This window comes from Candidatus Spechtbacterales bacterium, assembly GCA_040879145.1.
Taxonomy (GTDB): domain Bacteria; phylum Patescibacteriota; class Minisyncoccia; order Spechtbacterales; family 2-12-FULL-38-22; genus JAWVZY01.
In genome coordinates, this window is sequence record JBBDKX010000035.1 from 1 (window position 1) to 57671 (window position 57671).

A 57671-nucleotide genomic window follows, 5' to 3' on the forward strand; every position below is an offset into this window, starting at 1 on the left:
TCTTTAGTGTTGTGTACTGTTTAGACATCCTTTACTATTTTTCCATAAATAAACGCGTACCTCAACCTAAAAAAGAGATAACGCACAAAAAAAAGACACCTTGTAGGGTGTCTGAACTAAAGTAAAGAAAAAATGTCGCGTAAGTTGTTAGGAAAAAGAGGAGGGAAGCTCCAGCTTCATCAAACTAATAGCAACGTTACGCTTGTACTCGCGTACAAGTTCGGGGTTTGAAATATGCTCAGCGTATTTTTCTCTAAAGTACCCAAATGCCGCGGTACGGCTCATAAATACCCCATTTGCGGGATTCACTTTATCGGAAACATACTCAGGATACGTGGTTGATGATTTATATCCGGACCCGTGGTCCACATATACAATCCTCCACTCACCCTCCTCATCTTTGAATACCTGGAGAATCTCCAATGGTCCGACTATATCATGCGGACGCCCGTGATAAGACCTCATACTCCAAAACCTATCGCCAACCTTGAAGGTTCGCATGAACTCTTCAATCCTGTGAATTGCTTGCGCGATTGCCATTTTCTTCCTTTCTAAAGCTCTAATGTACTTTGCAGATAGTACCACAACTTATTATTTTTGTAAATATACACTATGCTCTGTATTTTACAAGTTTGTTTTCAAAATCTTTAGCCAAAAATCTAAGTTTTCGCCTTGCCCAATATTTGCCGGCATAATCTATACCTATTCTTCCTGTAGCAATAATATCTTTGTCATCCAGCATCTCTCCGGTGTCCTCTATCCACACTGTATCGCTTTGTGTAAGGTCAACGCCGTAAAGCGATTTATCAAATTTAAAATATCTGCATAATTTCCCGGGTCCGTTTGCTTTAGCTACATCTCCGTTCTCGGGCAAAACTCCGCGTAAAAGTACGCACTCAGGCACACCCTCTATATACGTAGATATATTAAACTGCCAGTACATTCCGTAAACCATGTATATATAAACATGACCTCCCCTGGTCCACACAGCTCTGTTTCGCGGGGTTCTTTTGCCGCCATAGGCGTGCGAAGCCTTGTCATGTGGGCCTGTATACGCTTCAGTCTCAATTATCTTTCCGCTCAACGCACTTCCATCAGGCGTGTTGTGTATTATGCGCTTACCCAAAAGTTCGCGTGCCACATCAGCGGACGGTTTTGTATAAAAGTCTATACCTAATCTTTTTTGCATATAAATTATATTAACATAAAACCGCCTCCAGGGGCGGTTTTAATGAACTATTAACTCACAAGTACCTTGCTATCTTCCGCAAGGATAATTTCTGCGGCACAAAACGGGCAGAATTTTACCTCAATCTCATCTCTTGTTGTTGCAAGAGTAACAGCGAGCTTGCCGTTAAACTGAGTGAAGTTCAAACCGGGTTGTACCTGGCCTGAAACTTCATCAAAGGTCATTGCCTTCTTATTGCCGGAATGGCAAAAAGTTGTGAAGAAATCACGGCAACAAAAATCGTTTTTAGTAAGCCGATACCCCTTGGCGTATCCGCTTTCATTGACTCCTGTCGTGTAACGAATTACACACTGGTCGTTTCTTTGACCCATTCTGCTCCTCCTTGTTTTGGAACTATGAATATAATATCACTTTTTTTGAAAATAGTCAACAAATACCTACTTATTCGCTACTTAAAATCGTTGCCAGACAACACTCACTTAAAGTACCTCTTCCCTTTTAACTTCTCCGGCATAAAATCCTCTTCTGTGTACTTTTCATAGTCTTTTCCATAATCCATCTCTTTCATAAGTTTTGTGGGAGCATTTCTTATTTTAAGCGGTACAGGCAGATTGCCGTGCTCTTTTACATCTTTTTGTGCCGCCCGCAAAGCATCGTAAGCGCTCCTGTCCTTTTGTGCATTAGAAAGATAAGCGACTCCGTGTGCTAAATTTATTGCGCACTCAGGCATGCCTATCTGCTCCACAGCGCGAAACACACCATTTGCGACAACAAGTGCTGTCGGCTGCGCTATGCCTATATCTTCACTGGAAAATATCACCATGCGCCTCGCTATAAACTTCGGGTCCTCTCCCGCGTCCAGCATCCGCGCCAGGTAATACATGGCCGCATCCGCCTGACTTGCCCGCATGCTTTTTATAAAAGCGCTTATTGTATTGTAGTGCTCCTCCCCTTTTTTATCGTAACGCAGATATTTATCCTGCAAGGTATTCTTTAAATTCTCTACCGTTATTTTGCCGTAAAGTTCATTTGTATTTTCTAACATGCCCAATGCCTGTCGCGCGTCGCCGTTTGCAAGACGAACTAAAAAATCCTGTTCGTCTTTACCCATTTTAAATCCGCTTCTTGCAAAAATATGTTTCATCTCTTTTTCGTCCAATTCATTCAGCGTAAATACCCGGCACCTGGAAAGAAGCGGAGATATTACCTCAAAACTCGGATTCTCCGTTGTAGCTCCTATTAATATAAGCTCTCCGCTCTCCACATGGGGTAAAAGGAAATCCTGTTGGGCTTTGTTAAAGCGGTGTATCTCATCTAAAAACAGTATCTTTGGCCGGTCCTTAGTACTTGTATCAAGTATTTTTTTAATATCCGCTTTTCCCGCCGATACCGCCGACAGCTCAAAAAGTTCCGCCTTTAAGCTTTCGGCATAAATTCGCGCTAAAGTTGTCTTACCCACTCCGGGAGGTCCCCACAATATAAAAGAAAATAAATGCCCGCTCTCTATAGCAACACGAATAGGCCTGCCTTCCGCGACAAGATGTTCCTGTCCAACGAATTCATCCAGATTCTTTGGTCTTATTTTAGATGCCAATGGTTCTGTCATAGCGCTCATTCTATCACAAAACGTGTGAAATATCAGTAAATAAAAACACCTCTTTCATGTCCAAGTTGACAAAACATAGGTTTTCAGTATATAATAGCCCTAAATCAAGTGAATCTCATATCCTGCCTGCACGGTTAAAATTACCGCAAGCGCGCAGGCAGGCGTTTATCTCTTGTTACATCAAGAGAAACTATAATCCAATACGCCCGGAGATATTCTCGCCAAAGGCGGGCAAACTTGTAAACTCACAAAAAATAATAATAGTGAGACGAATTTAATATGACACAAAGACACAACAATAGATCCTCAAACCGTTCGCGTTCCCACAACAATAACCGGGGCTCATCTTCACGCCAAAACTATGGCGGAGGAAGAAGGCGCCATTCCGCTCCTCAAAATCGCGGAGGTCAAAGACAAAGCCTAAATATAAACACATTTATAAACAAGGCTGAAGCGATACAAAATACTGAAGAAAAAATAGTGCCAAAGCACAAATTCAGTGATTTTGCGATACACGAAAATCTAAAGCGTGCTATTGCCGCAAGAGATTTTACATCACCCACACCTATCCAGGATGAGGCAATACCTCATATCCTAAAAGGGCGTGACATTGTAGGGATAGCCAACACAGGAACAGGAAAAACTGCAGCTTTTCTGATACCCCTTATAGACAAAATACTAAACAACCCTGACAAAAGGGTTCTTATTGTTACACCAACCCGCGAACTTGCAAACCAAATACATAACGATGTAAGAAAACTTACGCCTCAAATGGGGATTTATTCTGTTTGTTGCGTTGGAGGAGCATCTATTGGTCCCCAGCTTCGTGACTTAAAGAGACGTCATAACTTTGTTATCGGAACCCCCGGACGCTTAAAGGACTTGATAGAGCGCGGAAACTTAAACCTTGCAAAGACAAGTACAATAGTGCTTGACGAAGCAGACCGAATGTTGGACATGGGTTTTATTCACGACATGCGCTATCTTGTTGCAAGAATGCCCGAGCAACGCCATACGCTTTTCTTCTCAGCTACGCTTTCCAAAGACATTGAAAAACTTGTTAGCGATTTTCTGCGCGACCCTGTAACAGTGTCTGTAAAAACACAGGATACTTCAAAAAATGTTGACCAGGATGTTATACGCGTAAACGGAAAAAACGCGAAGGTTGACGAACTGCACAACCTGCTCTTGCAGCCCGAATTTAATAAAGTACTGGTATTTGGCAGAACGAAGCACGGAGTTGAAAAACTATCTGTAGATCTTAGAAAACGAGGGTTTAAAACGGCCTCTATTCATGGAAATAAATCATACAACCAGCGTCAGAGTGCGCTCGGCTCATTCAAAGAAGACAGAGTACGCATACTTATAGCAACAGATGTTGCCTCCCGCGGACTTGATATTCCTGATGTAAGCCATGTTATAAACTTTGACATACCCAACACTTACGATGATTACGTGCACCGTATCGGCAGAACAGGCCGATGGGGCAAAACAGGAAAAGCTCTCACCTTCGTATAATGGAGATTAGAAATATAGCAATCATAGCCCATGTGGACCATGGTAAAACCACGCTTACAGACGCGATTATGCGCCAGACCGGCTCTACAAAGGAAGGTGTAAGTATGGACTCCAACGATCTTGAGCAGGAACGCGGTCTTACGATTTACGCAAAAAACGCCTCCGTTGCATACAAGGGCACTAAAATAAACATAGTGGACACTCCAGGCCACGCGGATTTCGGTTCTGAAGTAGAACGGGTACTTCGCTCCATAGACTCCGTTATTCTTGTTGTGGACGCGCAGGAAGGTCCTATGCCACAAACCCGTTTTGTGCTTAAAAAATCGCTGGAACTCGGACACAAACCTATAGTTGTGCTAAACAAGATAGATAAGCCCGCGGCTAATCCGGCGCGCGCGCATGATGAAGTACTTGAACTGTTTTTTGACCTGGGCGCCGAAGAAGACCAGCTCAACTTTACAACAGTTTACGCAATAGGAGTAGACGGCGTTGCTATACGCGAGCTAAAAGACGAACGTAAAAATATAGAACCCCTACTGGATGTAATACTTGAAGAAGTTCCTCCCGCATCCGACAACAGTGAAGGGGCTTTAAAGGTGCAACCGTTTAACCTGGCGTACGATAACTTTCTCGGCAGACTTGCCATCGGCAGAATATACAGCGGTGTTTTAAAAGACGGCGCTAATGTTTTTATCAAAAAAGCTTCCGGCAAGATTGAATCAGGAAAAATAACAAAGGTTTTTACTTTTGAAGGAACTAACAGAAAAGAGGCGGCGCAGGCGCAAGCGGGAGACATTGTAATGCTCGCAGGACTGCCTGAAATTTATATAGGAGATACAATATGCGATTCTAAAGAAACAGAAGCGCTCCCTGCGATAGAGGTGGACGAGCCGACCATAGCTTTAAATTTTTTAGTAAACAACTCCCCTTTTGCGGGGCGTGAAGGTAAATATGTAACAGGAAGGCAGATAAAAGACCGCCTGCTTAAAGAATTGGAGGTTAACGTTGGATTGCGCGTAGATTTTGAAGACGACCAAATGAAAGTGTACGGAAGAGGTGAACTACACATAGCCATACTTCTTGAAAACATGCGAAGAGAGGGATACGAACTCCAGGTGTCACAACCCCAGGTAATAATAAAAGAAATAGACGGGGTAAAAAGCGAACCTTTTGAAGAGGTAATAGTAGATGTTCCGATGGAATCACAGGGAACAGTTATAGAAAAACTCTCACAAAGAGCTGTAATTATGATAGGAATAAAACAGGATGGTAACACTGTACGCCTTACTTTTGAAGGTCCCACCCGCGGGCTTTTGGGATACCGGGGACAATTTATAGTAGATACTAAAGGAGAGGGAATTTTTGCCAGTCGTTTTATAGGGTTCAAGCCACACGCGGGCAAGATACAAAAACGCAAGACGGGTTCCATGGCATCTATGGCAACAGGAAAAGCTCTTGGGTTTTCACTGTACAACCTGCAGGCAAGAGGCACTCTGTATATAGGGGCAAATACCGAAGTGTACGAAGGAATGGTAATAGGAAACACATCCAAAGGGGTAGACTTAGCGGTAAATCCCACAAAAGGGAAGCAGCTTACAAATATGCGCGCGAGCGGCTCAGACGATAACATATCCCTAACCCCACCCACTCCTGTCACAATAGAAGGCGGGCTGGAAATAATGCAGGACGATGAATATCTTGAAATAACTCCAAAAAGCGTACGCCTGAGAAAACAACTCTTAACCGAAGTAGAACGGGCAAAGATAAAACGGCAGGAAAAATACGAATAATCACACTCAATACCAAAAAAATAAACGGGTCACTGCAGTGACCCGTTTATTTTTTTATAGTTAAATGTCGGCTTTACTTCTTTTCTGTTTCACCCTCTTCAGGCACTACTATCCAGGCAATAAGATATAAAATTACTCCGGGAAAAACACCCGTAAATACAACAGCCACTGCCATTATAAGCCGGAGTATGGTTGAATCTGTCTTAAGATACTCCCCTAATCCGCCGGCAATCCCTCTTCAATCCTTTTAGCTGTATTTTCTCTTTTGTTGACTATAATACCCCCGCCCGCTATATATTCATTACCGGACGATGTTTCTATTATTACAGGCATTGCCATGGAAGGTTCCTGAAAATATTTATTTTTACTCCACTCTATAACATCACCCGGCGTGCGAAATGTAATCGCGGTTTCTCCGTCTTGAAATCGCAATATTTCCTGATGCTGAAAAGATTCTTTTTCTTCAGAATTATTAAAATTAGGTTTTTCAAAATTCATACATTAAAAATTAATTGTACCTCTTTATAGTAGCAGATTAAAAACGAAATATAAATGAATTTTACTTCCCGTGGAGAGTGTTTAGATCTGATGAGGTCTGGCTTTGTAGGGTTTAGAGAACTTAGGTATTTCATTAGACACCACACGCTTATATGAAATATAATAGATATGCTATAATTTAGTTAAATAGTATGTCTAAAGAAAAAATACCAAAAATTGAAGATGTTGCGAATAAAGAAAATTGGGAAGATGCCAATGTAACATACGAATTTAAAGATGGTAAGTATATAGTGGGAAGGATAGAAATAACTGGATTAGAATACTTATCCAAATTTGAAATGACTTCCGAGGAGGAAGATAAGTTTTTTAATGCTATATATAAATTATTTGCTTTAAATAATTTTAATCTGGAAGAAAAAGAGGTTGAACAAGATATAGGAAGAGAACAACCTATACGAAAATTGGTAAGAAAAATTACAATTAATTTTTCGCCTGAAGCTCCAAAAAAGTGGTACCAAGAACACAAAAAGGAATTAGTGATTACTGGTAAATGGAATCAAAGTGGTCAAAATATTAAGCCTGACCCCTCAATTTTAGATAAGCAGAAAGAGTTGAAAGATATGTATCCAGATACATACCCTGGGGAATATAAAGACCCTTCAGAAGGGTTTATGGAAGAATATACAGGAAGTGTTACTATTTATCCAAATAATATTTCAGATAAATCTGAATTATATATAACTACTTTTCATGAGCTGGCTCATGTAACTCAAAAATGGCAGGGTAGAAGTTTCATGTTAAATACGCCTATTGGCGCAAAATACGGAGAAGAACCTCACGAGGTTGAGGCTGAAAATGTAGGCAAAAAATTTGCAGAAATGTTATTAGAATCAAAAAATAACAAAAAACATAAAACTAAATTTAAAAAAAGATAAAAACAGTAAATAAAATAATAGCCCTTAAAGGGGCTATTATTTTTTAGGTTAAAAATTAGGTGTCTCGGTCTGTAAAACTTGCTAAATATAAATATTTATGATATATAAAGACAAACCTCCAGAGCTTGTTGTAGTCATTATACCTCGCAATTTAGGGAATTGCGAGGGCTCATTATACCGTGCTTAAAAGGAGTGCGGTATCGACAAGCAAAGGAGATAAGCCATGTCCGAAAAATACGTAGAGAACCCAAGCAACTTGAATAAATTCGATCTGGTGCAAAGCGGAAGAATAGAATTGGGAGTAATAGTCAGCGATCCCTTTTCTGTGAGCTGGCATGAACATGGTCCAATAGGTGATCCTAGTTCTTATGCTCTCGTAAACGATAACATGGTCGTTGTTTGGCTTCCTCTGGAATCACGCACAGAGCTTTGCAGAATTGATAATCTGAATCTACTTAGCGTAGATATTGAAGATCTAAAACAGCGTTTTTCTGACCTTGTGTCAGATGCGTTGTTGGATGCTCATAGGCTTCGCGCAGCTGCCGATGCGATAGGTGAAAAGAAAGCATAGTTAGTTCTTTCTACAGCCCTCTATTAGAGGGCTGTTTTTTGTTATTGTTCCACAAAAATACTATTCTAATGTAATCTTCTCCGGAGATAAATCTTCAAACTGTTCTTTTGAGTAAACACCGATACCTCTTAGCTGATTTTCCTCTCGTGTACTTGTTGTAAAAAGAGTAATGTGAGGCAGTGGAACTTCCAGATCAAGTCCTAGGATCAAATTTAACTGCGTATAAAATGTGGCGATATCCGACAAATCTATTAACTGGATATAGGATTCTCTTATTTCTGGCTGCCCTTCATCACTCTTGCTATCTTCCTCTTCGTAGTTTTTAGTGATGTGATAATATTCGGGTTTGAAAGAAAAAGACTAATTTAAATCTTGTGCGAGTTGTTCGATTTTGTTTAACAGTTGTTTCTTTTTGTCTTCGGGGAATAAATTTAATTTTTCTAAAATAGCTTCACCGGTTCTGCTTCCAATTAAAGTGAGATGGAATTCACTCTTCTCAGAAAGCCCTTCAATTTCTGCCTGGTTCAAGACGGTAAAGGCTTCTCGGGATGTTTTTAGGGTTAAAAATTAGGTGTCTTGGTCGGATAGAATTATTCCAATTTATTTCGAACCACCTTCTCTTTCGCCTCGGATTCTATCTCTTGCCAATCCTCTTCACTAAAATGCCTTTCGTCACCCTCACGACGATAGTAATGCAGCCAATTTGTATTTTCTGAATATTTTTTATACATAACATTCAGCAAATTAGAGCTCACAGGATTAAGACCGAGTTGGCGCTCAATTTCCTCTACCTTTTCTACACTATTTGATTCTATTTCTGCTGTGTATCCATAGCCGGTTACATTTTGTATATCTATTTGAGTATCTGCATCTATCTTATACAATTTTCTTCTGCTAGTCCAAATGGAGGTTTCTTTGGGCCCTAACTTGTATAATGCTTTGGAACATTCATACACATAGTCCCCATCAACAACAACATTGATCTCTACACGTTCTACATCATGCAACGGATTCTCACTCGCTTTAAATGTAAGCTCAATACTCTGAATAATATTATTTTCATCCAATCTCCCTCTAAGTCGAAGCTGTATGCGTATATCATCGGGAAGATGTGTTAACTGCTTTATTAAACTATCTACTCCCGCCATATAGTCAAAATTGAGTTTTTCCGCAAATTCCAAGGCCTGCTCTTTATTCATGGACTCATAAAAACGAGAGTCCTCATGATATTCTCCTATCATCTTGGTATTAGGAAAAAGAGATACTATTTTATCTTCTAACTTTTCTAGATCTTCTTCGGAAGCTAGTAAATATTTACGCTCTATTTCTAAGCTGGGTTCGCGTTCTTTTGGATTAACTTCTGCTTCTTTTTTAGGAAATGATTCATCCATATATTTTTATTACTTTTAATACCCTCCCGGTCACTTGCCCGTCCGTCCTTTGACGGGAACTAGCACATGAGTGTTGCCTCGCAGGGATTCCGGGCTTCGCCCTAGAACCCTCGCTCTCTTCGTTCGCTCTTTGAAACCCCTCGGTTTCAACGCTATGCGCCTAAAGGCGCAAAACGGCATCCGCCACAGGGAACCGCGGTTCCCCGACCCCCTCCGCAGGTTCGAATCCCTGCTGTCAAAAAACCAGTATAATTTTAGCGGGATTAAACCCGCTAAAATTAACTATGTTGCCTCGCAGGGATTCGAACCCCAGTTTTCGGTTCCAGAGACCGACGTTCTACCACTGAACTACGAGGCAATATGTACAAATTTTTTAAAAACTTCTCTTCAACTACGGGGCAATGAACATTTTGTATCTTACCTTAATCAATATTCTTTATCAAGAAAAAGCCCCACAAAAAATGCGAGGCTCGTGCCGGAGGCGGGATTTGAACCCGCACGCTCATAGAGCAACGGAGTTTAAGTCCGTCATGTCTGCCTATTCCACCACTCCGGCAAGGAACAAAGTTTTCTGCTTCGCATAAACATTTATGCGAAGTTTCGTGCGCGCGGCTGGGATTGAACCAGCGACCTCCTGCGTGTAAGGCAGGCGCTCTTCCGCTAAGCTACGCGCGCAGTTTGCGAAGTGAAATAATCACTTCTTTTTCTTATCTCTTTTTTCCTTGATGAGGAATCCCCGCCTCGCGCCTTCCGCGCGGGAAAGAGGAAATGGTTTGCCGTCATTTGCGGCAACAATTTCTTCCGCCTCATGGCGGGGCATTCCGCGTTGAACCATTGCCTCAACCCACTCTTCGCGGGTTAAGACCTGTACTTCGTTATCACTCATCTTCACTCCTTTCTTTCTTGTACTTAGGGCAGACACGTGCCGCGCCTTCTACCCCTCCCGCAACACGGTCTTTCGTATTCTCCCGACAATAATCACACTGTATGACATGCCGGAACATTCTTTCATTTTCTTGGCGCGCCTCACGCACCTGTTCCGCGAGTGTCTTTTGCATTGTTACCTCCATACTCATACAAGGAACCGTCTCGTGCCCCCGGCAGGATTTGAACCTGCGACTTTCGGATTAGAAGTCCGATGCTCTATCCGGACTGAGCTACAAGGGCGTAGTATCCCCTCGCCTCTATTTTAGAGGCGAGGGGTTCGTCCTCCTTCTCGTAAAGATACGGAAGGACACGTGGGTCGTCAGGGAATCGAACCCTGAACCTTCGGGTTAAAAGCCCGCTGCTCTGCCAATTGAGCTAACGACCCGTGTGTAGCCCGCTGTCATTTATGACAGCGGGCTTGCGTGCGCCCGGCTGGCTTTGAACCAGCGACCCCCACTTTATAAGAGTGGTGCTCTCACCAGACTGAGCTACGGGCGCCTATGAATCCTTTTCAGGACATAAAGCCACCACAGCGAGTTCAAGCGGTAGTTGCGGCAAGGGTGCCGTTTTCACACTATTGCTTGCTGTAATGAACTCGCGTATTATATCATAAATTTGTTTTTCCGTCAATTTTTGAGCCCCTAAAGAGGCGGTTTCCGCTTCTTCAGCTGTAAAATTAGCAGTAAGCATCTCTTTTGAAGACGGACTGAGTTTTAAAAGTAGTAATGTCCGCGCATACTCAATTACATTATTCGCAAACTGACGCATATCCCCTCCCTCTTTATTTAAATTATCTATAAACTTAATTGCTTCTTCTTTTTTTAGTTCCGCTATTAGGCCGGTGAAAGAGGCGATTTTTTCAAAATCTGTAACTCCAAGAAGAGAGCGAGCTTTTGTAGCATCTATATTTCCAACAGAAAGCACCTTGCCTAAAATACTTTCGGCATCACGCAAAGAACCTCCTGAAGCGGCAACTACAAGGCGAATAACATCGTCATCAAGTTTTTTATTCTCGCGTTTTATAAGATCACCCAATCTTGTGGTTATCTCTTCTGTGTTTAAATAACGAAAATCAAACCTCTGTGTTCTTGATATTATGGTGGGCAAAACCTTATGAGGCTCTGTTGTTGCCAGTACAAAAACCACATGCGCGGGAGGCTCTTCAAGTGTTTTCAAAAGCGCATTAAAAGCATCTTTTGATAACATGTGTACCTCGTCTATTAGATACACTTTGTACTTTCCTTTGTTGGGTGAAAATCTAACTGCCTCTTTCAACTCTCTTATATCATCTATACCCCTGTTTGACGCGGCGTCTATCTCTATCAGGTCAACAAAAATTCCCTCGTCTACTTCACGACAAACTTCGCATTTAGCGCATGCCTCACTTTTTTGCTCCACACAATTTAAAGTTTTCGCGAAAAGCCGTGCAGTTGTGGTCTTGCCCGTCCCTCGCGGTCCTGTAAACAAATAGGCATGGGCAACCTCATCCATCTTTACCGCGTTTTGAAGCGTTGTAATTACATGTTCCTGCCCAACAACTTCACTAAAAGTTTTCGGACGATATTTTCTATATAGTACTTTAGACATATAAATATTTATAAAGATTAAAATTTATTTACACAATATAATTTAAAATATCGTCCGAGGGAAGGGGTCGGGAAACGGAAGTTTCCCGTGGCGAATGTCGTTTTGCCCTGAGCTTGCCGAAGGACGACGGTCGCTATTTTCTATATAGTACCTTACTCATAGTCAAATATTATCACAAACGCGGAGCAAAAGAAAATCCCACTACTTACAGTAGCGGGATTAAAAATTAAAGAATAATATTTAGAGACTGGAAAAAAGCGTATCTTTCATTGAGCCCTTGTGCGGTCCTACCACAGCAAGCTGAAGGTTTGGTCCGAAAAAGACTTTAGGAACCAGGCCAACCACCTCTTTAGCGGTTACTCTTTCCCTGTTTTCCATCTCCTCTTTAGGAGTCGAGAAAGTGCCCGAGTACAAAAATTCCATAGCTAGCGAACTGGCAACAGAAGAACGGCTCTCGGATAAGCGAGAGAAACCAGACCTTAGCATGTTCTTTGCTTTGGCAAGCTCCCCTTCCGATATGCCGTGTTCCAATAAATTCGCGAACTCACGCCTTATAACCATAATGGTTTCCCCCACCTTAGATGGGTCTGTTCCCGCAGACACATAAGTAAACCCTGTATCTGTCGCCTGTTGGCTGGAGGAACTGACTGTATAGGCAAGGCCTCTGTTTTCACGAACTTCGCGAAAAAGCCTTGAACTCATGCCTTTGCCCAAAATGGTGGTTAAAAGATCCAGAGCCGGCACCTCAGGAGAACCGAAAGGAAATGATTTTGCCGCCAAAACAAAACTGCTTTGGGGTATGTCTTTGTACGCCACCGATACGCGTTCCACTTTTTTGTTTTCAAGCGGAGGCATTTGAGGGCGCTCCCCTTGTGGAACGTCAGCGTAAAACTCATTGAGTATTGCCAGGGCTTTGTTTTCAGGCGGCAGATTTCCCGCAACCACGATAACCAAATTATTGCGGTTGAAATATTTTCTGTGCCAATAACGAAGCTTGTCAGTAGTGGTACTTGCCACGGCTTCTCTTGTGCCTATCGTATTTTGCCCGGCAGGCTGGTCTCCATAAAGCATGGGCATTATCATGTCACCCAAAACATCACCCACATCTGATTCCGAGCGTGCCATCTCCTGAAACACAACCAATTTTTCTTTTTCAAGCTCGCTTCCCCGCATAATGGGGTTTATTATCTGGTCCGACATGATGTCGGCAACACGGGCAAAATGCTCTACGAGAGCATCCACATAAAACCAAATAAACTCATTGTTGGTAAAAGCATTGTTGCTTGCGCCCATATCACTAAGTTCTACCGCAATCTCATGAGCTGTCTTTCTTCTTTTTGTACCTTTGAACATCATGTGTTCAAGTAAATGAGATATTCCGTTTCGCTTTGGGCTCTCGTACCTGCTTCCCGCACGCACAGCGCATATGTGGGTAAAAAAACCCGTACCGCGCATGGGAACCATAAGTACTGGAATACCATTATCCAGCTTTCGTTCTATTATTCTAAGGTCAATCATGTTGACCCTCCTTTTAAAGAGCTTGTTAACTGCGCAAACTATAACACAGAACCATAAAAAAATAAACCCCTCACATCCTTGCATGTGAGGGGTTTTAAAAAACTACCTTATTATTGTTTGCTCTCTGTGAGGTCCTACAGAGATAAATTTTGCTTTTGTCTTCATTGCGTCCTCTATCGCGCGTACATAAGCGCGAGCCTTCTTTGGCAGACGGGAATATTTGGTAATTCCCGAAATATCACTATTCCAACCATCAACCGGACGCAAGGCGGCCTGAGAACCTTCTTCCAAACCGCAGGATACATCTTCGCAAACTGCCTGTTCATGTTCGCTGCAATTTTTATAACCAATCCCCACATAAAACTGCGGTAAACTATGTAAGACGTCAATCTTTGTAACCGCAATTGATGTAAAATCATTCCGCCTGTTCGCGTAAGATAAAAGAGGAAGGTCCAGCCACCCACACGCGCGCGGACGCCCTGTTGTAGCTCCGTATTCTTTGCCCCATTCACGGAGTTTATTATCCATAGCTCCTTCAAGTTTTGTAGGAAAAGCACCGGGACCAACCCGCGTACTATACGCTTTTACAACGCCTATGCGCTCGTCTATGCGATTTGCGGGTATACCCGACCCTTGAGACGCGGCAGCAATCGTACAGGCACTTGAAGTGCAAAAAGGATACGTTCCGTGGTCTATATCCAAAAGCATGGCCTGCGCGCCTTCCAAAAGTATATTAGACCCCCTGTTTAAATACGAGTCTATCTCATTTTCGGCATTACATATCAGCCCGCGAACCTGCTCCGCGTATTCCATAAATTCACGGTACATCACTGAGGGGTTTGGTATATCCCAGTGTCTGTATAAAATCTGTAGGATAAGTTCGTACTCATTGTATTGATCAAAAAACCTATCTCTAAAATCGGTTCTCAGCAAATCGCCCGCGCGAAAACCTTTGCGGGCATGCTTAGCCGCAAATACAGGACCCATTCCTCTTTTGGTAGTTCCTATTTTTTTCTTTGGAGAACGTTTTAGCTCTTCAGCTTCGTCCAATAACACATGCCAGGGCATAACAAGATGCGCTTTTTTGCTGATAATAACATTGTTTACATTCAGGCCTCCGGATTTAAGCTCGCTTATCTCCTGGGCAAGAGTAGGTATATGAACCGCGGTTCCCGCACCTATTACGTTCAACGTTCTACTGTTGAACACTCCGGCGGGAACAATGTGAAGCTTTGCCACACCTTCGGGCATATCTTTGGTATGCTCGTTTTCTATTGTATGCCCGGCATTATTACCTCCGTTAAAACGAATTACCATGTCAGCATCCTGTGCTAAAAGGTCAACTATTTTCCCTTTTCCTTCATCGCCCCACTGGGTTCCAATTACTGCGGTTACGGGCATTTATGCCTCCTTTTTTAAAATAACTGCCATTATTGTACACTACGAATGAAAAAAATAAAACAGGCATTTAGCCTGTTTTATTAAACTCTGTTATTTAAAAAATCGTAAATTTTATTTGGGTCTCATTGTCGGAAACAGTATAGATTCACGCAAAGCATGCGTACCCGTTAAAAACGCGGTAATACGATCTACTCCCATCCCAAAACCAAAGGCAGGAGGCATGCCGTACTCCAAAGCTTCCACAAAATCCTCGTCCATAAACTGCGCTTCATCGTCTCCTTTTTTGCGGAGTTTTTCCTGTTTTTCAAAAAATTCACGCTGGCGTACAGGATCATTCAACTCCGAATACCCCTTTACAAGCTCCCACCCCGCTATTGCAAGCTGAAAACTTGCGGCATACTCCGGATTATCCTCAAGCGGTTTCGCCAATGGAAGCATCTCGCTTGGATGGTGTATAACAAATGTCGGATCAGATATTTTAGGCAGGCAATATTTTTTATATATAGCATCAGCTACTTCTGTTTTTGAATACACATCCTTTTTTATATCAACGCCAAGTTCCCCGGCCTTTTTCTTTAATGCTTCAAAATCATAGTCATCATAATTTACATCAGCATATTTCTGTAAAAGTTCGTTAAACCCTATGCGCTCCCACGGTGTTTTAAAGTTTATTTTTTTACCTTCATACTCATAAACTGTTTTTCCCACAACTTTTTTTGCAAGATTTTTAACAAGCCTCTCTGTAAGTTTCATACCCTCTTTATAGTCGGAATACGCCCAGTAAAATTCAAGCATTGTAAACTCCGGGTTATGCGAATAATCCACACCCTCATTCCTAAAATTCCTGCCAAGTTCATAAACCTTTTCCATACCTCCAACTAAAAGGCGTTTTAGATAAAGCTCCGGCGCTACGCGTAAATACATATCCATATTCAGAGCGTTTAAATGGGTTTCAAAAGGGCGCGCCATAGCACCCCCGGGAATGGTTTGCAACATGGGTGTTTCAACCTCCATAAAACCTTCTTTTTCCAAAAAATTACGGCATTCAGAAATTATGCGCGAGCGCGTTTCAAATATTTCGCGTGTATCATCATTCATTAAAATATCCAGATATCTTTTGCGGTATCTTTGCTCAATATCTTTTAGTCCGTGCCACTTTTCAGGAAGCGGACGTATAGACTTTGCTATAACATCAAACTTTTTAACATCCAGGGTTTTCTCTCCCCTTTTTGTTGTAAAAAGAGTACCTTCTATGTTTAAAAAATCTCCCACATCAAGCAGAGCTTCCACGTCTTCATATATATTTTTACCTAAGCCATCCTCTCTAAAAGCAATTTGTATAGAACCGGAACCATCTTTTATATTCCCAAAGGTAAGTTTTCCGTGCTGGCGTATAGACATAAGACGACCGGACAGGCGCACCAGTTTTTCCGCTTTAGACAGCTTGGCAAAATCGCTCAAAAGCTCATGGGTTGCATGAGTGTTTTTTACGCTTACAGGATAGGGATTGTGCTGTCTTTCAATAAGCACCTTACGCTTACTTAAACGATTTTTTATTATTTCTTTAAGTGTTCTTTTTTCTGTCATTTTTAAAACTTATACTAGTACCCTTATATTTTATTATACCTTAATCCAAAAATAAACCCCGTTAGAAGCAGGAAGCAAAACGCTATCCATTTTCTAACAGGGTACACACTTACTCAGAATTATTACTCTTTTCAGTATCAATTATCCTTATATTCTCTTCGGCGAGTTCCCAAAGCTGCCTGCGCGCTTCTTGTTCCGCGTTCTTGCGCATACCAGCGACAATTTCTTCCGCTTCCTCGCGCGACTGCCCCGTTGATTCCACAATACTCTCTATGAGCTCTTCGGTCATCTCAGGAGAATAAAAACCTGTTTCAAAATCTCTGGCAATATGCTCTTCTATCATTCGCTCCATGTCAAAAAGGGCGACTATCTGCTTTCCCATATGTCTTTTTTCCGGGGAAACCATTCCGACAGCGCGCCTTGATGCCACAGCCCTTTCGGCAAGCAAAATCTCGCGTTCGTACCATCCGACAAGAATGGTAAGGTGCATGCGCAGCGAGTGTCCGCAAGGCAGAAATTCAGACGCTCTTCCATCTTCCTCGCAGTCTCCATTTCCACAAGGACATCCCGAAGATGTTTGCCCAAGCTCTTTTCCCGCCTTTTCGAGCAAGTCTTCCAATTCCTTAATCCTGTTAGTTTTCAGATACTCATTCTTCACAAATATCTGATAAAAAGGAATAAGTGAGGTAAAAAATCCAACATCGTCACCTGCAGGGGTAACATTAATACCCGGGGGCAGTTCCAAGTCGCTATTTGCGAGCTTATACGCGTCATTTACAACTCTGAAAGTCTCCAAAAAAGTCTTAACTGTAGTATTGTCGCCGGAAATTAGCTTATCGCGAACCATTGTGTCCAGAATGTCATAGAAGACATGTGCTTCAAAAGCGCCAAACCTCCAAACTTCTCCGGGCAGCGGTTCTCTGACAGAATTATCGCGTACAAAGTTAAAGATAGATTCTTCAGAAATTCCCATATTTAGACCTCCTTTCTGTAAGGTACTATTTGAGCTTAAAATACTACAAAAACAAGTTTTTGTCAAACCTAAAAAATTGACTCATGACCCTGAGTTAATTATAAAAAAACGACTCATAGTGATGAGTCGTTTTTTTATGCGATTTTTGTTATCCTATATTTCCTTTTTCCTTTCGGTGTATGCACCTCTACATCCTCGCCCACTTTTTTGCCCATAAGGGCTCTCCCTAATGGAGATGCGGCTGATATTTTACCCGCCGAAGCATCCGCCTCTTCGGTGCTTACCAACACAACTTTTGACTTATTGTTTGAAGTGGTTGCAAACTCCACACTGGCGCCAACACTTACAATATCCTTATTCCTGCGTTTTATGATTACAGCTATGCGAATCTTCTGCTCCAGTTCTTCTACTCTACTTTCCAAAGCAGTCTGGGCTTCTTTAGCAGCAAGATAATCGGCGTTTTCATCCATATCTCCCTGTTGAGCCGCCTCTCTTAACCATTCCGCTATCTCCCACTTTTTTACTGTTTTAAGTTCTTCCAACTCACGTTTGAGCTGATCCAGCCCTTTCTTAGTAAAATATTCTTCCATAAAATAGGACGCAAAACCTTGCAGGGTTGTGGGTTGTTAATATATCCCACATTCCACAATGCAAACAACTTTTTTATTTTGCGCTGCTTTAAATTAATTAATATTTTCCGAAACATCTTCAGAAACCGTCTCCGCTTCAGGCGCCGTTTGTACGGGAACAGGTTTCGGATAAAGCTCCGGGTGCCAGATTTTAAAATAAGAATCCAATATTCTGTATGCCACACGTACCGCGTTGTTACTGCCCTCTCCTTCTTCAAGCAAAACGGTAATTGTCACTTCAGGATTCTCATACGGTGCGAAACCTGTAAACCACGCGTTGTTCTTTCTTGCCGTCTGAGCCGTCCCTGTCTTTCCCGCCGAAGTTACCGGCAAATTTCTAAAATAAATACTGCTTCCTGTCTGAACTGCCTGCCTCATTCCCTCTCTCACAACATTAATGGAACTTTGGGAAAGGAAATTTTCATTAATTATATCATTCTTTCCGGACTCCTGCATTACACCATCCTGTGAATAAATCCCGGAAACAATATTGGGCCTAAAAAGGGTTCCTCCGTTAGCAAACACAGATGTGGCTGCAGCCACTTGCAGTGGTGTTGCAAGAATATCCCCCTGTCCTATGCTGGCGTTATAAGTATCTCCTATCTGCCAGCGCTCACCTTTTGTCTCCATTTTCCACTCAGGATCAGGTACACGTCCGGAACTTTCGGAACCAAAATTTATACCAAGCTGCGTGCCCCATCCAAACTCTTTCAACCAGCGTGCCATTCTTTCTATGCCCAAACCTTTTTGGGACTCATAACCGCCTCCTATCGTGTAGAAATATACATTACTTGATACAGCAATTGCACCCCTCATGTCAACAGCTCCATGATTTTTGTTGTCATTAAAACGATAAACAACAGAGGGATCGTATACGCTTGGTACACTGATATAGCCGTGAGTTTGCAGTACTTTATCCGCGCTTATTATGCCCTCTTCAAGAGCCGCAGCCGCTATAAAAGGTTTGATAACAGACCCGGTAGCATACTCTCCAAGCGCTACTCTGTTAATAAGAGGGCTTTTGGGGTCTTGAAAATATGCCTCTGCCTGTCCTTCTGTAAGGCCCGCAACAAAGTGGTTTGGGTCAAAGTCAGGCAGACTAACCATCGCAAGTATGTCACCGTTAGAGGGGTTCATAACCACGGCAGCAACAGAGGTAATTCCGTACTCGCGCAGGGAATCCTTCAGTATCTGATAGGTCTCGGTCTGTAGCCTGTTGTCTAAAGTCAGCTGTATAGAACTTCCCTCTTTTACGGGTTGCAGAACTTTTTCCTCCACAACATCTCCTTTTGCGGTTACAAATTTAGCAAAAAGACCCTTAGTACCCCGTAAAAACCTCTCATAATAGAACTCTACACCCTTTTTACCAACGTTATCCGTCAAAGAGTACCCTGACAGCTTTTCTGTCTCTTCGGCCGTAATAGAGGCAGTATAGCCTATCAGATGCGAATATACGCTACCATGCGGATAAACTCTCTGGGGGCGCTCCTCAAGGGAGAGTGGCGGATAATCAGTCAATAAAGACCTCACTCGCGAAACCTCAGATTCTGTGAGGTTTTTTGCTATAACAAGACTGCCAAGATTTCGCTCCTGAGCGGAAGATATAATTCTATAAAAATAGTCACTTGAAAATCTGTCAAAATATTGCGCCAAAGAAACAGAGAGGTTTTCAGCTTCCTCTTCAGGAAGCTTGCTTGGATCCAGTATTAAATTAAAGCCAAGCTCGGAGTAAGCGAGTACTTCACCATCAGAAGATGTTATCTCACCCCGAGGAGCGCCCATGTCATGAACTCTTTGCGCGTTAAGCGTAGCTAATTCTTTGTACTCATTCCCATAACGCACATTGAGATACACACCATAACCTGCCAAAAAAACGAGTATCGCAAATATTCCCAAAAAAAAGATACGAGTAGATGTGGGATTAACCGGAACTTCCAGTTTTTGCTCTCCATCTTCAAAAAGCGGACTTGAGGCATCACTAAAAACATCTTCAGGAGTAATATCGCTTCTTGCATGAAGAGGCACCCAAAGATCAGATGGGTGCTTAGAGCGTTTCAAGCTGTTAAACAAAGGCATATTTCCTTTTATTTAAGCCTGGGTGGCTTTTGATTGTAATTCATATCCACTAAAACTTCCCGTAACTGATCTATATTTTCAAGCACAACACCTGTTCCTCTAACAACGGCTGTCAAAGGGTCTTCGGCGATACGTACAGGCATCTGAGTCTCTTTTTGTATAAGCTCATCGAAACCGCGAAGTAAACTTCCGCCTCCCGCAAGAACGATTCCGCGCTCCATTATGTCGGCTAAAAGTTCTGGTGGAGTTTGTTCAACTGTACCCTTAATGGCGGTTGCCAAAGCATTAACTGAAGGTGTTAATGCTTCGCGAATATGCTTATCCTGAATTATTATTTCTTTTGGTAAACCTGTAATAAGGTCTCTTCCGCGCATAGGCATTGAGATTGTTTCTTCCAAAGGAAGTACGGATCCGGCCGCTATTTTAAGATTTTCAGCTGTCCTTTCTCCAAGAAGTAGGTTAAATTCTTCACGAGCGTAATTTACGATATCCTCATTTAACCTGTCTCCCGCAATGCGTAATGAACGCGCAACCACTATACCTCCGAGAGATATTACAGCTACCTCGGTAGTACCTCCTCCTATGTCTATTATCATATTTCCCGAAGGCTCCTGAACATCGAGGCGCGCGCCAATTGCGGCAGCCATAGGCTCTTCTATTAAATACACCTCACGGGCTCCCGCGGCTTTTGCTGCATCTTCAACAGCGCGTTTTTCTACTTCGGTAACTCCCGATGGAATCCCTACAACAACACGCGGACGTGGAAGAAAGCGAAGTGGCTCAGAGTGAACTTTATCTATAAAATATTTAAGCATCTGCTGTGTTATCTCAAAATCTGAAACCACGCCGTCCACCAAAGGACGTGAAGCTACAATATGAGCAGGTGTTTTACCCACCATTCTCCTGGCCTCCTCGCCTATAGCAAGAACACGCCCGGTTTTTTGGTTTATAGCGACAACAGATGGTTCGTTTATAGCTATTCCTTTTTTCCGAACATAAACAAGTGTATTTGCGGTACCAAGGTCTATTCCTATGTCTAGAGAAAAGGCTCCTAAAATTTTATTTAACATACAATTGAATGGTTAAATGGCCAAATGGCTGGTAGAGATGGTAAAAACTTAACCATTTAGCCATTTGGGAAGATTATTGATTTTTATAATTTCCTCTTTATCTGAACTTCTTCTCTTTATCTCAAAACCCCCGGCTTTCAAACTGCGCTCGCTTACAACTACACGCAACGGAATTCCTATAAGATCGGAGTCTGCAAACTTCTGTCCGGCTGAAATATCTTGCCTGTCATCATATAGCACTTCTGTGTTTTGAGCAAGCAGTTTTTCATATAATTTATCGGCATCTTTTTCACCTCCTGAAAGCGCGATAAGATGCACCTTGAAAGGCGCTATTTCATCGGGCCACACAATACCTTTACCATCGGAGAGTACCTCAACTATAGTTCCCATTAACCTGCCAAGCCCTATGCCATAACTCCCCATTACAACCGGGTGGTTTTCTCCTTTTTCATCCGAATACGTAAAGCCAATTGCGTCAGAAACTCGCGTCCCAATGGGGAATATATTTCCAATTTCAACAGATCGCTTTTCTTCCAGCTTATCCTTAACTAATCCCAGCTCCTCTATTGTTTCATCTGTAAACACCTCTTTGTTTATAGCAAGTTTTTTATCTTTATCAATAAAAATGGTGTCCTCTCCTGCCTCTGATAAAACCTGAAACTCATCCGACCAGGGGCCGAACACACTCCCGTCCGCGCGGGTTAAATATGTTTTTTCCTTCAAACCAACCCGATCCACGATATTAAAATAGGCTTTTTTGGCTTCTTCATAAAAATGCATGAGCTCATTTTCTGTTCGTGAAAATGAATACATGTCTTTCATAAAAAATTCTCTGCCTCTCATAATACCGCTCTTTGCTCTCAACTCGTTACGGAATTTTGTCTGAAACTGATACACAGAAAACGGCAAATCCTTATATGAAGAAGTATGGTTTTTTAACATCTCGGCAATCACTTCTTCGTGGCTAAAAGCAAGGCCGAGATCCGACCCGTTTTTTAGTTTTGTCTTAAACCAAACATCCACTTTTTCATCATCCCATTTGTCCGCTTTTTTCCAAATCTCAGAATCCTGTAGAGTGGTCATTTCTATTTCCTGTCCACCTATTGTATTCATTTCTTCACGAATAACCCTCTCTATTTTTTTTAACACGCGCAAACCAAGAGGCAAATATGAATAAACGCCCGCCATTTCTTTATTTATAAATCCCCCACGAATTAAAAGTATCGCGTTTTTTGAAACCTCATCTTTTGGGGCTTCTTTCCTTGTTTTTGTAAATAGGTTTGACTGACGCATGGTTTTGTCCCGATACCACCCAAATCTTTGATTCGCTTGCAGTATCGTGGATCCTCGACGCTATAACAAAATCAAAGATTTTGATAGCGTCGGGATTCGCAAGCTCACAAAACAAGATTACACTGATAACAACTGATACCACTGATGATTTTTACATGCATCAGCGTAATCAGCCATTATCTGTGATATCTAAGCGAGCGAAGCGAGCTTAAAAAAATCTATTTATATCGTGTACTGTAATTAAAACTATTAGCAGTATCAGTAGCACAAAACCTGTAGCATGTGCCGCTGTCTCCACTTTACTGCTAACAGGGGAACCTTTTATCTTCTCTGCTACCAAAAAGGCGAATCTTCCGCCATCAAGCGCGGGGAAGGGAACTATGTTCAAAATACCGAGACTTAAAGATATTAGCGCTATAAATTGCAATACGTAGGTAAGCCCGAGGTCGCGAACGGTTCCTGTCATAATGGCTATGCCTACCGGACCCGAAATGTCTTCGGGTACGCTCCCATCAACTACAGCCTGTTTTACAGTACTGCCAAAAACACTTACCGAGGCGACAGTGAGATTATATGTTGTCTTAGCTCCTTCAACTAATGCTGTGTGGGGTGGGTGTTGTATAACACCTATTCGTACCAAACTTATTCCTGTAGCTCCCTGACCTTCCGGAATATCCTCGCGTGCCAAAATTGAAAACTCCAAAGTATCCTTACCTCGTTCTACTGTAAATAACAATGTTTCACCCGTGTGTCCAGATATAAAATCGGATACTTCGCCGGCAGATTGAGCTGATGTAACACTCTCCCCTGCTTGAATACTTAAAATTTTGTCTCCCGTTAAAATACCCGCGCTCTCAGCGGGAGAGTCCTTCACAACACTTATTATCTGAACCGCTACATCTTTGACATTGGAAGGGGTTTCTTCGTCTCCTATTATTGTGGGAGCGCCTATCATGTGGACTGCTGAAAAGAAGACGTACGCTACCAAAAAATTCATTACAACACCTGCAACTATGACCAGAGATTTTTTCCAAAAAGGTCTGCCCGCAAAACTGCGCGGATCATTCCTGTCTTTGCCGTCCTCTCCGTGTATCTTTACGAAGCCCCCTATCGGAAATAAATTAAAGGTATATGTTGTCTCCCCTTTTTTTATTCCAAAAAGCTTTGGAGGAAATCCAAAACCAAACTCATCCACGCGCATTCCACTCTTTTTAGCCACGATAAAATGACCAAACTCATGAGTCAGGACTACAATTCCCAGTATTAATATAAATAGTAATATTGTTAACATTTTTAGGTTTTAGGTTTTAGGTTTTAGGTTTTAAGTGTAATACCTAACCCCTAATACCTAGAACCTACTGCTCAAGTATCTCCCTCTCTCGCCCATCAATAGCTTCTTCTACTTTTTTGTTATACGCGTTTATCATATCCTGCAGAGCTTCTTTCTGTTTAAACTTCTCGTCTTCGGATATTTCTTTATTTTTTTCGGCGTCATCCAAGTCCTTAAGCGCTTCTTCTCTTATATTTCTCATACTTATGCGCGCGCTCTCGCCAAATTTATGAGCCTCTTTCGCAAGCTCTTTCCTTCTCTCTTCTGTAACAGGCGGCAAAGTAATACGAATAGAGTTACCTTCAACAACAGGATTAACATTCATGTCCGACTGCCTTATCGCGTTTTGCACAGCGCCCACAAGAGCGGCGTCCCATGGCTGTATCAAAATCTGATTATTTTGCGGTATACTCACAGATGCCACCTGTTGCAGAGGCATTTTTGAATCATAAGCATCCACGGGAATATCTTCTACCATTCCCGCGTTAGCGCGCCCGACACGAAGACTTTTTAAATCTCCTGCCAGAACTTCCATCGTTTTTTCTAATTTTGGACTTATATCACTATTTTGCATATTTTTTTATTGAAAGACCCTCTAACGCGTAGCGCACATTAACGTTGGTAGTCATTAAGTTTTGATAAATATTCAAAAGGTCGCTTAATAATTTTTCATTCGCGGGCATGTTGCTTCGGGCAATCTCCATCCAAACACGAAGCGCTTCGGCAACATCTCTCCTGTCCTCCATTTTGGCATATTTTTCACTTATTTTAAAGCTCTCAGAAAGAGAATTTTTAAAAAAAAGGTCCCAATCCGTCCTGTATCCTTTTATTTTTTTACGATAATCTTTATCATCCAACATTCTTTTGGCAAAACCGGGGCGTCCACTCCAATGAAGTTTTAATTCTTTTATAGGTTCGGTATTGAGTTCTTTTTCTATCACTTCATCGGCAACCATTAAAAACTTCATCTCCGTACAACGGGAACGTATAGTCTCCAAAATAATCTCAGGGTAAGAACTGCACAATATAAATATAGTATCGCCTCGCGGTTCTTCTATCATCTTTAACAAGGAATTGGCTGCATCCGTGTGCATATTGTGAGCAGCCGGTATTATAACTATTTTATACTTTCCTGAAAAGGGTGAAGTATAAAGCCGTTTTTTTAAATCCTGCGCGTCTTCAATGGGCAAAGGGCTCGGGGTTTCTATAATATCGGGCCCTCCTTCGCGCAAGGCTACGGAAGGGTCAAGTACCCCGCCATCTTCAAACTGAAGCCATGCGGCGATTTGGCGGGCAAATTCAAGCTTACCCACGCCTTCAGGTCCTGTAAATAAAAAGGCGTGCGCTAAATTATCATTAGCGCTCATATCTTTAAACATTTTAAATTGTTTGGGGTGAAAATTTAACATTAAAAAATGTATCATTTAATACATAATATACTTTATACAGCAATTTTTAAATGTTCCACTGCACCTACCTGTATGCCAATTGAAACATGAACCGGCAGGCAGGGTGAAACATTTAAAAATTGACATTTTGTATATTTTGTGCTATTTTTATAGTAGTTCATACCACTATAGAAGGAGGAAAGATGGAAGAGAAAATATCCAGAATATTTTTACCGACTATTCTTTTGGTTGCTTCTTCAAGCCTTTTACTATTTCTTATTGCAAGGATGGCATTTGTTGGTTTGACAGATGAAATACTTGTAAATTTCTTAGCAATATTTATGCTATTTGCTATAGGAGCCAGTATATCCCTATATACACTCATACAAAATATCGTACTCGCGATAACGGAACGGCACTGCACACATCAAGCACATAACTTGGAAATGGATACTCAGAAGGAGGAACGATGAAACCAAGATTTGCGGAAATCGCACGCAACATTGAAATTTCATTTCGCAAAGTAGTAGAATCTATATCTATGCTTGTAGGAAGTATTTTCATAGTCGTACTGGCAAGCATGATTGCAAGTTATCCGTCTCAAGTCGTGATGGTTCTTATCTCTATAACCCTTCTGGGCGCGGGCTCAAGAAAGCTCTACTCTTCAGGAAAAGATCTCCTAGTATACATTGTACTGGATGATCACGCTACAGACATGCGAATTTTCAATGAAGTGGGAGAGGTTGATAAAGAGTTGGATGAGATTAGAAAACCCAACCTATCCACAATTCGTGGCGCAAGCACAGACGGCGGAGATATACCACTGCCGACAAAATAAGCACCTTAAAACGACCCTCCGGGGTCGTTTTTTTTATTAAAAACCCGGTTGAGGTTTCAAGTAATACTTTATGAAGTCATAAGCGGGAAAATATGCGTTTCGCAGTATAATGTAAAAAACTCAATAGTCTCGGCTTTTCAGCTTTCCGCTTATTTCTAGGAAGTGGCGAGGAGCGGAATAAGACGTAGATGACAACTACGTTGTTGAGCACCGCAGCCGCTGACAAAGAAATAAGCGAAAAGATAAAGCCACTATGCCACCTCCCACTCGTGCGCCAATATACGCTTTAGCACCCTCTTAAATTCATTTTGAAACCTCTCGGTATTATATCTATTTCCTATATTTCTCATCATTACGGGATTATATCCCTCATAGTTGTTCACAAGACGCCTTACACCATCAGCCAAAACTGCCGGATGCAAGTCATCAAAAAACTCCCCGCTTACACCTTCCACAACACTCTCAAGTACCCCTCCCGCGCGGTAAGCTAAAACGGGCTTGCCAAAAATCATAGCTTCTACAGCGGATATGCCAAAATCTTCACGACCCGGATATATATAAGCAAAACAGTTCTCATATGCGTACTGCACAATATCATCAGGCTGACGTCCAAGAAAAATAACATTATTGGAAGCCAGTTTTTCAAGCTCTTTTTTCTCCGGACCATCACCAATAACCACTAAAGGATACTTCATTCTACTGAATGCCTCTACGGCAATATCTATGTTTTTATAATCCTGAAGCTGTGAGACTATCAAAAAATACTTTTCAGGCAACTCTGCAAGAATACTTTTTTTGTGCATAGCATCAGAACGCTGTCCGTTTTCCAGGAGTTCTAAACTCGCGCACGGATAAACAACAAAAGAATCTTTATTGTAATATTTTTTAATACGCTGCTTTGTGTTTTTGGAATTTGCTATAAAATAATCCACACGCGCCGCCGCATTAAAATCCCAAAGCCTGAAAAAGTGCAGAGTCATTTTTTCCAGTATGTGTTTTATAATGCCGTCCCTTTTTCGCCTCTTCTCTTCTTTAAATTCCCAAAGATGTTTCGTGGGTGTGTGGCAGTAACTTATATGTATGGTATCAGGGCTTGTAATTACCCCCTTTGCAAAAAAGGCGGAGGATGAAATTACAATGTCATATTTTTGAAGATCAAAATTCTCCATAGCAGGTATGGCTAATGGCGCCAAATAACGAAACCTGGAATGTAATTTTTTAGGAAACTTTTGCAAAAAAGATGTGCGAATATCGGCTGCCGGAAAATAAATATCAGCAAGTTCCGGGTCGCTAAAAAGAGTATATATAGGCGCTTTTGGAAAAATACTATGCAACACACGTAAAACACGTTCGGCTCCGCCAAACTGTGTCATATAATCGTGCACTAATGCGACTTTTAACTTGTTGTTAGTTTGGTTCACAAAAAATAAATGGCTAAATGGTTAATTGTTAAATGGTTAATTATTTTTTACCAGCCATTTAGCCGTATAGCCATTTAACTATTACGAGTACGGCTATTTATTTCTTACTCATTACACTTCGCTTATAGACCTCCAAATTCTCAAGCGCTATTCCTGTGCCTTTTACTACGCACAAGAGAGGCTCGTCTGCAACATAAGCGGGTACGCCCGTTGCTTCCGATAACAACTCATCAAGATTTTTTAAAAGCGACCCGCCACCGGTCATAACCATTCCCTTATCCATAATGTCTGCAGAAAGCTCAGGAGGAGTTTCGCGCAAAACAGATTTTACTGTGAGAACTATCTCTTTTAAGCGCTCGGATATGGCATTGGTTATTTCATTAGTCTTTACCTCAATATTTTTAGGCAGGCCTGATGTCATGTCGCGACCGCGCAACTGAAAGACTTCCTCGTCTTTAAGCGGAAGAGCGCTACCTATTGTTATTTTTATCTCCTCTGCGGTTCTTTCTCCAATGGCTAGATTGTACTGGCTCTTAATATAGCCCACAATGGCGCTGTCTATTTTGTCACCCCCAACGCGCGTTGAAGCGTTAGACACAATACCCCCCAGTGAAATAACAGCCACCTCGGTGGTGCCACCCCCTATATCCACAACCATGTTTCCGCTTGGTGAATTAATAGGTATACCCGCACCTATCGCTGCAAGTACAGGCTCTTTTACCACATAGGCGGCCTTGGCACCCGCATTCATAGCAGATTGCACTACAGCCCTTCTTTCTGTTGAGGTAATGCCTGCAGGAATAGATATCATTATTTCAGGTTTTTTAAGCCGCACCCTCCCTGACGCTTTATTTACGAAGTATCGAATCATAGATTCGGTTACTCTGTAATCGGCAATGACACCATCTTTCAATGGTCTGTGAGCAACTATGCTGTCAGGTGTCATGCCTATCATTTCTTTTGCCTCTTTACCAACAGCCAATATGGTGTTGTCCCAAACAGATACCGCAACTACAGAGGGTTCATTCACGATTATTCCTCTTTTTGGCACATACACAAGAGAGTTTGCGGTGCCCAAATCTATTCCTATTTTTGATGGTGATAACATATGGTCGCTATGCTCCAATTTTTAATTTAAAATTTTAATTGAATGCCTTAATTTATAATGTTTTAACCTGCCTGCCCGCTCCGCCGAGGAAGCGAGGCGAGCCGGCAGGCAGGTAGGAATTAAATAATTTGAAATTGTTTTAAAATTTGAAATTTGAAATTTGCGATGCGTCAACTGTGTTGAGCGGTGCTTCATAATTTATTCTCTCTATGTCCGCCCCAAGACTGCGTAACCTTTCTTCTATCCTCTCATAGCCCCTGTCTACCTGGTAAGCATTTTCTAATATGGTTTCTCCTTCTGCAATCAGTCCCGCAATGATAAGAGACATCCCTCCTCTTATATCTTCTCCCCGTATGGTTACACCCCTGAGTTTTGTGGGGCCTATTACTTCAGCTCTGTGATCATCCATTATATTAACCTTAGCTCCCATTTTCTGCAATTCCTTAAGATAGCTCAAACGCCTTTCATAAAGAGGATCGTGCACAATAGTAGACCCCTGCGTCTGTGTAGCCAGTACACCTATGGGAGATTGAAGGTCTGTGGGAACTCCCGGGTATATCATCATCTGCATTTTAGGCATAAACAACTGCCTCGCCTTTCTTACAAATACAGTTCTTTGGTCTTCAATTGTAAAATCGGCTCCAAATCTTTTTAGTTTTTGCAGAAAAAGCTCAAGATGGGAAAGTGGAAAATCATGTATACGCAGGGCTCCTCCGGCACACAACGCGGTCACAATAAATGTTCCCGCCTCTATATAATCCCGCACCACCTCATGTTCTGCTCCATAGAGAGCTGTCCTGCCTGTAATGATTGCTCTGTGGTTGGGCAAAAGATGAATGTCCGCGCCCATTTTATTCAGAAATTCAACAAGATTTTCTATGTGCGGTTCTGTAGCTAATATTGAAACTTCAATTTTATAAGGAAGAAGACTTGCCGCCATCAATAAATTTTCTGATGCCGTTACACTAAATTCATCCAGAACAACCTTTCTGACAATCGGGACCTTCGGGGTTTTGCGTATAGTAAAGTATCCCTCTTCGGCAATCACCTCATATCCGAGATCGGAAAAAACATTAAAATGAGTATCGAGACCGCGCGCGCCTATTTTGTCACCCCCCGGATAAGGCATTCTAACCTCGCCAAATCGTCCCAAAAGAGGACCTATAAAAACAACGGAAGATCGCAACTCCCTAACCATGTCTGCCGGCATTTTATTAGGATCTATGTTGCTGTTGTCTATGGCAACAACACCTTCCTCGCGCTTTATTCGCGCCCCCATCTTTTCCAAAATTGCCAGCATAACATTAACATCACGAATATCAGGCAACCCCTTCAAAACACATTGATGGGATGTAAGCAAAGTAGCCGCAACCAGCTTTGTTGCAGCGTTTTTCGAGCCCTGGACACTAATCTCTCCTTCCAGTACCCGTCCGCCGCGGATTCTAAACGCCTCCATCATTGGAATTATAATATCACCTGAATTTATGAAATACAAGTTGATTTTTGCCTGCTTTTATTATACAAAAATATAAGGTTAAATTTTGTTGTAATTGCTAACTTGTATTGATAATATACAGTAGTGGAACAAAAATATTCATCTGCAATACTGCACTAAAAAATGCGCTACAAAACACGAAGAAATTTATTTATACTTTTTACCCTGCTGTTTTTTGTAAGTATAGTCCCTGTTATTTTATACACACAAGGATATCGTCTCGATACTCAAAAACTAACCCTGACAAAAACAGGCGGTCTTGATTTAAATGTTATAAATTCAGGTTCGGAAGTATATTTAAACGGCAAGTTCCAAAGAGAAACAAATTTTATTTTTAGAAATGCCGTATTTAGAAACATACTTCCTGGAGATTACAATATAGAAATAAAAAAGGATGGATACCATGCATGGCAAAAAACAGAAGCAGTCAAAGAAGGACAAGTAACCAAATTCACCACAATACGCCTTTTTCCTGTTGAACTGACAGGGGGAATATTGATGAAAGACGTCCAAAATATATTTATATCCCCAAATGAAAAATATTCAATAATCCAAACTCCATCCCCTGCAACTACGGAGGGAGAAACAACAAGCCAGCTTACATACTATGACTTAAATGTAAGACTGCCCATACCTTTACTTACGATACAATCCGATGAAGTAATACGAAGCGTTAAGTGGTCTCCTTCCGGAATATTTTCAATTTTAATAGACGATAATATAAATTCCACACTATATACAGGAGCCGGAGCTGAGGGAGAAGTAGGTCTCGTAAACTGGAGTGTGTTTTTAAGAAGGAGTTATCCCACAGCTTTTAATGAAGATGCTATAGTACTACCCGACAATTCCAGGGACGTAATATACGTAATGACACTTGAAGAGGATGACACATATTCCCTAAACAGGGTGGAGTTAACCCAGGGTATAATACGTCCGGATATAGTAACCGGTATATTGGGATTTACCATAGCAGACGAGAATATGTTTTACCTGGATGAACTCGGGTCTTTAAAAAGAACAAACATATCCGGTAGAGACACTGTGGAAATCACGCCAACCGCGATATCAAATCCCCGAAAAGATTTGACCAAAATAATTGTACGCGGAGACAGGCGCGCCATTGCTGTAATAAACAGTGGAGCTTTGTTTATTTGGCAGGAAGACCAACCACTGGAAAAAGCGGATGACGGAGTGATAAACGCCTCTTTCTCTCCCGACAATAATAAAATACTCTATACAAAAAAAGATGAAGCGGCTATTTACTGGACTGAAGATGTTTTTGGACCGCCAAAACATCTTATCGGAGACATAGAAAGAGTACCATTTGAAAACATAAATAATGCCGCGTGGGTAGGATACGAGTCAAATCATATTGTCTTACAATCACCCACCAGTATTATGTTTACGGAATTAGATGAAAGAGGCGGCAGAAATACAGCCGAATACAATGTTTTAACCGAAGAAAGCGGAGTTTTTGCATCCAATTTAGAACGCCAGGAGGTCTATACCTTGCTTCCGGATAAAAACTTCGTATTTCTTAAATACGAATAGGAAAGAATACCTTTTACGCGTGAACAAACTAAAAGCTCCGGATGTTCGGAGCTTTTAGTTTGTTCACGCGTAAATACAAACCTACTTTTTCTTTCGGTGTCTCATTCGCCTGCGCATCTTCTTTCTTTTGCGCCTTTTAACAGATTTTCTTTTGTTTTTTAACTTAGTACCCATGATATTTTATTCACTTTGTTCATAAAAAGTATAGAGTATGCAGTATACAATATACAGGAGTGCTTTGTAATTAGCTTTGCTGAATACTCTATACTATATACTCTATACTTGAACGAGCGCGAAGCGTGAGTTTTAAGCTCGCTTCGCGAGTTTATCGCTTGCTCCACTGTGGAGCTTTGCGAGCTTTTTTAAGTCCGTATTTCTTTCTTTCCTTTTCTCTCGGATCTCTCTTGAGAAATCCGGATTTTTTAAGGCGAAGTCTCATTTCTGCGTCATATTTTACAACCGCACGCGCAAGTCCGTGCCGTATCGCCTCTGCTTGTCCCCTGGAGCCTCCCCCATTAACAATTACGGACACTTCAAACTTCTCAAGCATCTTAAGTTTGCGCAAGGGTCCGTTAGCTGCTGTAATCAAATCTTCTGTAGGAAGATATTTTGTATGGTCTTCACCGTTTATGGTAAATTTGCCGGAACCATTGTCCCAAATACGCACACGGGCAACAGAAGATTTCCTTCTTCCCACTCCCTCAAAATACTTACCTTCTTTTTTTACGGTCTTTTTAGCTTTTGCCGGAACTGCCTTCTTTGCAGTTGTTTTCTTGGCCTTAGCCGGAGTTTTTTTCTTTGCGGTTGTTTTAGTTTCTGCCATTTTTTTATTTTTCAACTATTAATCTCTTCATTCTGCCTTTTCTTAGGCGGTTGTCAGGCAACATTCTCTCAACGGCTTTTCTTATAACCCATGTAGGGTCCTTTTCGAACATCTCCTCATATGTCTTGCCATAAATTCCGCCTGGATACCCTGAATAATGCCAGTAGATCTTGTCGGTCTTTTTCTTTCCTGTCACCTTGACCTTCTTGGCATTAACAACTTTGACGACGGTATCATCATCCATATTAGGCTTATAAGCAGGGCTGTGTTTTCCCTGCAAATATACAGCTATTTCCGTAGAAAGGCGTCCCAAAATCTGCCCCTTGGCATCCAGTTCAATAACCTCTTTCTTGCTTTCTGTTTTTTTTGAGGTTTTAGTTGTTATTTTCTTTTTACTCATATTTTTGATTACACTATTTGATTGCACTGATGATAACTGATATCACTGATGATTTTTATCTGCTATCTGCGAAATCAGCTATTATCAGTGAAATCTGAAGCCTTACTCAACAAATTCAATAATTGCCCTTTTAGCAGCATCTCCCCTACGCACTCCCCTTTTTACTATTCTTGTATAGCCACCGGGTCTCTCTTTAAAGCGCGGCCCTATCTCTTTTAGTAACTTCTCAACGATCTCTCCTGTAAATTCACGGTTCAACATTCTGCGTACATGCAGAGAATCATTACCGCTCTTTGTAACCAACTTTTCAATAAAAGGGCGAAGTTCTTTTGCTTTAGCCTCTGTAGTTTCTATTCTTTCATTTTTAACCAAAGCCTCCGCAAGAGAGCGAATTAACGCTTCGCGCTGGTCTTTCTTTCTATGAAATTTTCGTCCTTTTACAGATTTTTTCATATTTAAAATTATTTCTTCTTCTTAGCTGCAGGCTTCTTCTTTGCAGTTGTTTTCTTGGTGGCTGTCTTCTTGGCTGTAGCTTTTTTCTTTGTTGCAACTTTCTTCTTTTTCTTGCCCTGTAGTTCCTGTAAAACGTTGAAGTGATTAACAAGAACACCTACTGCGTGCTCAAACGCGTCCTCAGGATCAATTGTTCCATCAGTTACAATTTCAAGTACCAACTTATGATAGTCGGTCCTATCTCCAACTCGCATGTTTTCCACTTCAAAATTAACCTTTTTAACGGGAGTGAATACCGAGTCAAGACTAATTACTCCTATCTCTTTCTTCTCTTCATCTTCTTGATTTTGAACATAGCCTAAACCGGACTCTACTTTTAACTCCATCTCAAAAGTTGTTTTTGGCGAAGTTATGCTCGCTATATGTAAATCTTTGTTTATTATTTCAACCTGGGAGGGTGTTTCAATATCTCCCGCCTTTATATCCTTTGGACCTTTCACTTTCAATTTAAGAGTCCTGGGCTCTGAACCATGAAGTTTTAATCTTATCTGCTTAAGATTAAGACTTAGTTCAATTCCGTCTTCAAGTACGCCGTCTATTGTTGAAAATTCGTGTGGAACTCCCGCTATTTTTACTGATGTTATAGCAGCTCCCGGCAAAGATGCGTACAACGCGCGTCTTAAGGCATTTCCTATTGTAGATCCAAATCCAGGATAAAGCTCGCTAATCTCAATAACGGCTCTGCTGTCGCTCTTTTCTACAACTTTAGGTTTTTTGGGCAATGATAGTGAAACTGATTCCATATTTTTTATTTCCTACCTGCGTCGCATTTTGCAACACGGCAGGCAGGCGCTTCGCTCACATAACCGCTGATATATGCTAATTTTGCGGATTTTATGCAGATAGTATCCGCATTAATCTGCTTTAATCCGTATTAATCCGCGGTTTAAGCGAAGCGTTAGTGAGCTTAATTATTATCGTGAATAAAACTCTATAACTGTTTGAAAATTAAACGGCTGTATTTGTTCTTTAATATCAGGTAAAGATTTTACCTTTAACTCCTTTTTCTTTTTATCTAAAACCAACCATGATGGAGGATTGAGGTTCTTTACTCTTATCTCGTAATCGGCAAATATTCCCTTTACAGCGCTTGTTTCTTTGACTGTTATAATATCGCCAGGGCGCACCTGATAAGATGCTATGGTAACCTTCTTTCCGTTTACTTGCATATGCCCATGGCTTATAAGCTGCCTTGCCATCCGCCGTGTTGGCGTGAATCCTCCCGCAAAAACAATGCTATCCAGACGAAATTCAAGTAAAGAAAAGATATTTTCGGGCTTTTGTCCCTTATCAAAATACCGCCTGAATTGCTTTTCGCGCAACCCATACTCTTCGCGGATTTTCTGTTTTTCCGCAAGCTGTAAACCGTACTCTGATTTTTGTCTTGGTCTTCCTCCTTTTGCCATAATAATTATTTGTGGCTAAGCCCTTTGGGCCGCCATCCCGGCCGTTAGGCCTAGGGACTTCACTCACAAATTTAGGATTTAGGAATTAGGAGATAGGAGTTAGCTTTTTTTACGTTTTCTAATTCCTATTTCCTAAGCCCTAATTCCTGCGAGCTTTAGTGAGTTATACTCTTCTTCTTTTAGCCGGCCTGCATCCATTGTGGGGCAGTGGCGTAACATCTTTAATTGCAGTAACATTCAACCCTTTGCCCGTTAAAGCTCTGACAGAAGAATCTCTGCCGGCCCCTATCCCTGTAACATAGATATGCACCTCTTTCATGTCAACATTTTCCAATTTACTTAAAAGTATGTCTACAACCTGTGTCGCGGCATACGGAGTAGCCTTTCTCGGTCCCTTAAAGCCCGCGGCACCCGCAGTTGACCACGCCAAAACATTGCCGTCCTGGTCTGAAGCGGTAAGCATTGTATTGTTGTAACTTGCGCGCACATAAATATTCCCTCGTTCAACTATACGAGCTTTCTTTTTATTCTTGGCTTTCTGAGCGTCCGTTTTGGATGCCTGATCGCCTGCTTCAACTATTGCTACACGTTTTTTACCCATAATTTTTTGTCCCGATACCGCCCGAATCTTTGATTCGCCTGCCTGCCGGTTTACATGCCGATTGGCATGCAGGCAGGCTCACAAAAAGTGAACAGTAAGCAGTGAACAATTAACAACAGGGCTCCGTTTTTTCTTTTCTACTGTTTCCTGTTCACTGTTTACTGTTATCTGCGAGCTTTAGTTTTTTTACGTTTTCTAATTCCTAATTTCTAATTCCTAATTCCTGCGAGCCTGTCTGCGTGCGTTCACCTGTCTGCCGTGCTTGCGGCACAGGTAGACGCACAGGCAGGCGTTAGTGAGCTATTAAGTTGCGGATGGGGGCGGTTTTCTTCCCGATCCCACTGTGGTTCTTTTATTTCCGCGAACTGTCCTGGAATTAACACGCGTCCTCTGTCCACGGACGGGAAGTCCTTTCTGGTGTCTTGAACCCCTGTATGTACCTATATCTTTAAGACGCTTTACGTTCTCACGAACATCTCTCCTTAAATCACCTTCTATCAAATGTCCTTCAGATATGGCGTTCCTAAGTTGGTTAAGCTGATCGCCTGTAAGATCCTTTATTCTTATGTTTTCGTCTATGCCTGCATCCTTAAGTATCTTGCGACTCAAAGTACGCCCTATGCCATGCACATAAGTAAGGGCAATAACTACTCTTTTATTGTCCGGAATCTCAACTCCTGCTATTCTTGCCATAATGATTTTATCCTTGCCTTTGTTTATGCTTCGGATTTGTTTTGCATATCACATAAACACGGCCCTTCCTACGAACAACCTTGCATTGATTGCATATTTTTTTTACCGAAGCTCTAACTTTCATAATTTAGGTCCTTTATTTAAAACGATAAACAATTCTACCTCTGCTTTCACCCTCGGAAGGTATTTCTATTTTAACCCTGTCACCGACCAAAATACGTATCCTGTGTATTCTCATTTTCCCGGATACATATGATAGTACTTCACGCCCGTCCTCCAGCTCTACACGAAACAGGGTGTTTGGGAATGCTTCTAAAACAACCCCTTCTATACTTTCTATATTATTGTTTTGTGCCATAAAGTGACTATGTTGAACTCAAATCTATTAAACTCAGACCTCTACAATGATAACAAAATAAAAAAAATAGGTCAACCCCCACACCAATTTATGGGATTTCTTAGCTACTATAATGAAATTATTGACGGTATAACAAATTGGTAGTGGGGGTCAACCCCTATTTTTAATAGGTCCCTAGGCCTTTGGCTGGTGGCTAGGCGTAAAGCCGCCATCCCGGCTCTGCCTAGGGAGATCCCGGCCCGCCCGCGCGGGTCTAGGGACTTCGCTTCACGAAAAGTACAAAGTATACAGTATTTGATATGCAGGGGTGCTTTATAATTAGCTTTGCTTAATACTATATACTGCATACTGTATACTTGAACGAGCGAAGCGAGCTTAATATTCCACCTCTATTTTCACCTTTTTTGGATTATCGGGCACACTTTTTACCCAAAATGGCCAAAACATGACCTGTGCCCTGCGCAGTGATTCATTTGCTGAAAGGATTCTCCTGACCTCTGCCTCATCTTTCCCTATAACATCCTTTAAAATAGCGGAGGTATCTACTACCATATCAAATCGTTGGTTCGCTTTAAGGTTAAACTCGGCATATCCGGCTTCATAATTTGCCTCTTTTACTGTATATTCCACATCCCTCTCTTCGGCAAGCTCAAATTCCTTGCTGTACTGTGTAGAATTTATAAAATAATGCGCAATTGAATTGCTTATATCTTCCTCTTTTATAAGAAATGCCTGGGCCACTCCAACGAATCTCACTGTAAAATCATCCTTTGGCTCACCAACTACAGCATCAATATCTAAAGACTCTACATGCGCGCCAAGAGACTCTTCAAGCATTTTAAGATCGTCCGGAACTTTACTCCTGAGGCTTTGTTCAAGAGCTGGTAAAAATTCGTCCTGTATTCTTGCCCTAGCTCCCTCTATGTCCTCTTCTGTCGGAACAGTAGCCACCCCTTGAAATCCGCCCGTCATTGAATTTTCGCTCTTTCCGTAAAAAGCCAGATATTTTGGATCGCCCTGAAATCCGGGAATAGAGAAGGTGGTAGGTCCTATATTAAAACTATCTCCTGCCTCATCAGCACGTACATCAACAGAAACAGAACTGGCTATTATCCTTCCTCCTTCTATTTGCGCGCCCGGAACAACTACGGTTTCGGTTGTTCTAAAAAGTTTATTTTCAGAAGACATAAGTCTTGTGTTTGCAACCAAAGTTTGTGGACTTGAGCTGTACTCATTATAAATTGTTACCCCACCGACGGAAAATTCTTCCAATTGCGCCTCACCTGTCGCCTTGTATACAAATGTCTCTTCTTTTCTCTCCTCTAAAATTTGAGCCGGTATAGTACTTCGATTATAGTCAGCGGAGGAAATATTACTGTCAGCCACCACTGCAAACTCCATTTGGTCTTGCACAACATGCGGACTTAAAACTATTGTTGCTTTAGGAAGAACACTTGTCGCCAAATACCCCACACCAACCACGACTGCGACAATTCCGACAAAACCCAGTAAATACAAGGGTTTCTTCAAAAAAGCGGGAAGGGATAGATTTTTCATCTTTCCTGTTGCAAATCTTCCCGCCCTTGCGCCAACAGATGCGCCTGGAAGAGAAAATCCTTTGCTTGATTTTGAAAAAACATCCCTTCGTTCCTCTTCCGGGTCGTATCTTTTAACAGGCATATCAGGTTCTGCATCTTCCGTGTCCGTATTTAATGTGTCTTCTTTTTTAGTTTTGGGCTCCTCAAAAGACCGAGGGGCAAATATACCACCGGTCTTCTCATCTGCCTCAACACTGTCAGACGCAACAATGCCTCCGCTTCTTGTTTTTCTAAGATCTGTTGTATGTTCAAGATACTCTTGTCTGCTTGTGGGCGGCAATATATCCGTGACAGAGCGGGCATAATGCCCCGAGTGCGTTGTTGTAGAAATATTAGCTTTATCTTCCACCTCATCTCTAACTTTTAATCCGGCCTTAGCGGCAAGGTTTTGTATTCTTGAATCTTCGGAAATAACAACAACTTCCTTATCAACGTCTTCGGATGCCCTTTTAATCAGTCTTAAATTCAAAACATTTTGGGCTATAAACGCCTCGCTCGGAATAAGCAAAAACACCAGTCTAGATTCAGACGTTACTACTTTATCTATAACTGAAGTAAGTTCTTCAGAAGGTCCTACTTTTATCACACTGCCTTTTGTCATGGATGGTTAGTGAATGCGAGCCATGGCGAAGTGTGAACTTACAGCCATGAGCACCCCGCACATAAAATTGATAATCAATTTTATGTGCGGGGTGAGTAATTCTAAGCTCGCTACATTCACTAAGAATTACTTTATTGGTCTTGTATTAGTTTCACCATACGGCTTAATGTTTTGGTTAATAAAGTATCTTTTTCTATTGAGATATGTAAAAGATGGTCCGCAATACCCGCCACAGAAACAAGCTGAGAGTGAGAATTTACAGATTCATCTATTTTAATATTCTCAAACATTGCCGGATCCAAAATATGTATTTTAGGCGGTTTCAAAAAAGAAAGTTCACGCTTCCACTTTCTTTTACGTATTATATCATCAATCAAAGGAATATGCCCACCGCCCCCATGAACAAATATCTCACCGGGAAGCAAGGTTGTCCGTGAAAACTCTTTCAATATCATTTCCAGTGCGCTCAAAAACAGTGAAATCTCTCCCTGCAAAATGTCCTCAACAACACCCAAAGCATTTCCGCTCAGGTTTCCGTTGCTATATCTGAGTTTTATATTTTCAGCCTCCCAAAACCCAATTTCAAAATGAGACGCAATACGGCGCGTAAAAGATTCTCCGCCAAAAGAAAAGGTTCTTATGTCCTCAAACTTGCCCTTTCTTGCCAAACTAACGCGCGTCGTCTTGCCGCCTATGTCTATAATAATACCTTCAAACTCTTCGCCATGTTTTCTACGCAAGGCGCTGAACACAGCATAGGGCTCATAAATAAGCGAGGTAAGATTGAATTTTAATTGCCGGGCAACCTCATCAAAAATATTTTTATAAAATATCGGTAAATACGCGTTAAACACACTAATATAAAGCTCTTCACCATCAAAACCTATGGGGTTTGTAACTTTATAGCCGTCTATTCTCACATCCTGAATTGAAGAATTTATAAGCAAAACGTCGGTTTCCGAGTACCCGCTATCTACTACAAACCTACGTCTTATATCTTCGTACGCCTTCAACTCCGCGTTGTGTATGGCGTTTTTCAACTCTCTCAAATCAATCTTTGCCTCAGGATTTTCCCGTTTATAAATATATGAAAAATTATGGCCGTAGACCATTTCCGAAGCCAGCCCTATTACTATATCTTTCGTCCTGCCTGATCTCGCCTTGCGTCCACTAAAGATGCTGTCAAAAGCTCTTTTTACGGTAGAGGTTATCTGTTTAATATGTTCAACCTCATCTGTAGCGCCTGTGTTGTGAGTGTGTAACTCCTCGGCTACACGTAAAATAGTCGCCTCTTTAGACTGCTTGTTTATCTCAACAAGCGCAAGCTTTACACTGCTTCTTCCAAGATCAAGAACATATAAATTCTCATACTTTTTTGAGAACAAGTATTTAAAAAATTTCGGCTTTCGCAAAAGCTTTTTCATTACTATAAGTATAGCATGAATAATATTTGCGCTTCACGTGGATAACTACCTTAAATAATTTTAAAATGTACATCTTTTCTGCTATAGCAGAAAAGATGTACATAAACAAAAACTCAGGAAATTATTCCTGAGTTTACGCCAAATAGAGAAATTCTCACTCCTTTACCTTCATCTTTAATCATTCAAAAGAGTTGCCCTATACAAAAGTTCGTCCAATACTCCAATTACAACATTGTGGTCTGACCAACCCTCTGAAGTTGGATATGCCGCATGTATTCCCATATAAATTATACCCAGAGCTTCTTCTTCTGAAACAGCTTCCACAAGGCACACATTATGGAGTATTTTCTTTGTAAGTGCTATTTTGTCTTCAGCAGAATCTACATCCGTGTGTTCTTGAATAACCACGAAAGATCCGATATAACGAGTTTTAGACATCTTTTCTCCTTCCAGTGAACTAAAACAAAAATACCACAAATTAATGTGGTGGTCAATAAATTTAAACCAACGCGGAGCCAATTTTTCTTTTAAGTAGCTCTCGGAAGCGGAAAAGCTTGGTTCCCGTCAGGGATTTTGCGCTGAGAGGCAGCGGCGGATTTTCGCTGGAAAAATCCGACCGCGGTACTTAAAAGAAAAGATTGGCGGAGCGTACACTCTACTCTAAAACCGCCTTAATTCGTCTTTTCCCGGCAGAGATACTCTCTTCTTTTTTTATCTTAAAATGTCCGAGTTCAGATGTGTTCTTTACATGCGGGCCACCACAGTATTCAAACGAGTACATCTCGCTTCGCTCTGCTGTGGCAGGGTCGGCTCCTATGCCATAAACTCGCACAGTATCGCCATATGTATCTTCAAAAAGCCCTATCGCCCCCATTTCTTTTGCTTTTTCTTTCGAAATATCACTGTAATAAACAGGAAGCGCCTCTTTTACTTTTTGGTTCACAATGTCTTCGGTTTCCTTTATCTCGTCAGGAGTCATTTTCTCCCCGTGCGAAAAATCAAACCGTAACCGCTCAGGAGTTATATTGCTTCCTGTTTGGAACACATGGCTTCCCAGCACATCACGCAGCGCCTGGTGCAAAAGATGAGTTGCGGTGTGATATTTTACAGACATCTCAGAGTGGTCAGCAAGACCCCCTTTGAACTTTTGCTCAGCTCCCGCGCGTGAAAGCGCTTTGTGTTTTTCCATCTCTTTTTCAAAACCTTCTCTGTCAACATTCACACTCTTTTCTTCCGCCAATTCAAGTGTAAGGTCAAATGGAAAGCCATAAGTAGAAAACAAAATAAACGCCTCTTCTCCTGATATCTCTTTTTTCTCTGCAAGTTTCTCAAACTCTTTTAGTCCTTTAGTTAATGTCCTCCTGAATTTTTCTTCCTCTTTTTTTATGGCATCCTCTATTTCTTTTTGTTTTTCAGCAAGCTTAGGATAGGCCTCTTTATAATTTTCTACAACAGCAGGTACAAGCTTGTGCAAAGTGTTTTCTGTAATTCCCAAAAGGTCCATATGGCGTACACTTCTTCGCAAAAGACGGCGTGTTATGTAACCCGAGTCTGTGTTGCTTGGGCTGGCGCCGTCGGCTATTACAAAAACGGCGGCGCGCAAATGGTCGGCAACCACCCTGAAAGAATGCTGAAACTCCGCATTTGAATATGTCTTCCCCGATGCTTCCTCAAGGTTTTTTATTATCTTTTTAAAAACATCTATTTCAAACACATCGCCGTTATTATTAGAGGCCGCAGTTATCCTCTCAAGCCCTCCGCCAAAATCAACATTTTTTTGGGGAAGATTTTCAAAAGTACCACCTTCTGTTTTTATGTACTCCATAAAAACAGAGTTTCCTATTTCCAAAAACCTGCCACAGTCACAGTTGGGGTGGCAAACCTCGCCAAAAGCCGAATCGTGCTCCGTTCTAAAATCATAAAAAATTTCCGAATCAGGACCTCCGGGTTCTCCCGCGGGCATATTTTGGGGCATTCCCGCGCGGCTCCACCAATTCTTTTTCGCGTCGTAATAAAATATTCTGCCACCCTGCATGCCAAGCTCTCCCGCGTTTTCAACATCTTTTGCTTCTATCCCTTTTTCTTCAAATATTTTTTTCCAGATTTCAACAGATTCTGTATCACGAGGTATATTATTTGCCTCGTCTCCCGCAAAAACGGTTACGTAAATATTATTTGAATCAAGCCCTACAACATCTGTCAAAAATTCAAAAAACCATGGAATCTGTTCCTTTTTAAAGTAAACGCCCAAAGACCAATTCCCGAGCATTTCAAAAAAAGTCGTATGGCGGTTATCACCTACCTCCTCTATGTCCTCTGCGCGAAAACTTTTTTGAGAGTCCACAAGCTTGTTACCATCAGGATGTTTTTCTCCAAGCAGATAGGGTAAAAGGGGCTGCATGCCCGAACCTGTGAAAAGGGTTGTCGGATCGTTCTCAGGTAAAAGCGAAGCTGAGGGTATGACAGAATGCCCTCTTTCTTCAAAGAATTTTAAATATTTTTGGCGTATCTCATTGGAAGTCATAACTTCCCTATTATAGCAAAATTATTGTTTATCGCAACTTACAGTCCCCTTCTCTCGTGGTGGTCGCCGTAGCGAAGTTCACGCTCCAAATCCTGAAGCTCCCTGCTTCTTCTTTTTTTAGATACCTCCTTAACGCGTATATCGTTCTCTAATCTTCTTATCTCAACCTGTCTCTTTCGCAAATCGCGACTGGCTTCATTTATGGTCTGTTCAAGCTTTTCCTCTTCTTTTTTCGCTTCCAATAGCTTTTTATTTAATTCTTCAAGCTCACCCTCCTCTTTTTCAAGCATCATTCTAAAATGCTTAATATCGCGGGGGGATATGTCTCCTTGCATTATCATATGCTCTTATTATACATCATTATGGGACAAAATAAAAAAACAGCCCCTTAAATATTGGGCTGTTATAAAAAATTGGGGTGGTAATTAGTCTTGTTCTTCAACAAGCTCTATTCTTACCTTTGTATGGGGTGATTCTTTGTCGTAAATAAATTCCTTTTTTAAAACCCTGTATTTCTTGCCTTCTTTCAACTGTCCGGGTCCGTTTTTTGTGCCATCAGCTACCACATCAATGAAAAATACTTTTTCTTCCACAGAGCCATCTCCTTTTTTGTCCGGCATATATGATATTCTTTGAGAAAACTCCGCTAAACGCAATGTATTCTTGCGCAATCGCTTGCGTTCTTCATCTGTTAGAGCCATACGAAACCTCCTCTTAAGTACTGAGTATACTCTACCAAAATTTTAAAAAATGTCAAAAATTTAAACCCGATTTTTATTCTATTGTACAACCTTCGTCAAAACCTTGCCTATTCTCTCCGCCATTATTTTATTTCCGGCGTCATTTGGGTGTATAGAGTCGTGCATAAGGTCGCGATTCTTTAAAATATTCTTTAAAATATTCGGAACAAAAGCGCTTCTGGTTTCTTTGGCAAGTTCTTCGTATTCGTCGTCATAAGGATCAAGTAATTTTCCCGGAATACCCACAAGCACAACTACCGCCCCTTCGGCCTGTATGCGGGTTATTATTTGCTCCAGATTATTAAGAGTTTCTTCTTTTGGTATGCGGCGCAAAACATCATTACCGCCAAGTAAAATTATTACAATTCGCGGGTTTTTATCCAAAACATCACTATCTAAACGCGCCAAAGCGCTTTCTGTTGTATCTCCGTTCACTCCCGCGTTTGTTATCTCCTCGCTTATATCACGGCTTAAAACATCTACCCAATTATTCCCCTCGGTTGCTCCGGCGCCATAAACTAAGCTATCCCCAAACGCCACAATGTTTTTACCTGCAACAGGTTGCTTTACATCCCGATTCTCACGCGTAAAAAAATACACAACCCCCACGATCAGCAAAACAACCGCAATATAAATTATTATTTTATTTAAATTCATACTTATAGTTTACCAAAACAAAAGCCGGCTCCAAAGAGCACAAAAATACACAGGTTCAACCTGTGTATTTTACACAAACTAAAAACCGGCTCTTTAGAGCCGGCCACGACCGTAGTGTAATGTCAGATTGAAAATAAAAAACAGACCTTCCGAAGGTCTGTTTTAAAGAACTAATTCGTTTCCGGTTCAATTTGCAGCTTCACACATGCTTTATCATACACGGCAGCAACTAAGCGACCGATAAGAGTTTTCCTTAACCTCGGCCATGCTTTTACTATCAAAGTGATAATAAAGGCCAACAAAGGCAAGCCGACAAAAGCTACAGCGCCCAAAGTAAGCAGCAGAGAACGCCAAGACTCAGCTGTCTGAGGAAGGAACGGTCCTTCGGCTTCAACAAATAATCCTTCTGTAACGCCTTTGTATATAAGATAGGGAATAGCCACCACTAAAATAAGTATTGCGGGTAGCCACCAAGATAAAAACGCCACCAATTTCCAGTAAGTAGGGCAAATCCGAACTTCTTCGGGCACATCTTTAATAAATACTGTCCAGCCGCTATCGGTTACAATTTCTTTGTCCGGAGTGTAATTCTGGATAATCTTATACAGCCATGAACCCCTTGGCACCTGCCCTTTTTCGTTCAAAACGAAAAAAGTAGCAAATAGTAAAGCAACAGCCGGTATAAGCAGTAACACAACGACGACAACTGCAGCGAATAGCTTAGATCTAATATCTTCTATAAACAGAGGATCGCCGGGAAAATAACTATCATCAGCACCAACATACCTTGTCGGATGCCAATTCTGCCACAACCAAATAATTCCCACGTTTAAGAGCGCTATAAAGCCAACAAGCGATAATCTTGATTTGATCATTCCATTCATTCCATTTCCTTTCTGTCAAAGTAACTGCCGAAATTCTAACACAAAACATATAGTACGTCAATTTTTTCTAACCACAATCTGACATTACACCACGACCGTGGTGTAATGTCAGATTGAACAAAATAAATGCATCATAATATGATGCATTTATTTGGAATTGACTCATAAATGACTCACAAATAATCAACTCATGCTATGAGTCGATTATTTATAGTATGGTGCGGAACTTTCAAAAATTTGGATGCAATACAAGGCGTGGCCGAGCACCGGAATAAGACGTAGATAATAACTACGTCGTTGAGGAGCGCAGGCCACAACACAGTAGTGCGTCAAATTTTAAAGTTCCTTACCTTATTATTCCGCCTCCCAATACCTCTTCGCCCTTGTATATAACCGCCATCTGTCCGGGAGTAACCGCCCTTTGGGGTTCTTTAAACTTAAGCACAACCTTACCGTTATTTTCCATCAATTCCGCCTCCTCAGGCTCCTGGCGGTAGCGAATGCTCGCAGTTACCTTTAATGGCATTTGAGGTGTAGCATTAATCCAAGCCATATCTTCAAGCACTAAAGAATTCTCAAACAATTTATCCTCATACCGTGTTCCTACAATAAGCTTGTTTTCTTTTATATCTTTATCTACTACATAGTAAGGCACGCCTCCCCCTCCCGTACCAACACCCTTTCTTTGACCGATTGTATAGTACTGCACTCCTTTGTGCTCTCCTATTTCCTCTCCACCAACAGTAACTACAACCCCGGGCTTTTGGGGAATATATTCTTCAAGAAACTGACTCACATCCACTTTTCCTATAAAGCAAAGCCCTTGAGAATCCTTTTTTTCAGAATTTGGAAGATTATACTTTCGCGCCAATTCACGCACTTTTGGTTTTGGTAACTCACCTATCGGAAACATCGCCCGCGCCAAACGCTCTCCAGGCACACGGTGCAAAAAATATGTCTGGTCTTTATTTTTATCAATACCCCTAAGCAATTTAATCATCCCTTTGTCGCTTGATATGCGCGCATAATGCCCCGTTGCCATATAATCCGCTCCAAAATCATTTATCGCCTTATCATAAAAAACACCGAATTTAATTTCGTTATTGCACATCACATCAGGATTTGGGGTTCGCCCTGCCCCATATTCACTGACAAAATAGTCTACAACCCGTGCTTTATACTCATCTACCAAGTCAACACTGTAAAAAGGAATACCTATGGTTTGCGCCGCGCGCCGCGCCCAATACTCATCTTCTTCCGCCGTGCACCCTGCTAAAGCTTGTGCTGAGCTTGCCGAAGCATCATCGGCGTTCCAGCAACGCATAAAAACACCAACGACATCATATCCCTGTTCTTTAAGCAGTGTGGCAGAAACACTTGAATCCACACCGCCTGACATTGCGACTACTACTTTTGTGTTTTTATTCACTTTGCTCATAAAAATAATTTCAAATTGCGAACGAAGTGAGCTTTATTATACCACATTTTTACAAAAATAAAACCCTTAAGCTACGCATACAGGCTCTACTATCACCCTCAGAGGGTGCCAGTAGAGCCTGTTTATTGTTACTTGGTAATATTGCTGATTAGCCACTCGGATAGTTCGTCCATAAACTCAGGGTGTTTTTTAAAAATATCAGTACCATGACCGCCCTCCTCATAAATACGGGTCTTAACACGCTCTCCTCCGCAATCTGCTATTTCTCCTACCGCTCTAAACGAATCTGGCACGTTTGGGTCGTCCTTTGTAGCAGCCATATATATCGCCTGACCGGCGCGTAATTTCTTAATCAAAGGCAGTGTTTCTATGCCGTGATAATCAAACCCGGGAGAAAGAGCAAAACCGACCTGCGATTGCGGGTTTTGCGCCATATACTGTATAGACAAGTTTGCTCCTATAGACGCGCCACCGACAACAATATTTTTAATTTCCACACCTTTATTTATAAAAAAATCCTGCGCAGCCAAAACATCAAACATTTTTTCCTGTTGCTGTTTGCTTGAAAATTCCCTGTAATCCAACTTCCCTCCTTGTGTACTTTCACCATGCCCGCGCTCGTCTATCGCTAAAACCTGAAATCCTTTTTCCAACAATAAAGACGCAAATTCATCCCAACTCTCTTTGGTTGAAGGCATCATATGAAGCAAAATAACAGCAGGCGATGTTTCATCGCCTGCCGGATAGTAATCTCCTACTATTTTTATATTATCTTTAGTTGTAAGCGTAACCTTTTCCATAAATTATTCCCCAATCACCCCTATGTCTTTTAACAGATCCCTCAAACCCTCATTATCCGGGCCTTTTTTATTTTTAGAATTTTTCTTTTCAACAGGAGGTTTACTTTCATTTTGAGGTTTTTTTTGTTGTTGTCCATCTCCAGCTTGAGGTTTTTTAGCCGGCGGGCCGTCGCCACGCTGAATAGGGCTTTGTCCTCGCGAAGGCGGGCGATACGGCTTCTGTTGGGGCGAGTCTGTCTGTGCACTACGCGAAGGCGGGCCGTCGCCACGCTGAAGCGAGCTTTGGCCTCGCGAAGGCGGGCGGTTTTTATTTAAATTGGGCGCTGGAAACTTCTGCATTGCCTCAGACATGCTTATTGGCTTTTCATTTTCTTTTTGCTCCTGCGCTTTTTTAGCAGGCACAGTAACCGGCCTCATCTTTGTGCTGACATCCCATTCTTGTATAACCTTCTCCATTTCTTGCCGTGAAGTTCCGTACTTATCGCGGGAACGCTTTATTATTTCTTCTGTCAATCTCTCCGCATGCCCGGGCTCAAGCGGGGCTATTGTGCGAGCGGCAAACGCGCGGTGTGTAATTCCGTCTATCATTAGCTTTAAAGCTATATTAAACTTGGGCAAGTTCACCAGATCGTCTACCATAAACTCGGGTGTAAACTCTTTCTCTATATGTTCTGCATCCTCAGCGCCTACCCGGAATGTAATAAACGTGCCTATATTACCGAATACGGCATCGCGCACTTCTTCATCCATTTGTGCTATATATTGGTGTGCCAAAATTAAGCAAAGGCGATACTTTCTCGCTTCTGAAAGTATTCCCTCAAAAGCCTCGGAGGCAAAGTTCTGGAACTCATCAACATAAAGAAAGAAGTCACGTCTTTGGGCTTCGGGAGTGTCTATCCTGCTCATGGCCGCCAAATAAAGCTTTGTTATCGCCATAGCTCCAAGTAAACGGCTGTTATCCTCTCCGATGCGTCCCTTTGAAAGGTTCATAATAAATATCTTCCCGTCATCCATTATCTTTCTCATGTCTATGGTAGATACTTTCTGGCCCACAATATTACGAATTAAAGGAGCTGTTGTAAACTGCCCGATCTTATTTTGTATGGAAGCTGTAGCTTCAGACGCAAGCCGGTCTGAGTATTTCGCAAACTCTTCAAGCCAAAAGGAGCGCACAATAGGGTCTTTCACATAGCTTAAAACCTCATTCCTGAAATTCTTATTAGCCATCATACGGTTAACATCCAAAAGTGTCGCGTCGGGATATTCAAGAAGAGCTAAAATTGTATTATTCAAAATATATTCCATTCTGGCGCTCCACACATCCACCCAAATTTTCTTAAACACACCCATAAGCCCGCTTGCCACAAGGTGTCTCTGGTTATATCCGACATCTTCAAGAAGATTTAAACCCATCGGAGCATCAGCATCAGCAGGATTGAAATACACAACATCGTCCATTCGTTCGGGTGGCACAAAACTCAAAAGGGTCTCAGCAAATTCACCGTGCGGGTCTAAAATACCGAGGCCGTTCCCGTTTATAATATCCTGAATCGCCATATTCTGTATCATGTTCGTCTTACCCATTCCAGTCTTTCCTATGATGTACATATGGCGGCGGCGGTCATCAGTTTTTATGCCAAACCTGTCGCTGCGCCCCCTGTAATTCAATTGTCCAAAATAATTTATTTCTTCCATGATTTTTGTTTCGCCTGCCTGCCGGCAGGCAGGGCTCCGCCTCACGAAAAGTATAAAGTATACAGTATTCAGTATATAGGAGTGCTTTATAATTAGCTTTGCTTAATACTATATACTAAATACTGTATACTTGAACGAGCGAAAGGTGAGTTCCAAGCTCGCTTTGCGAGCTTATGTAGGCAATCCACTTGGTGGTTCCGATGTTCTTGAGGGCACTCTCGGCATAAGCGGGGCTCTTACTACCCTTCCAGGGAAATGATACATCGTAGCTATTTCTTCAGTACTCAAAACGTAGGGACTGGTGGCAAAATCAAGATACCTCCCTTTATAAGCTGCGAGTATATTGCGTTTGCGAATATAATTTCTAAACTTTTTAAAAAGAATAAGAGAACCTTTTGGAAAAGAACCTGAATGCGGACGAAAGCTATTTAAACCGCTAAACTGTCTAAGGTAGCCGTGCAAACCCGCGAGATGTTCACCGTGCCAGACATCTTTTCTTGCCACATAAACAGCGCGGAGCATGGTATTAAATTTAATTTTAGAATCTTTTATCTCAATTTTTTCTATATTCATACGCTCTCCTGGTGTCATTCGTGTCATATCACTTTGTGTTTTTTCAGGTTTTTTTTTCTGCCCGCCTCCACCAAAAGCGTTAAAAATACTTGTAAGCGGGTCTACATATTTTGTACCCGAGTCCCTGCCTACCAGTTTATCTATCTCACTCTTTGCCTTGCCCTCAACTTCGCTAAGAACAGGGCTTATGACAACCTGCATCCACATATGCTCCCCTTCTTCCATTTTAGAAACAAGTTCCGCGTACTGAGATATCGGGTCCATACGCCTGTCTTCATCCAAATCTTCAAACTCAATATATGTTCTTATAGGATAAACCCAACTTCTGTTAAGTGTATATTCCGCACCCCATACCTCATAACTCTCTCCGGGCACATCGGCAGGCAAATCCGCGGTATAATCCGGGACTTCTTCTATCGCGGCGTCAGAATACTGTGAATATACTTTAGATTCAACAAAATTACGCTGCGATCTTTTGCAGCGTATATAAAAATGCAACCTTCCGGCTGTTCCCACCATCTCAAGACTAAACCGGTCAATTACAACACCCTCTGTCCACTTTTCGCGGCTGGTTAGCGGACTCCAAACTCCGTGCAAGCCCTCAAGCACATTCTCCATAGCTTTGGGGGTTTTTAGAACATCCGGGGGTAAAGATACCTCGAGCACTATCCAGTCCAGTTTTTTAGAATATTGAGACCTTTTATTGCGCAGATACAAAGGATGAACTTTTGAAAACAGGTAAAACGGAACTATGACCCACCAAGTGGCCTTAAATAAGTTCCATAAAATTAAACCTGCAAATTGTAGTATTTCTACCAGTGTAGAAGGCACAACAGTAGCTCGCTTCGCGAGCAGGTTATAGGTTTTAGATTTCAGGTATCAGACTATCGCTTAATTTTTGAGTCTAACACCTATTACCTAACACCTATTACCTATCTTATAAGGGTTATGCCAGGTAGTATTTATTGCCTTCGTCTTTCTTAAAGTGAGTTCTGTTCTGTAAATTGAGCAAAATTGTATTTTTTTGCACTTTTCTCTGGTCCATTACACGATCCACCAAGACTTCTCTTTCTACCGGCTTTCCCTCTTCTTTTAATATGTTCATTATAACATCTTTTACTGTACCAGGCATATAACCCCAGTTCGCAAGTGCGTAGATCCCCCGACCTATTAATACAAATCTTTCATCCTTTATAAGTTCGTTATGAACAGTTTGAGGATGAGTTTTTTTAGAATTTTTAAACCTAAAAGGAGCGTCGTCTATTCTGTGCGCGAGTTCTCTAAAATGAAGAGGATCTCCATGTCTGTGTAACACAAGAAATACCTTGTCTCTTACTCCGCGAGGTGTAATCTGGGGCCATTCAGCTAATCCCCACTGATTAAACGGACCAAGCTCTATCTTCTTAGAAGCACCTAAAAGTATATGTAGATTATCTTCAGTAACAGGCAGGAATTCTCTATTCGCCTCCTCAGCTTTAACCATAAGCTCTTCAGCATCTATGGGTTCGCCTGTCTTTTCCATGCTTTCAACAATGCCGGTCAAAAGTACTTTAACCTTTTCAGCACTTTCTTTGTTTACAGCCCAACTTGCCTGAAAATCATCGCTTTCTTTAATCTTTACAAAAGAGTCATTCAAAGCCAAAAGCAATGAGAGATATGGACGATGGGCATCAGAAGCTAAAGTTTCTACAAGAACTTCCTCTGACACAACACCGCAGTGTTCATTTAAATAATTATTTATCTCGTCAAAAGCGGGGGTAAGAAATTCATACTCAGCAGAATTTCTTATCTTCAAATAAGACGCCTCCTCTATCTGTCGCACCCTCTCCCTTGTAATATTATAAGCACCCCCGATCTTCTCGAGAGTTTGTCTCTCTCCACCTGTACCAATGCCGTGCCTTCGCGCGAGTATTGTGCTGTTTCTATCAGACAACACTCCAAGCGTTTTTCCTATAACAGGCTTTACATTGAGCTTTTTTACTTGAGTTGCTTGTGGCATATAAGTTAGTGGTTTACTTTTTACTTGTGTTTGACTTTTCATAATTTAATCATACTTTTAAAATACTGTCAACACCCTTCATGCTTCCTTCCTCTTTCTGGAAGAACACTTTATGTCTTGCGACGGCTTAAGCTTTTCTCAAGCGCTCTGCCCAGCTAACAAGAATAGGGCTTGCTATAAAGATAGAAGAGTACGTTCCTATGGCAATACCTACAATTAATGTGAAGATGAAATTATGTATTGTTTCTCCCCCAAAAAAGAATACGGCAAAAAGAACAAGTAGTGTTGTTAAAGATGTGTTCAAAGATCTGACAACACTCTCTTTAACACTTGCCGAAACAAGTTCGTTAAAGTCTTTTTGGTTGCCAAAACGAAGTATATTCTCTCTCACCCTGTCAAACACAACAATAGTGTCGTTTACAGAGTAACCCACTATGGTAAGCAGGGCCGCAATAAAAGGAACACCCACCTCTGTACCTTTAAAATGGGTAAATATTGCAAAAAATCCAACCGTTATAATAACGTCGTGAAACAACGTAATTAAAGCGATGACACCATATCGCACGGAACCCAAAGGGTACGATATTCTGCGGAATGCCCACGCGACATAAACAACAATCATAGCAAGCACAAGCCCCATGGCCCAAGCGGATTTGCTTATTGTTTCACGGCCTATCACAGGCCCCACGCTTTGAAACTGTTTCTCTTCTACTTCAGCTTCACTTGCCTCGGTTATTTTAGCTAAAATCTCCTGGTGTGTTTCCTCATCAACATCGCGAAAACGCAAAATAAGAGAGTCGTCTCCTCCCTGTTGAATACTAATGCTTCCCAAATCAATATCACTCAAAGCGCTTGTCACATCCTCACGCGAAAGTATTGTTATATTGCCATCCTCATCCGGTAAAAAACCGACCTCCATCAAAGAGCCGCCTTTGAAATCTATACCTAAAGGCAACTTAAATACCGCGACTCCTATAATACTCACAGTTATAAGTACAGTAGATAATATATAAAATATTTTTCTCTTTTCTATCATAATTAATAGTTAACGCGACCAGATAAATTTAATGGTTTCAAGTTTGCCTGTTAAAAACAACTTCATAAGATACTTTGTTACAACCATCGCGGAGAACATGCTAACAACAATACCCAGCCCCAGCGTTAAAGCGAACCCCTGCACGAAACTTGTTGAAAACCAAAACAGTATTACAGCAGTGAGCAGGGTTGATATGTTTCCGTCTCTTATTGAAGGCCACGCTCTTTCAAACGCCTTATCTACAGCATAAGACACATTTTCAACATCTCTTAACTCTTCCCGCAAACGCTCAAAAATAAGCACATTGGCATCTACGGCCATTCCAATAGACAGTATAAGACCTGCTATTCCGGCAAGTGTGAGTGTAATAGGTATTGTCTTTATAAGCGCCAGGATAAACGCTATGTACATCAAAAGAGAGACAGCCGCTAAAAGACCGCTAAAACGATACATAATAACTATAAACGCGAGAACTGCCAAAACAGCTATGGCTCCCGCACGCAGGCTTGCCGCAAGCGACTCTTCACCGAGCGCGGCGCCTATTCTCTGTTGGGCTATAATGCTTATCGGAACAGGAAGCGCTCCCGCGTTTAGGTTTCGTACGAGCTCTCTTGCCTCATCTACAGTAAAGTTTCCGGTTATAACAGCTTGTCCGCCCGCTATTGCCTGGTTTACTGTAGGAATAGAAACAGGTGTTCCATCAAGATATATAGCAACTACAGAACCGATATTTCTCTTTGTTATTTCCTCAAACAACTCCGAACCCTCTTCATTAAACTGCAACCCTATTTGTAGCTCTCCGGTCTGCGGATGTGTCGTCACACTAGCCCTTTCTAAAAATTGTCCCGTGAGACTTGTACTTCTAAAACACGGGTCTTCTCCGAGTATCTGGGTAAATGTCGCTATTCCCTGAGTATTGGCGCCGCTACAAATACTTGCAATCTGTTGGTCGCTAATCTCTCCTTGTTCTTCCACAAATCCGGATAAAACCTGAGACAGCGCCTGTTTTTGTTCTTCAAAAGGTCTTACCTCTTTGAACTCCAAAAACGGAGTCTGTCCTATTTGTTCTATGGCCTTATCCGGGTCGCTTATTCCCGCAAGTTCAACTATAAGGCGTGATGAATCATCACCCTGCTCTATTTGCACCACAGGTTCTGAAACCCCAAGGAAGTTAACTCGTCTTTCTATCGCGTCGCGTAAAGATTCCATAGCATCCTTCTGGTCGCTTTCTCTTATGCCGGAGAGATTGGCTTCATATACCAGGTGGATGCCACCCTGCAAATCAAGACCTAAAGAGTAAGGACTTTCAGAGAATTTAGGAACGCGTGCAAAATTATCAATGGCGCGTAAAACTCCCCACTTGTCATACTGTCCCACGTACCGGTTTGCATCTACAGCTTCCAGTTTAGGGTTTGACCAATCCGCAAACTGGTTCCAGTATTTAGGGTAATCTAAATTAGCCGCAAAAAATGCGGCAATCAAAATTAGAAATACAAATATCCAAGTTTGTCCTCTCTTTGTTGGTTTACGAAAAAGTCGCTTCAAAAACATACCTTGAATATGATAATTAAGTTTACAAAGAAAATCAAGGGGGTTCATCCCCAAGCCGGTTCATTTTAGCCGGTCGGACTCTTTCTTCCGACCCCTTTACTTCCAACCTTACTATAAGTCCTATTCTTCAAAAACAAAAAGCACCACATTTAAGTGGTGCGAAGAACATTAGGTGGCTGCACTCTCCCGTTACTCAAGCGGAAGAGTGCAGCATTTCCAACGCCGACAGCTTCGCTGTCGGGCATCCTCGATTGCTTTGCAATCGGGACAAGTGCCGAGGTCGGAAAAATTAGGCCGCGCGCCCCCGGAGAAAGGGTGAAGAGCCCAGAAGGGGCGCGCGACCTATAGGGCGAGTGCGACTCAGTGTCCGCCATCACAGTGAGAGCAGAACGGCACAGGCCCTGGTGGAGGTGCCGGGAATTGAACCCGGGTCCGGCGTAATATTCATAAGCGTTTTAGTTTACGTGCGTTGACTCCGTAAAATTTCGGAAGGGTTATACAGAGACAGATTCACCTTTCCTATCCGTTGTTCAGTGTCCCTTGCAAAGCACTTCGGAAAAAGCTTTGCTTCGGCAAGCACTCTGGTTCTTCTTAGCTTAGAATGCGTGGGCTAAGAAGCTGGTTGCTCTTTCAGGCGGCAGCCAGGAGGCCTCTGCTATTTGTGGCAGTTATATGTTTCCAGCGACGGTTTACGAGCACACGCTGGTTTCTCGGCACGAGTTCTTAGTTTCAACGACACCGTCGAGACCAATTCACCCCCATGAGTTTAAAGGTACAATTTGTGTGGACCGGTTTTTGACAGAAACCAGTCCGGAAAAACTGCGGCAAGTATCAGTTGCCGGTTCATTATAGCCGGTCGGACTATTTCTTCCGACCCCTTTACTTCCAATCATCCTATAGGTCCTATTCGTCCTATAGGTCCTATTCTTCAGAAACAAAGGGGTTGTGGAGACACTTAAGGCGGTCTCCATTTGCCTTTCTTTGCTTTCTTCCTATATGGCAAAGAACTACACGTTTTTAGGGCGGTCTCTTCCGTGCGCCGCCAGGCCGCTTCAGACGGGTTGCAGTTGGTCCGGGTCAACAATGACAAGTCTCGTAGACTTGCCCTGCTTCCGGTCCAACTCCACCGTGTAGTTCGGGAAGTCCAGAATCTCTGTTCCGTTCTTTTCCGTCACGGTGGTGATACCGGCAACTGCCGGACAGCGGTGTTCGTCGGGAACTCCGACGACCACACCCTGAAGGGTGCCCCGGCGAGTGCTAACCACCCGGCGATGTAAGCTCTCATTGAGAGTAAGCACCTCAACCGGAAGGATAACGAACACGCGCGTTCCCACCTGAAGTCTATTTTCGGCCATTTCACCTCCTTAAGGTGTTGTGAAAGGTTCAAGGGAAGAGGTTTCGGAATAACTGCCGCGTTCGCTTTGTTATCCTACTTCCTCTCCCCCGCATTTAAACCCAGTCAAGTAATTCTGCCGCGGCCTGAGTGCTGGGTCACCCTCAAGCTGCAGAGCCGGTCAAAATTCGGACACCACTACCACCGACAGGCAATGTGGTTCCTACTCTGCTTCCTCAGAAGCATTCAGATAAACACAGTTCCTGTATTCATCTAAATACCGCCGATTATTAAAGATTGAGTGCCGCCGGCGCTCAATTCCAGTAAGCAGCAGACTACTGGAAGAGCGCCGGCGGAACCTGTAAGGATGTTAAACACCCCAAACCTTAAGAACGAACTACATTATAGCATTTATGTATAAAAAAGTCAACACCCACGACACTATATAGAATGAATTCCTCATTAATTTTCAAATATGCTATAGTAGAACATATGAGTGATACAAAAAATACTAACTCTCTAACCAAAAAACAAAAGGAGGCGGTAGAGTCCAACTCGCCGGCAACAATAGTTATAGCCGGTCCGGGTACAGGAAAAACTCACATACTTGCCTCGCGCATAGAGTATTTAGTTGAAAAACAGAATATTTCTCCTGAAAATATTCTCGCGCTTACGTTTTCAAAAAGCGGCGCGTCTTCTATGAAAGAGCGGGTAGTTAAATTTCTGGGGGAAGAGGGTTACAAAATAACAATAAACACATTTCATGGTTTTGCATCTTCCCTGTTTGAAGAAGATCCCGAAGTATTTGAATTCGGACGAAACTTAAAAGAAGCAACAGATATAGACCGCGGAAAGATAATAGAAAATATAATTGACGAGCTTACCGAAGAAAATAAATTAAAAGCCCTGCACTCCCCTTACGACAGATATTTTTACTTTAAAGATATTTCAAACGCGATAAAGCAAATAAAAAAAGAAGGCATCAGTGTTGAAGAATTTAAAAAATCAGTTGAGGACTGGCAAAACAGACTGGACACAATGCCCGACGAAGAAAAACTCTCAAGCCGTGGGCCAACAAAGGGAGAAGTTAAAAAAGTATTTAAAGACGAACAAAAGCAGATAGACAAAAACCGCGAGCTTGCACTTGTATATGAAAAATACGAAGAGGTATTAAAAAAAGACCACAAGTTTGATTATGAAGATATGATAATACGCGCCATAAACGGCCTTGAGAAATCAGAAGATTTACGCCACGACCTTCAATCAAAATACAAAGCAATTTTAGTAGATGAATATCAGGACACCTCAGGGGGTCAAAACAAACTCTTCTTTCTGCTAATTTCCCAAGACCCTAACATATTTGTTGTCGGAGACGATGACCAGGCAATATATCGCTTTCAGGGAGCAACAATAGAGAACTTCCGCCAGCTTATACAAAAATTTCCGGATGCAAACATAATAAGTTTAGAAGATAACTTCCGCTCGCCACAACTTCTTTTAAACGCGGCGCTAAACATGGTGCAGGTAAACGAAAAACGTATTACCCCTGAAATGGGCCTACCTGATAAGAGTCTTTTAGCGCATGGCGAATATAAAGATTCTCAGGATATATCTATAAGTGAATTTGAAAACGATATGGCGGAACACTCATTCCTTATAGAAAAGATACAGGAATTAAAAAAGGAAGGCGCGGAGTGGCACGACATTTCCGTTATTACCCGTACAAACAAAGAGCAGTCTGAAATATCCGAAATATTACGCCATCACGGCATGCCTGTATTTATCTCAAGCGACAAAGACGCTCTCGATGAGCCCCGTGTCTCTTCTCTTTTTGCCATGGCGGCAGCGTGTATGAATCCGTTTGATAACGACAACCTGCTTGAAATGCTTCTTCATCCCGCAACCCCTATGGTGCGTGAAGATGTATGGAAAATACTGGAAGCATATGACAAAAAAACAGATAAATCTCTCTATTCCGTGTTTGGGCGGCTGTTAGACGACAGTAAATTCTCCAATACCGATGCCGCGCAAAAAACTTACGACATTATCCACGAGCTTTCGGGTTCACACACAACAAAAAGCGGAGCGCACTGGTTTAAAGAGGTGTTGGATAAAACAGGTTTTCTTGAGTGGGTACTCACACAGGAAGAATATCCCTACATTCTTGCCAACATACGCGCGCTTACAGACGAAGCAAAAAGAATACAGGCGGGAAACCCGGGCTTTAGAATGCGCGATATAATGGAGCATTTCCGCTCGCACCGAAGGCTGGGCATACCCCTCAAACCCACACTCGCGGATTTTGCGTTCAACAACGCGGTTCAGGTTATGACA

Annotated in this window: 59 protein-coding genes, 6 tRNA genes and 1 other RNA gene (1 of these 66 running past the window's edge); 8 read left to right on the forward strand and 58 right to left on the reverse strand. The window is 41.9% G+C overall.

Annotated features, from left to right (window positions below; genetic code table 11):
• Nucleotides 1–147 precede the first annotated feature (147 nt).
• The 4 genes from WDZ40_03535 to WDZ40_03550 all read right to left on the reverse strand — a co-directional run bounded on the left by WDZ40_03535 (nucleotide 148) and on the right by WDZ40_03550 (nucleotide 2795).
• Entirely contained in the window at nucleotides 148–540 is a 393-nt protein-coding gene (locus WDZ40_03535) for a hypothetical protein (GenBank protein ID MEX0877903.1), read from the reverse strand.
• A gap of 70 nt (nucleotides 541–610) precedes the next feature.
• Complete coding sequence (locus tag WDZ40_03540; GenBank protein ID MEX0877904.1) at nucleotides 611–1189, reverse strand: DNA-3-methyladenine glycosylase; 579 nt, start codon at nucleotides 1187–1189, stop codon at nucleotides 611–613.
• Between the two features lie 50 nt (nucleotides 1190–1239).
• Entirely contained in the window at nucleotides 1240–1560 is a 321-nt protein-coding gene (locus WDZ40_03545; protein MEX0877905.1) for a hypothetical protein, read from the reverse strand.
• 104 nt (nucleotides 1561–1664) lie between these two features.
• Nucleotides 1665–2795, reverse strand: coding sequence for a replication-associated recombination protein A (locus WDZ40_03550; protein ID MEX0877906.1), 1131 nt, complete (start codon nucleotides 2793–2795; stop codon nucleotides 1665–1667).
• A 279-nt stretch (nucleotides 2796–3074) separates the two neighbouring features.
• Here WDZ40_03550 and WDZ40_03555 point away from each other — a divergent pair, with 279 nt between their 5' ends.
• Nucleotides 3075–4313, forward strand: coding sequence for a DEAD/DEAH box helicase (locus WDZ40_03555; protein ID MEX0877907.1), 1239 nt, complete (start codon nucleotides 3075–3077; stop codon nucleotides 4311–4313).
• On the forward strand, nucleotides 4313–6103 hold the full coding sequence (gene typA, locus WDZ40_03560) for a translational GTPase TypA (protein ID MEX0877908.1): 1791 nt from the start codon (nucleotides 4313–4315) through the stop codon (nucleotides 6101–6103). The genes WDZ40_03555 and typA overlap by 1 nt, the downstream gene beginning before the upstream one ends.
• 73 nt (nucleotides 6104–6176) lie before the next feature.
• Here typA and WDZ40_03565 read toward each other — a convergent pair whose 3' ends face one another.
• Nucleotides 6177–6335, reverse strand: coding sequence for a PspC domain-containing protein (locus WDZ40_03565; protein ID MEX0877909.1), 159 nt, complete (start codon nucleotides 6333–6335; stop codon nucleotides 6177–6179).
• Nucleotides 6320–6601, reverse strand: a complete 282-nt coding sequence (locus WDZ40_03570; GenBank protein ID MEX0877910.1) for a hypothetical protein — start codon at nucleotides 6599–6601, stop codon at nucleotides 6320–6322. The genes WDZ40_03565 and WDZ40_03570 overlap by 16 nt, the downstream gene beginning before the upstream one ends.
• 191 nt (nucleotides 6602–6792) lie before the next feature.
• Between WDZ40_03570 and WDZ40_03575 the strand changes: the two genes are divergently transcribed.
• A complete protein-coding gene (locus WDZ40_03575; GenBank protein MEX0877911.1) occupies nucleotides 6793–7536 on the forward strand; it encodes a hypothetical protein in 744 nt (247 codons plus the stop codon).
• Nucleotides 7537–7759: 223 nt separating this feature from the next.
• Nucleotides 7760–8107: a hypothetical protein gene (locus tag WDZ40_03580; GenBank protein MEX0877912.1), complete on the forward strand. Its 348-nt coding sequence runs from the start codon at nucleotides 7760–7762 to the stop codon at nucleotides 8105–8107.
• 60 nt (nucleotides 8108–8167) lie between these two features.
• Here WDZ40_03580 and WDZ40_03585 read toward each other — a convergent pair whose 3' ends face one another.
• The 23 genes from WDZ40_03585 to WDZ40_03695 form a co-directional block, all read right to left on the reverse strand.
• Entirely contained in the window at nucleotides 8168–8317 is a 150-nt protein-coding gene (locus WDZ40_03585) for a hypothetical protein (protein MEX0877913.1), read from the reverse strand.
• Nucleotides 8318–8467: 150 nt separating this feature from the next.
• Nucleotides 8468–8635, reverse strand: a complete 168-nt coding sequence (locus tag WDZ40_03590) for a hypothetical protein (protein MEX0877914.1) — start codon at nucleotides 8633–8635, stop codon at nucleotides 8468–8470.
• A 62-nt stretch (nucleotides 8636–8697) separates the two neighbouring features.
• On the reverse strand, nucleotides 8698–9498 hold the full coding sequence (locus tag WDZ40_03595; protein ID MEX0877915.1) for a hypothetical protein: 801 nt from the start codon (nucleotides 9496–9498) through the stop codon (nucleotides 8698–8700).
• A 287-nt stretch (nucleotides 9499–9785) separates the two neighbouring features.
• Nucleotides 9786–9856 (reverse strand) — tRNA-Gln (locus tag WDZ40_03600).
• A 115-nt stretch (nucleotides 9857–9971) separates the two neighbouring features.
• Nucleotides 9972–10054 (reverse strand) — tRNA-Leu (locus tag WDZ40_03605).
• A 47-nt stretch (nucleotides 10055–10101) separates the two neighbouring features.
• A tRNA-Val gene (locus tag WDZ40_03610) sits at nucleotides 10102–10173 on the reverse strand.
• A 19-nt stretch (nucleotides 10174–10192) separates the two neighbouring features.
• Nucleotides 10193–10384 (reverse strand): hypothetical protein, encoded by a 192-nt coding sequence (locus WDZ40_03615; GenBank protein ID MEX0877916.1) that lies wholly within the window; start codon nucleotides 10382–10384, stop codon nucleotides 10193–10195.
• Complete coding sequence (locus WDZ40_03620; GenBank protein MEX0877917.1) at nucleotides 10377–10574, reverse strand: hypothetical protein; 198 nt, start codon at nucleotides 10572–10574, stop codon at nucleotides 10377–10379. The genes WDZ40_03615 and WDZ40_03620 overlap by 8 nt, the downstream gene beginning before the upstream one ends.
• Before the next feature lie 16 nt (nucleotides 10575–10590).
• Nucleotides 10591–10665 (reverse strand) — tRNA-Arg (locus WDZ40_03625).
• Between the two features lie 72 nt (nucleotides 10666–10737).
• Nucleotides 10738–10810: transfer RNA gene (locus tag WDZ40_03630), tRNA-Lys, on the reverse strand.
• A gap of 38 nt (nucleotides 10811–10848) precedes the next feature.
• Nucleotides 10849–10923, reverse strand: a tRNA-Ile gene (locus WDZ40_03635).
• Entirely contained in the window at nucleotides 10924–12012 is a 1089-nt protein-coding gene (gene dnaX, locus WDZ40_03640; GenBank protein ID MEX0877918.1) for a DNA polymerase III subunit gamma/tau, read from the reverse strand.
• Nucleotides 12013–12252: 240 nt separating this feature from the next.
• Entirely contained in the window at nucleotides 12253–13530 is a 1278-nt protein-coding gene (locus WDZ40_03645) for a pitrilysin family protein (protein MEX0877919.1), read from the reverse strand.
• Between the two features lie 102 nt (nucleotides 13531–13632).
• Nucleotides 13633–14931 carry an adenylosuccinate synthase gene (locus tag WDZ40_03650; GenBank protein ID MEX0877920.1) on the reverse strand — a complete coding sequence of 433 codons (1299 nt, stop codon included), beginning with the start codon at nucleotides 14929–14931 and terminating at the stop codon, nucleotides 13633–13635.
• Nucleotides 14932–15042: 111 nt separating this feature from the next.
• On the reverse strand, nucleotides 15043–16518 hold the full coding sequence (gene lysS, locus WDZ40_03655; GenBank protein MEX0877921.1) for a lysine--tRNA ligase: 1476 nt from the start codon (nucleotides 16516–16518) through the stop codon (nucleotides 15043–15045).
• A 109-nt stretch (nucleotides 16519–16627) separates the two neighbouring features.
• A complete protein-coding gene (locus tag WDZ40_03660; protein ID MEX0877922.1) occupies nucleotides 16628–17491 on the reverse strand; it encodes a hypothetical protein in 864 nt (287 codons plus the stop codon).
• A 134-nt stretch (nucleotides 17492–17625) separates the two neighbouring features.
• A complete protein-coding gene (gene greA / locus WDZ40_03665) occupies nucleotides 17626–18081 on the reverse strand; it encodes a transcription elongation factor GreA (protein ID MEX0877923.1) in 456 nt (151 codons plus the stop codon).
• 93 nt (nucleotides 18082–18174) lie between these two features.
• Entirely contained in the window at nucleotides 18175–20196 is a 2022-nt protein-coding gene (mrdA, locus tag WDZ40_03670; protein ID MEX0877924.1) for a penicillin-binding protein 2, read from the reverse strand.
• A gap of 8 nt (nucleotides 20197–20204) precedes the next feature.
• Nucleotides 20205–21266: a rod shape-determining protein gene (locus WDZ40_03675; GenBank protein MEX0877925.1), complete on the reverse strand. Its 1062-nt coding sequence runs from the start codon at nucleotides 21264–21266 to the stop codon at nucleotides 20205–20207.
• Between the two features lie 48 nt (nucleotides 21267–21314).
• Nucleotides 21315–22559 (reverse strand): aminoacyl--tRNA ligase-related protein, encoded by a 1245-nt coding sequence (locus WDZ40_03680; GenBank protein ID MEX0877926.1) that lies wholly within the window; start codon nucleotides 22557–22559, stop codon nucleotides 21315–21317.
• A gap of 208 nt (nucleotides 22560–22767) precedes the next feature.
• On the reverse strand, nucleotides 22768–23850 hold the full coding sequence (locus WDZ40_03685) for a site-2 protease family protein (GenBank protein MEX0877927.1): 1083 nt from the start codon (nucleotides 23848–23850) through the stop codon (nucleotides 22768–22770).
• A gap of 64 nt (nucleotides 23851–23914) precedes the next feature.
• Entirely contained in the window at nucleotides 23915–24463 is a 549-nt protein-coding gene (gene frr, locus WDZ40_03690; protein ID MEX0877928.1) for a ribosome recycling factor, read from the reverse strand.
• Complete coding sequence (locus WDZ40_03695; protein ID MEX0877929.1) at nucleotides 24453–25313, reverse strand: AAA family ATPase; 861 nt, start codon at nucleotides 25311–25313, stop codon at nucleotides 24453–24455. The genes frr and WDZ40_03695 overlap by 11 nt, the downstream gene beginning before the upstream one ends.
• Before the next feature lie 167 nt (nucleotides 25314–25480).
• Here WDZ40_03695 and WDZ40_03700 point away from each other — a divergent pair, with 167 nt between their 5' ends.
• Both WDZ40_03700 and WDZ40_03705 read left to right on the forward strand, forming a co-directional pair.
• Nucleotides 25481–25750, forward strand: coding sequence for a hypothetical protein (locus WDZ40_03700; protein MEX0877930.1), 270 nt, complete (start codon nucleotides 25481–25483; stop codon nucleotides 25748–25750).
• Complete coding sequence (locus WDZ40_03705) at nucleotides 25747–26115, forward strand: hypothetical protein (protein MEX0877931.1); 369 nt, start codon at nucleotides 25747–25749, stop codon at nucleotides 26113–26115. Before WDZ40_03700 ends, WDZ40_03705 begins: the two co-directional genes overlap by 4 nt.
• Nucleotides 26116–26366: 251 nt before the next feature.
• Here the strand turns inward: WDZ40_03705 and WDZ40_03710 are convergent, their stop codons facing one another.
• The 3 genes from WDZ40_03710 to murA form a co-directional block, all read right to left on the reverse strand.
• Nucleotides 26367–27488 carry a glycosyltransferase gene (locus WDZ40_03710; protein MEX0877932.1) on the reverse strand — a complete coding sequence of 374 codons (1122 nt, stop codon included), beginning with the start codon at nucleotides 27486–27488 and terminating at the stop codon, nucleotides 26367–26369.
• Between the two features lie 145 nt (nucleotides 27489–27633).
• A complete protein-coding gene (locus WDZ40_03715; GenBank protein ID MEX0877933.1) occupies nucleotides 27634–28644 on the reverse strand; it encodes a rod shape-determining protein in 1011 nt (336 codons plus the stop codon).
• Nucleotides 28645–28783: 139 nt separating this feature from the next.
• Nucleotides 28784–30139, reverse strand: coding sequence for a UDP-N-acetylglucosamine 1-carboxyvinyltransferase (murA, locus tag WDZ40_03720; GenBank protein MEX0877934.1), 1356 nt, complete (start codon nucleotides 30137–30139; stop codon nucleotides 28784–28786).
• Nucleotides 30140–30262: 123 nt separating this feature from the next.
• Between murA and WDZ40_03725 the strand changes: the two genes are divergently transcribed.
• Nucleotides 30263–31690: a PEGA domain-containing protein gene (locus tag WDZ40_03725; protein ID MEX0877935.1), complete on the forward strand. Its 1428-nt coding sequence runs from the start codon at nucleotides 30263–30265 to the stop codon at nucleotides 31688–31690.
• A 325-nt stretch (nucleotides 31691–32015) separates the two neighbouring features.
• Here WDZ40_03725 and rpsI read toward each other — a convergent pair whose 3' ends face one another.
• The 26 genes from rpsI to WDZ40_03855 all read right to left on the reverse strand — a co-directional run bounded on the left by rpsI (nucleotide 32016) and on the right by WDZ40_03855 (nucleotide 55359).
• The gene (gene rpsI, locus WDZ40_03730; protein ID MEX0877936.1) at nucleotides 32016–32387 is read right to left on the reverse strand and encodes a 30S ribosomal protein S9; all 372 of its coding nucleotides are present in this window, start codon (nucleotides 32385–32387) and stop codon (nucleotides 32016–32018) included.
• A gap of 130 nt (nucleotides 32388–32517) precedes the next feature.
• Nucleotides 32518–32913: a 50S ribosomal protein L13 gene (rplM, locus tag WDZ40_03735; GenBank protein ID MEX0877937.1), complete on the reverse strand. Its 396-nt coding sequence runs from the start codon at nucleotides 32911–32913 to the stop codon at nucleotides 32518–32520.
• Nucleotides 32914–33015: 102 nt separating this feature from the next.
• Nucleotides 33016–33366, reverse strand: a complete 351-nt coding sequence (gene rplQ, locus WDZ40_03740) for a 50S ribosomal protein L17 (GenBank protein MEX0877938.1) — start codon at nucleotides 33364–33366, stop codon at nucleotides 33016–33018.
• 8 nt (nucleotides 33367–33374) lie between these two features.
• Nucleotides 33375–34169, reverse strand: a complete 795-nt coding sequence (rpoA, locus tag WDZ40_03745) for a DNA-directed RNA polymerase subunit alpha (GenBank protein ID MEX0877939.1) — start codon at nucleotides 34167–34169, stop codon at nucleotides 33375–33377.
• Nucleotides 34170–34340: 171 nt separating this feature from the next.
• Nucleotides 34341–34832 (reverse strand): 30S ribosomal protein S4, encoded by a 492-nt coding sequence (gene rpsD / locus WDZ40_03750; GenBank protein MEX0877940.1) that lies wholly within the window; start codon nucleotides 34830–34832, stop codon nucleotides 34341–34343.
• A gap of 163 nt (nucleotides 34833–34995) precedes the next feature.
• The gene (gene rpsK, locus WDZ40_03755; GenBank protein MEX0877941.1) at nucleotides 34996–35433 is read right to left on the reverse strand and encodes a 30S ribosomal protein S11; all 438 of its coding nucleotides are present in this window, start codon (nucleotides 35431–35433) and stop codon (nucleotides 34996–34998) included.
• Between the two features lie 303 nt (nucleotides 35434–35736).
• A complete protein-coding gene (gene rpsM / locus WDZ40_03760; protein ID MEX0877942.1) occupies nucleotides 35737–36126 on the reverse strand; it encodes a 30S ribosomal protein S13 in 390 nt (129 codons plus the stop codon).
• 7 nt (nucleotides 36127–36133) lie between these two features.
• Nucleotides 36134–36250: a 50S ribosomal protein L36 gene (gene rpmJ / locus WDZ40_03765; protein MEX0877943.1), complete on the reverse strand. Its 117-nt coding sequence runs from the start codon at nucleotides 36248–36250 to the stop codon at nucleotides 36134–36136.
• Between the two features lie 12 nt (nucleotides 36251–36262).
• Nucleotides 36263–36484: a translation initiation factor IF-1 gene (gene infA, locus WDZ40_03770; GenBank protein ID MEX0877944.1), complete on the reverse strand. Its 222-nt coding sequence runs from the start codon at nucleotides 36482–36484 to the stop codon at nucleotides 36263–36265.
• Nucleotides 36485–36859: 375 nt separating this feature from the next.
• Nucleotides 36860–38668 carry a hypothetical protein gene (locus WDZ40_03775; protein MEX0877945.1) on the reverse strand — a complete coding sequence of 603 codons (1809 nt, stop codon included), beginning with the start codon at nucleotides 38666–38668 and terminating at the stop codon, nucleotides 36860–36862.
• Between the two features lie 146 nt (nucleotides 38669–38814).
• Nucleotides 38815–40107, reverse strand: a complete 1293-nt coding sequence (locus tag WDZ40_03780) for a cell division FtsA domain-containing protein (protein ID MEX0877946.1) — start codon at nucleotides 40105–40107, stop codon at nucleotides 38815–38817.
• A gap of 174 nt (nucleotides 40108–40281) precedes the next feature.
• Nucleotides 40282–40584 (reverse strand): hypothetical protein, encoded by a 303-nt coding sequence (locus tag WDZ40_03785; GenBank protein MEX0877947.1) that lies wholly within the window; start codon nucleotides 40582–40584, stop codon nucleotides 40282–40284.
• 178 nt (nucleotides 40585–40762) lie between these two features.
• Nucleotides 40763–42631 (reverse strand): alanine--tRNA ligase, encoded by a 1869-nt coding sequence (locus WDZ40_03790; GenBank protein ID MEX0877948.1) that lies wholly within the window; start codon nucleotides 42629–42631, stop codon nucleotides 40763–40765.
• A gap of 38 nt (nucleotides 42632–42669) precedes the next feature.
• Nucleotides 42670–42972 carry a hypothetical protein gene (locus WDZ40_03795; protein ID MEX0877949.1) on the reverse strand — a complete coding sequence of 101 codons (303 nt, stop codon included), beginning with the start codon at nucleotides 42970–42972 and terminating at the stop codon, nucleotides 42670–42672.
• 84 nt (nucleotides 42973–43056) lie between these two features.
• Nucleotides 43057–43332, reverse strand: coding sequence for a hypothetical protein (locus WDZ40_03800; GenBank protein MEX0877950.1), 276 nt, complete (start codon nucleotides 43330–43332; stop codon nucleotides 43057–43059).
• 78 nt (nucleotides 43333–43410) lie between these two features.
• Nucleotides 43411–44028, reverse strand: a complete 618-nt coding sequence (locus tag WDZ40_03805) for a GDSL-type esterase/lipase family protein (GenBank protein ID MEX0877951.1) — start codon at nucleotides 44026–44028, stop codon at nucleotides 43411–43413.
• A gap of 170 nt (nucleotides 44029–44198) precedes the next feature.
• Nucleotides 44199–44912 carry a hypothetical protein gene (locus WDZ40_03810; protein MEX0877952.1) on the reverse strand — a complete coding sequence of 238 codons (714 nt, stop codon included), beginning with the start codon at nucleotides 44910–44912 and terminating at the stop codon, nucleotides 44199–44201.
• A 346-nt stretch (nucleotides 44913–45258) separates the two neighbouring features.
• Nucleotides 45259–46350, reverse strand: coding sequence for a tRNA 2-thiouridine(34) synthase MnmA (gene mnmA / locus WDZ40_03815; GenBank protein MEX0877953.1), 1092 nt, complete (start codon nucleotides 46348–46350; stop codon nucleotides 45259–45261).
• A gap of 128 nt (nucleotides 46351–46478) precedes the next feature.
• Nucleotides 46479–47150, reverse strand: a complete 672-nt coding sequence (locus WDZ40_03820) for an alpha/beta fold hydrolase (protein ID MEX0877954.1) — start codon at nucleotides 47148–47150, stop codon at nucleotides 46479–46481.
• 3 nt (nucleotides 47151–47153) lie between these two features.
• On the reverse strand, nucleotides 47154–48845 hold the full coding sequence (locus WDZ40_03825) for a type IV secretion system DNA-binding domain-containing protein (protein ID MEX0877955.1): 1692 nt from the start codon (nucleotides 48843–48845) through the stop codon (nucleotides 47154–47156).
• 171 nt (nucleotides 48846–49016) lie between these two features.
• Complete coding sequence (locus WDZ40_03830) at nucleotides 49017–50249, reverse strand: hypothetical protein (GenBank protein MEX0877956.1); 1233 nt, start codon at nucleotides 50247–50249, stop codon at nucleotides 49017–49019.
• Nucleotides 50250–50364: 115 nt separating this feature from the next.
• Nucleotides 50365–51459, reverse strand: a complete 1095-nt coding sequence (locus WDZ40_03835; protein MEX0877957.1) for an HTH domain-containing protein — start codon at nucleotides 51457–51459, stop codon at nucleotides 50365–50367.
• A gap of 85 nt (nucleotides 51460–51544) precedes the next feature.
• On the reverse strand, nucleotides 51545–52453 hold the full coding sequence (gene secF, locus WDZ40_03840; GenBank protein MEX0877958.1) for a protein translocase subunit SecF: 909 nt from the start codon (nucleotides 52451–52453) through the stop codon (nucleotides 51545–51547).
• Between the two features lie 9 nt (nucleotides 52454–52462).
• The gene (gene secD / locus WDZ40_03845; protein ID MEX0877959.1) at nucleotides 52463–53935 is read right to left on the reverse strand and encodes a protein translocase subunit SecD; all 1473 of its coding nucleotides are present in this window, start codon (nucleotides 53933–53935) and stop codon (nucleotides 52463–52465) included.
• 471 nt (nucleotides 53936–54406) lie between these two features.
• Nucleotides 54407–54764: a transfer-messenger RNA gene (gene ssrA, locus WDZ40_03850) on the reverse strand.
• 292 nt (nucleotides 54765–55056) lie between these two features.
• Nucleotides 55057–55359 carry a hypothetical protein gene (locus WDZ40_03855; protein MEX0877960.1) on the reverse strand — a complete coding sequence of 101 codons (303 nt, stop codon included), beginning with the start codon at nucleotides 55357–55359 and terminating at the stop codon, nucleotides 55057–55059.
• A 470-nt stretch (nucleotides 55360–55829) separates the two neighbouring features.
• Here WDZ40_03855 and WDZ40_03860 point away from each other — a divergent pair, with 470 nt between their 5' ends.
• Nucleotides 55830–57671: the 5' portion of an ATP-dependent DNA helicase gene (locus tag WDZ40_03860; GenBank protein MEX0877961.1), read on the forward strand. It continues 1149 nt past the right edge of the window; 1842 of the gene's 2991 nt are visible here — the first part of the coding sequence; it begins with the start codon at nucleotides 55830–55832; its stop codon lies off the right edge, out of view.

Excerpts from the sequence above, each read along its gene's own strand:
- WDZ40_03660 (MEX0877922.1), bottom strand. The coding sequence starts at position 17,491 with ATGGGAATTTCTGAAGAATCTATCTTTAACTTTGTACGCGATAATTCT.
- WDZ40_03800 (MEX0877950.1), bottom strand. The coding sequence starts at position 43,332 with ATGGCTCTAACAGATGAAGAACGCAAGCGATTGCGCAAGAATACATTG.
- WDZ40_03700 (MEX0877930.1), top strand. The coding sequence starts at position 25,481 with ATGGAAGAGAAAATATCCAGAATATTTTTACCGACTATTCTTTTGGTT.
- WDZ40_03620 (MEX0877917.1), bottom strand. The coding sequence starts at position 10,574 with ATGAGTATGGAGGTAACAATGCAAAAGACACTCGCGGAACAGGTGCGT.
- rpsM (MEX0877942.1), bottom strand. The coding sequence starts at position 36,126 with ATGGCAAGAATAGCAGGAGTTGAGATTCCGGACAATAAAAGAGTAGTT.
- rplM (MEX0877937.1), bottom strand. The coding sequence starts at position 32,913 with ATGAGTAAAAAGAAAATAACAACTAAAACCTCAAAAAAAACAGAAAGC.
- WDZ40_03685 (MEX0877927.1), bottom strand. The coding sequence starts at position 23,850 with ATGTTAACAATATTACTATTTATATTAATACTGGGAATTGTAGTCCTG.
- dnaX (MEX0877918.1), bottom strand. The coding sequence starts at position 12,012 with ATGTCTAAAGTACTATATAGAAAATATCGTCCGAAAACTTTTAGTGAA.
- WDZ40_03570 (MEX0877910.1), bottom strand. The coding sequence starts at position 6,601 with ATGAATTTTGAAAAACCTAATTTTAATAATTCTGAAGAAAAAGAATCT.
- WDZ40_03795 (MEX0877949.1), bottom strand. The coding sequence starts at position 42,972 with ATGATAATGCAAGGAGACATATCCCCCCGCGATATTAAGCATTTTAGA.
- mnmA (MEX0877953.1), bottom strand. The coding sequence starts at position 46,350 with ATGAGCAAAGTGAATAAAAACACAAAAGTAGTAGTCGCAATGTCAGGC.
- rplQ (MEX0877938.1), bottom strand. The coding sequence starts at position 33,366 with ATGAAAAAATCTGTAAAAGGACGAAAATTTCATAGAAAGAAAGACCAG.
- WDZ40_03545 (MEX0877905.1), bottom strand. The coding sequence starts at position 1,560 with ATGGGTCAAAGAAACGACCAGTGTGTAATTCGTTACACGACAGGAGTC.
- WDZ40_03595 (MEX0877915.1), bottom strand. The coding sequence starts at position 9,498 with ATGGATGAATCATTTCCTAAAAAAGAAGCAGAAGTTAATCCAAAAGAA.
- WDZ40_03645 (MEX0877919.1), bottom strand. The coding sequence starts at position 13,530 with ATGATTGACCTTAGAATAATAGAACGAAAGCTGGATAATGGTATTCCA.
- frr (MEX0877928.1), bottom strand. The coding sequence starts at position 24,463 with ATGCAAAATAGTGATATAAGTCCAAAATTAGAAAAAACGATGGAAGTT.
- WDZ40_03650 (MEX0877920.1), bottom strand. The coding sequence starts at position 14,931 with ATGCCCGTAACCGCAGTAATTGGAACCCAGTGGGGCGATGAAGGAAAA.
- infA (MEX0877944.1), bottom strand. The coding sequence starts at position 36,484 with ATGGCACAAAACAATAATATAGAAAGTATAGAAGGGGTTGTTTTAGAA.
- WDZ40_03715 (MEX0877933.1), bottom strand. The coding sequence starts at position 28,644 with ATGTTATCACCATCAAAAATAGGAATAGATTTGGGCACCGCAAACTCT.
- WDZ40_03810 (MEX0877952.1), bottom strand. The coding sequence starts at position 44,912 with ATGAATGGAATGATCAAATCAAGATTATCGCTTGTTGGCTTTATAGCG.
- WDZ40_03580 (MEX0877912.1), top strand. The coding sequence starts at position 7,760 with ATGTCCGAAAAATACGTAGAGAACCCAAGCAACTTGAATAAATTCGAT.
- WDZ40_03825 (MEX0877955.1), bottom strand. The coding sequence starts at position 48,845 with ATGGAAGAAATAAATTATTTTGGACAATTGAATTACAGGGGGCGCAGC.
- WDZ40_03805 (MEX0877951.1), bottom strand. The coding sequence starts at position 44,028 with ATGAATTTAAATAAAATAATAATTTATATTGCGGTTGTTTTGCTGATC.
- WDZ40_03725 (MEX0877935.1), top strand. The coding sequence starts at position 30,263 with ATGCGCTACAAAACACGAAGAAATTTATTTATACTTTTTACCCTGCTG.
- typA (MEX0877908.1), top strand. The coding sequence starts at position 4,313 with ATGGAGATTAGAAATATAGCAATCATAGCCCATGTGGACCATGGTAAA.
- WDZ40_03855 (MEX0877960.1), bottom strand. The coding sequence starts at position 55,359 with ATGGCCGAAAATAGACTTCAGGTGGGAACGCGCGTGTTCGTTATCCTT.
- WDZ40_03550 (MEX0877906.1), bottom strand. The coding sequence starts at position 2,795 with ATGACAGAACCATTGGCATCTAAAATAAGACCAAAGAATCTGGATGAA.
- greA (MEX0877923.1), bottom strand. The coding sequence starts at position 18,081 with ATGGAAGAATATTTTACTAAGAAAGGGCTGGATCAGCTCAAACGTGAG.
- WDZ40_03680 (MEX0877926.1), bottom strand. The coding sequence starts at position 22,559 with ATGCGTCAGTCAAACCTATTTACAAAAACAAGGAAAGAAGCCCCAAAA.
- WDZ40_03835 (MEX0877957.1), bottom strand. The coding sequence starts at position 51,459 with ATGAAAAGTCAAACACAAGTAAAAAGTAAACCACTAACTTATATGCCA.
- WDZ40_03555 (MEX0877907.1), top strand. The coding sequence starts at position 3,075 with ATGACACAAAGACACAACAATAGATCCTCAAACCGTTCGCGTTCCCAC.
- rpmJ (MEX0877943.1), bottom strand. The coding sequence starts at position 36,250 with ATGAAAGTTAGAGCTTCGGTAAAAAAAATATGCAATCAATGCAAGGTT.
- WDZ40_03820 (MEX0877954.1), bottom strand. The coding sequence starts at position 47,150 with ATGGAAAAGGTTACGCTTACAACTAAAGATAATATAAAAATAGTAGGA.
- rpoA (MEX0877939.1), bottom strand. The coding sequence starts at position 34,169 with ATGGAATCAGTTTCACTATCATTGCCCAAAAAACCTAAAGTTGTAGAA.
- WDZ40_03780 (MEX0877946.1), bottom strand. The coding sequence starts at position 40,107 with ATGAAAAAGCTTTTGCGAAAGCCGAAATTTTTTAAATACTTGTTCTCA.
- rpsD (MEX0877940.1), bottom strand. The coding sequence starts at position 34,832 with ATGGCAAAAGGAGGAAGACCAAGACAAAAATCAGAGTACGGTTTACAG.
- secF (MEX0877958.1), bottom strand. The coding sequence starts at position 52,453 with ATGATAGAAAAGAGAAAAATATTTTATATATTATCTACTGTACTTATA.
- WDZ40_03540 (MEX0877904.1), bottom strand. The coding sequence starts at position 1,189 with ATGCAAAAAAGATTAGGTATAGACTTTTATACAAAACCGTCCGCTGAT.
- WDZ40_03710 (MEX0877932.1), bottom strand. The coding sequence starts at position 27,488 with ATGACACAGTTTGGCGGAGCCGAACGTGTTTTACGTGTGTTGCATAGT.
- WDZ40_03695 (MEX0877929.1), bottom strand. The coding sequence starts at position 25,313 with ATGATACATTTTTTAATGTTAAATTTTCACCCCAAACAATTTAAAATG.
- WDZ40_03675 (MEX0877925.1), bottom strand. The coding sequence starts at position 21,266 with ATGTTAAATAAAATTTTAGGAGCCTTTTCTCTAGACATAGGAATAGAC.
- rpsK (MEX0877941.1), bottom strand. The coding sequence starts at position 35,433 with ATGGGTAAAAAACGTGTAGCAATAGTTGAAGCAGGCGATCAGGCATCC.
- WDZ40_03535 (MEX0877903.1), bottom strand. The coding sequence starts at position 540 with ATGGCAATCGCGCAAGCAATTCACAGGATTGAAGAGTTCATGCGAACC.
- lysS (MEX0877921.1), bottom strand. The coding sequence starts at position 16,518 with ATGACAGAAAAAAGAACACTTAAAGAAATAATAAAAAATCGTTTAAGT.
- WDZ40_03705 (MEX0877931.1), top strand. The coding sequence starts at position 25,747 with ATGAAACCAAGATTTGCGGAAATCGCACGCAACATTGAAATTTCATTT.
- WDZ40_03615 (MEX0877916.1), bottom strand. The coding sequence starts at position 10,384 with ATGAGTGATAACGAAGTACAGGTCTTAACCCGCGAAGAGTGGGTTGAG.
- WDZ40_03790 (MEX0877948.1), bottom strand. The coding sequence starts at position 42,631 with ATGACTTCCAATGAGATACGCCAAAAATATTTAAAATTCTTTGAAGAA.
- mrdA (MEX0877924.1), bottom strand. The coding sequence starts at position 20,196 with ATGCCTTTGTTTAACAGCTTGAAACGCTCTAAGCACCCATCTGATCTT.
- WDZ40_03575 (MEX0877911.1), top strand. The coding sequence starts at position 6,793 with ATGTCTAAAGAAAAAATACCAAAAATTGAAGATGTTGCGAATAAAGAA.